The organism is Nonomuraea polychroma, assembly GCF_004011505.1.
GTDB lineage: Bacteria > Actinomycetota > Actinomycetes > Streptosporangiales > Streptosporangiaceae > Nonomuraea > Nonomuraea polychroma.
Genome location: NZ_SAUN01000001.1, coordinates 2,229,156 through 2,284,521, shown reverse-complemented (window position 1 = coordinate 2,284,521; position 55,366 = coordinate 2,229,156). Strand labels below are relative to the sequence as shown.

Sequence of the window (55,366 nt, the reverse complement as noted above, 5' to 3'; positions counted from 1 at the left end):
AGCGGCGCGTCGAGCGACAGCGTGCTGTAGGCGGCGGAGGCGTCGAGGGTCAGCAGGACGTCCTCCTCGGTGATGTTCATCTTGGCGGCCAGCTCGGCCACGGTCGGTGACCGGCCGAGGTCCTGGCTGAGGTCGGCGACGAGCCTGTTGAGCTCGGAACGCCGTTCCTGGTAGAGGCGGGGCACCCGGATGGCCCAGGTGCGGTCGCGGAAGTGACGTTTGACCTCGCCGGTCATCGTGACGACCGCGTAGCCCCTGAAGGCGTGCCCGAGGCTCGGGTCGAAGCCGTTGACGGCCTTCATCAGGCCAACATACGCGGCTTGGAGGAGATCCTCCAAAGGTTCGCCTCTATAGCGGTATCGCCTGGCGATTTCCATGGCGAGCGGCCGGTGCATCTCGACGATGCGCTCGCGCAGCCGCTCCTTGTGGCTGTCCGGTGTGCCGTCCCTGGCCATCTCGGCCAGGAGCTCTTCTGCTGTCATCTCCTCGAGGACGTATTCCTGCACAGCCATCGCTGCTCCTCATATGGACGCAGGCGGCCTCTGCCGAGCAGAAAAAGCCCATGCAGAGGCACGCCTCGCTCTACTCTCGAGACGAAAGCCCGCTGCTGGACTTCGGATCCAGTGTCCCCCGTGTCGTCAGAAGTATTCCTCCCTCGTGCGGTGACAGTAGGGTTGCTGCGTGACAATGCCGGAGAACGGCAACGGGCCCTCCGCGGCTCTGAGCCTGACGTCGTCGACCGTCGATGGGATCACCCTGATCCGAGTCGACGGCGTGCTCGACGCCACCACGCGCGAGCAGTTCGCCGATTACCTGTCGATGGCGGGTTCCGATGTGATCCTTGACCTGGCGGGGGTGACGTTCATGGACTCACGCGCGCTCGGCCTGATCGTGCACCACTGGCAGACCAGCCTCGCGTCGGGCGCCAAGTTCGCGCTGATCGGCGTGGAATACTCCAAGTCCAAGGTGATGTGGATCACGGGGCTGGCTCAGCGGCTGCCGCTCTACGACACGCTCGACGACGCTCTCGCGGCCATCGGCTGACGCCCGGCAGCAGTCAGCCGGACGCTCAGGAGCGGCGTGACTTGCGCTGGTGCTCGTCGACCAGGAGCCTGGCCAGGTCGGCTACCTTGACCTGGTGGTGCTGGGAGATCCTGCGGAGCTCCTCGAAGGCGGCCTCCGCGGTGCATCCGCTGGTCTGCATGATGATGCCCTTGGCCTGGTCGATGACCGAGCGGCCGGCGAGGGCCGCCTGCAGCTGGGCGGCGTCGGTACGCACCTCCTCGAACTCCGACATGTTGGCGATGGCCACGCCGAGCTGCTCGGTGAGCATGTCGGTGAGCGAGTGGGCGCCCTGCGCCGAGAACGCCCCAGGGCGTACGGAATAGAGGCCGACGACCAGGTCGGCCGGCCCCACGTCGATGGGCACGACCAGCACCGAGCGCACGCCGCACCGGGTGGCCAGCGCGTCGTAGCGTGGCCAGCGGCTGTCGGTCAGCACGTCCGTGACGGAGGCGCGGGCGCCGCTCTTCCTGGCTTCGACGGACGGGCCCTCGCCCAGCTCGCGCTCGCCCTCGACGAGAATGATCAGCTCGCTGTGCGAGCCGGAGACCAGGACCCGGCGGTCGCGCCAGTGCTCGGCGGAGGCTCCCGAGCAGCCCGGTACGCCTGCCGCCAGCGCCGTGGTCAGCCTGCGCAGCACGCTCTCCGTCGAGGTGTCCTCGCCCAACCGGCCCAGCGCGGCCAGGTCACGGGCGAGCCCGGGAGTGATCATCGCGGTCGATTCCATAGCGATAACGCTCTACCCCCATATAGCAGTCAATATCCCGAGTGGCGTAGCGTCAGAGGGTGACCATGCCGGACCTCGAACACGCGCTGGACGCGCTGGCCGGGCGCGTCTCGTCGCTGCGTGAGGCGAGGACCGCCTATCCCGCCGACCTCGCGCCCACCCTGGATGCCGCCCTCGCCGAGCTCGACACGGCGGTGGAGCTGCTGGCCGAGGCCCGCGAGGAGCTGCGCAAAGGCGGCAAGCGGGCCGGGGGCAAGAAGGACGGCGCGCAGCGGGAGCTGAAGCTGCTGCGCCAGGTGTTCCGGGCGTTCCCCGTGCCGGTGATCGTGCTGGACGGCGGCGGCGTGGTCAGGCGGATCAACCCGGAGACCTCGCGCATGCTCGGCAGTCCCGACGGCTACCTGGTGGGCCGCTCGTTCCCGCTGCTCGTGGACGTGTCGCGGCGGGCGGCGTTCCGGTCCCATCTGACGTCGGTGCTGCAGACCGGGCAGCCGTCGGCGTTCGAGACCCGGCTGGCGCATCAGGGGCGCACCCACACGGTGCAGGTGGCGCTGACCCGGCTGACCATGCCGGGCGAGCCGCAGCAGATGGTGGCGGCCGTGGCGCTGCCGACCGAGGTGCAGCTGCCGGAGCCGGGCGGGCGGCGCCCGGAGCAGTCCGACGGCGCGCTGCTGATCGCGGCGGCCAAGCGGCATGATCTGCTGGTCAAAATGGGCAGGCTGCTGCTCGACGAGCAGGCGCTGCTGCGTCCCGTCGCGGTGGCGCGGGCGACCAGGCTGCTGGCGGCCGAGTGGGCGGACTGGGTGATCGCGGACCTGGTACGCGACGGGCTGCCGCGCCGGTCGGTCGTCGTGGGGCCGAAAGACCATCCGGTCGGCGAGCTCGTACGCCAGGTCGAGGCGGCCGACCCGGCAGCCAGCCAGGTGGTGCTGCAGGTGCTGGAGCGGGGCTCCGGCGTGGTGCAGGAGATGGTGGACGACGAGACGCTGCTGGGCTTTTGCACCGACGGGCCCGTGCTGACCGCGATGGGGGCGGGCTCGATGGTGTGCGTGCCGATCGGGACCGGCGACGGGGCCCTGACGCTGGTGCGCACGCACGACAAGCAGCCGTACACGCTGGCGGACCTGGCCGTGTTCCAGGAGGTGGGGCTGCAGCTGGGGCTGGCGGTACGCACGCAGAGCAGCTACCAGAGCCGGTCGCGGGCCGCGGACGCACTGTCGGCGAGTGTCGCGCCGCGCAGCCTGCCCGATGTGCCCGGCTACGAGGCGGCGGCCGTCTACCACCCGGGCTCGTCGGTCGGCGCGGAGTTCTACGACGTGTTCCCGATCGCGAAAGGGTGGGGATTCGCGCTGGGCGGCGCGGCCGGCAAGGGCGAGGAGGCGGCGTCGGTCAGCGCCATGGTGCGCGGCGGCCTGCGCGTGCTGAGCGTCTGGGAGTCCGATCCCGACCTGGTGATGCGCAAGGTCAACGAGGCCCTGGTGGCGCAGGGCACCGGCATGTTCGTCATGGCAGTCGCCGGGTTCGTACGCGGTCGCGAGATCCGGCTGTCGTCGGCCGGCCACCATCCCGCCATGCTGCTGCAGCCTGACGGCGGGGTGCGGTACGCGGCGGGCGGCGGCGTGCCGCTGGGCATCGCGCCCGAGGCGGAGACCGAGGTGCAGACGTTGACGGTGTGCCCTGGCGAGACGCTGGTGTTGTACTCGGAGGGGCTGATTTCCTCCAGGAACGAGCGGGGCGAGCCCTACGGCGAGGAGCGCCTGGCGGACGTGCTGGGCCGGTGCGCGGGCCAGGCCCCGTCCACCGTGGTCAAGGCGGTGGAGTCGGACCGGAACGCGTTCTCCGGCGGCCAGGTTTGGGATGAGATCGTGGTGTTCGCCCTCCGAGGTGTCTGATCTGTAGGGGTTTGCGAAGGGCGTAAACCTGGGTATCGTCGTAAACGTAGACCTATGTGCCTAAGACGCAGGCACACCTTAAACGCTTTCCACGCTGCTGAGGTGTGCCATGAATATCGCGATCGTCGCATCCGCCGGGGGAAACCAGCGCCACCGCATCCTCGCCGTCGCACGCGAGCTGGGGCGCGAGCACCACGTCACCATCTACTCCCGCCGTGACAACGCCGAGGGCAAGCCCAAGACGCGGGTGGCCCCGGGGGTCACACTGGAGCAGCTCGAGGTGGGGCCGCCCAAGGACCTTCCTGCCGACGACGTGGTGCCGTACCTCAACGACCTCGGCGACACCTTGATGCGGCGATGGAGCCAAGACCGTCCTGATGTGATCCATGCCCATACCTGGACCTGGGGGCTGGCCGCCGTGGCCGGCGCCAAGGGATTGGCGGTGCCCGTCACGCAGACGTTCCACCATGTCGACGCGGAGCACCAGGACGTGGAGCGGGCGCTCGGCCGCAGGGCCAACGCGGTCATCGCCGGCTCGGGCGACGAGGAGTCGGCGCTCATCCGGCTCGGCGTGCCGCGCGGCAACATCGCGATCGTCCCCTACGGCGTCGACACCGAGCGCTTCCAGCGGCGCGGCCCGGTTGCCACCCGCGGCTCGCGCAAGAGGCTGCTGCACGTCGGCCCGCTCACGCCGGAGCGCGGCGCGCCCACCATCGTGCGGGCGCTGCAGGGGCTCTCCGACGTCGAGCTGGTCATCGCCGGCGGGCCCGAGCCCGAGGACCTCGAGAACGACAAGGACGCGCGCCGGCTGCGCGCCCTGGCCGAGCAGCTCGGCGTCGCCGACCGCGTGACGTTGCTGGGCCAGGTGAAGCGGCCGGCGGTGCCGAAGCTCATGCGCAGCGCGGACGCCGTGGTGTCGGTGCCGCGCGAGGCCGTCACCGGGATCGTCGCGCTGGAGGCCATGGCCTGCGGCGTGCCCGTGATCGCCTCGGCCGTCGGCGCCCACCTGGACTCGGTCATCGACGGCGTCACCGGCCTGCTCGTGCCGCCGGACCGGCCGGCGCGTACCGCGCGGCTGGCCCGCGAGCTGCTGTGGGACCCGACCCTGCGGACCGCGCTCGGGTACGCGGGCGCCGACCGGGCCCGCTCGCGTTACTCCTGGGAGCGGGTGAGCCAGGAGCTGGTACGGGTCTACGAGGCGGCCTGCGCCTGACCCCCTCCGCGAAACGGCCCCGGCTCTGCCGGGGCCGTTTTTCCGTGGCCGGAACGGGCGGCGTGTGCGAGGGTGGCGCGCATGGAGATCGATGAGGCACGGTCGCTGGCACAGGCGCTCAAGAAGCTGCTGCACGAGGCCGCCACCATGATCGACGAGTCCCGGCCCACGCCCGAGCTGGTGGCGAGGGTGACCGGGCACGTGGGCTGCGCGCTCAAGGACCTGGTCTGCGTCACCCAGCGCTTCAACGGCTGGGAGCACGCCGGCCTGCAGCGCGGCGTGGACGCGTACCTGCGGGCCCGGGGCGGGGCGGACTGGTTCGGGGTGTCGGGGCAGGGCCGCGAGCACAACGACACGATCGACATCCTGTCCACGGCCGCGCGCGGCTTCGAGATGTACGAGATCGGCGCCGTCGACTACGCCACCGCGGCCGTCGGCCCGGACGAGTCGGTCGAGGTGGTGAACTTCGGCCTGGTGCTGACGTCGGCGCCGGACGGCTCCCCCATCGTGGTCGGCCTGCGCGGACCCTCCGACAGGTACGTCGGCGAGGGCTGCCGGGTGGAGGTGATCGCGGCCTCCCGCGCGAGCGCCACCGCCGCCAGGGAGGAGATCGAGCGGCTGACGCGGCGCCACGACGTGCTCCGGGGCCAGATCCTCACGTTCGGCGTCTCCGAGCACATGGGCAACAACCTGGTGTCGTTCCTGCCGCGCCCGTCGCTCGCCCCGGAGGAGGTGATCCTGCCGGACGGGGTGCTGGAGAGGATCGAGCGGCACGTGGTCGGCATCGGCCGCAACGCCGAGGCGCTGGTGGCCCGCGGCCAGCACCTCAAGCGGGGCCTGCTGCTGCACGGCCCGCCCGGCACCGGCAAGACCCACACCGTGCGCTACCTGATGGGGCGCATGCCGGGCGTGACGGTCGTGGTCATGGCCGGCACGGCAGTGGGCGCCATCTCGGAGGCGGCGGCGCTGGCCCGGCGGCTGCAGCCGTCCATCGTGGTCGTGGAGGACGTGGACCTCGTGGCACACGACCGCCGTTTGTCCATGGAGGGCAGCCCGCTGCTGTTCACGCTGTTCGACGCGATGGACGGGATCGGCGCCGACGCGGACGTCACGTTCGTGCTCACCACGAACCGGGCCGAGGTGCTGGAGGAGGCCCTGGCCAACCGGCCGGGCCGGGTGGACCTGGCCGTGGAGGTGCCCAGGCCGGACGCGCGCTGCCGGGCCGCGCTGCTGCGGCTCTATGGCGGCGACCTGCTGCCGGAAGGGGATCTGGAGCCGCTGGTGTCCAGGACCGAGGGCATGACGGCCTCGTTCTTCAAGGAGCTGCTGCGGAGGGCGGTGCTGGCGGGCCTGGCCGCGGACGGCTCCGCGGAGCGGTTGTCGGCCGAGCATCTGTCGCAGGCGCTGGAGGAGATGCTGCGCGACCACGAGGCGCTGACCCGCTCCCTGCTCGGAGCCCGGGATCCCATGGGCCCTGCGCTGGATGAGATGAATGGGCTGTTACCGGAGTGAAATTTTTGCTTCTATGGGGCGCATGCTCAGACGCAGTTCGATCACGGCCGCGGCGGCGCTCCTGAGCGTCGCCGCGCTTCCCCAGACCGCGCAAGCACACACGTGGGGCGCCCCCGTCCTCGTCGAGAACTTCAACGGCTCGTCCATCAACACGGCCAAGTGGATGATCTACCACTCCCCCACTGCCGAGCGGAATCCCCGCACGGGCCGGGCGGCAAGCGTGTCGAACGGCGTGCTGCGCCTCAAGGGCGGCATGTACGGCGGCAAGGACCTGTCGGGCGGCGTGGCCACCCGGCACGCGCAGAAGTACGGCCGGTGGGAGGTCAGGTTCCGGGCCGAGGCGGGCGCCGGTTACACGCCGGTGGCACTGCTGTGGCCGACGGCGCAGGGCCAGGGCGGCGGCTACGCCGAGGTGAACTTCGCCGAGATCGTGGACCCGAAGCGGCAGGGCGGCGGCATCTTCGTGCACGGCGGTCAGGGCCAGGCCCAGCGGCAGTTGCGGGCGGACTTCACCCGCTGGCACACGGTGGCCGTGGACTGGCTGCCGGGGCGGCTGACGTTCTGGCTGGACGGCAGGAAGGTGTGGGACTACCGCGGCGCGTACGTGCCCGACGGCGGCCGGATGGGCCTGGCGCTGCAGAACGACGTGGTGTGCGAGCCCCGCTGCCGGGACGCCTCGACGCCGGCCACCGTGTCGATGTACGTCGACTGGGTGAAGGTCTACAAGCCGTCCTGACCGAGCAGCCTGGCGGCCTTGAGCCCCAGGTGCACGGCCAGGCGGTCGTCGCCGTCCGACAGGTCCCGGTGGGTGAGGCGCTCGGCCTTGCCCAGCCGGTAGTAGAGCGTCTGCCGGTGGATGCCGAGCTCGGCGGCCGCCTTCTGGGCGTGGCCGCCGCGGTCGAGGTAGACCTCCACGGTCTGGGCCAGCTCCGCGTCCAGGGCCGCGGTCTCGGCCGCCAGCTCGCGCAGGTCCGGCCGACCGAGACGGGCCAGCAGGCGGTGCACGCCCAGGTCCTCCCAGCGGGCGACGGGAGCGTGCCGCGGGAAGTGCTCGGCGATGCGCAGCGCCTGGCGGGCCTCGCGCCAGCTCAGCCAGGCGTCGGCCGGGTCGGTCCGGGGGGCGCCGAGGCCGGCCGCGGTGCCGTACGCGCTCTGGACCGTCTGCGCCACCTCGCCGGCCAGATGGGCGGGCGCCAGGAGGGCGACCGGTGAGCCGGGGCGGGCCAGGACACCGCGCGGAAGCGTCCAGAGTGCGGCGAGGCGTTCCTGCGACTCGCGTACGGCGATGGCCGTGACCGGCCCGGGCACCTCGATGGAGGCGCCCGCGCGTTCCTCCGGGTCGGGTGAGAACAGCGCGAGCAGGTCGCGCCCGAGGTCGCGGCGGCTCCTGGCCTCCTGGGCGAGCGCGGCGGCGGCCCTGGCCACAAGCGGCGCGGCCGAGCGCAGCCGCTCGTCGGTGAGCGCGCCCGAATCCAGCAGCCACAGGTAGCCGTAGACGACGTCGCCGTGCCGCAGCGGCCAGCACACCCTGGCCAGGACCTTGAGCGCGGCGTCGCCGGGGATCCTGACCGGGCCTTCGGCCCTGGCGATGCCGTAGCGCTCGAAGTAGTCGCGCACCTCGCCGGTGGCGCGCCTGCGCAGGATGGACTCCTGGCGGACCGTGTCGATGTCGCCGTGCTGCGCGCCGTAGGCCAGCAGCCGGAACGTGCGGTCCTCCAGCGTCGCGGACGCCCCCAGCCGGGCGGCGATCTCGTCGACGAGCTCTTGGAGGTCAGCCGAGTCGTACATTTGTACAACAGCCTGCCACACGCCGCGTTACGCACGTCGATGGCCCCCTCTGAGCTGCGTTTTTAGACTGAGCACATGCTCGGTCAACTGCTGCTCGCCGCCTCCGGGAGCGGTGTCGTACGTCGTGCCGTGTCCGGCTTCCCGCTCACCAGGAAGGTGGTCCAGCGGTTCGTCGCGGGCGAGACCGCCGGGGAGGCCCGCGCCGCCGTCGAACGGCTGCGTGACGCCGGACTGTCGGTCACGATCGACCACCTCGGCGAGGAGACGCGGGACGCGCGGGCCGCCGAGGCCACCGCGGACGCCTACATCACCCTGCTGACGGCGCTGCGGCCGCTGGAGCTGGGCGCCGGGGGCGAGGTGTCGGTGAAGTTGTCGGCCGTCGGGCAGCGGCTCGACGAGACGATGGCGCTGGAGCACGCCCGCGAGATCTGCGCCGCCGCCGCGGCGAACGGCTCGGCCGTCACGCTCGACATGGAGGACCACACCACGGTCGACTCCACGCTCGGCATCCTGCGCAAGCTGCGCGAGGACTACCCGTCGACGGGCGTGGCGATCCAGGCGTACCTGTTCCGCAGCGAGGAGGACTGCCGCGACCTGGCGGCGGAGGGCTCCCGGGTGCGGCTGGTCAAGGGCGCCTACCGCGAACCCGCCTCGGTCGCGCACCAGGGGAAGACCGCCGTCGACAAGGCGTACGTGCGATGCCTGCGGATCCTCATGGCGGGGAAGGGTTACCCCATGGTGGCGACGCACGACGACCGCATGATCGCGATCACGGAGCTGCTCGCCGACCGGTACGGGCGGACGATCGGCGACCACGAGTTCCAGATGCTTTATGGAATCCGGACCGACCGGCAGGAGGCCCTGGCCGGGGCCGGTCACACGGTCCGCGTCTACGTCCCGTACGGCGACGACTGGTACGGCTACTTCATGCGCCGCCTGGCCGAGCGCCCGGCCAACGTCGCCTTCTTCCTTCGTGCCCTTGGGGGTAAGTAATGGATGCCATCAGCAATGTCCCCGTTCCCGCCAACGAGCGGGTGTACGGCTACGCGCCGGGCAGCGCCGAGCGCAGCGCGCTGGAGGACCGCGTCAAGGAACTGGCCGGGGCGTCGATCGACCTCACCATGACCATCGGCGGCGAGCAGCGGCTCGGCGGCGGCGTGCCCATCGACGTGGTGCAGCCGCACAACCATGCCTCCGTCCTGGGCCGTACCAACGACGCTACGGCCCAGGACGTGCGGGACGCGATCTCGGCCGCGCGGCAGGCGGCTCCCGCGTGGCGGGCGCTGTCGTTCGACGAGCGGGCGGCGGTCTTCCTCAAGGCGGCCGACCTGCTGGCCGGGCCGTGGCGGGCGACGCTCAACGCGGCCACGATGCTGGGCCAGTCGAAGTCGGCGTACCAGGCGGAGATCGACTCGGCGTGTGAGCTGATCGACTTCCTGCGGTTCAACGTGGCCTACGCCCGGCAGCTCTACGCCGAGCAGCCGGCCTCGTCGCCCGGCGTGTGGAACAGGATGGAGTACCGGCCGCTCGAGGGGTTCGTGCTCGCGATCACGCCGTTCAACTTCAGCGCCATCGCCGGAAATTTGCCGACATCCGCCGCTTTGATGGGGAATGTCGTCATCTGGAAGCCGTCGCCGACGCAGCAGTTCGCCGCGCACTTCACGATGCGGCTGCTGGAGGCGGCCGGGCTGCCGCCCGGCGTGATCAACATGGTCACCGGCAACGGGCAGGCCATCTCCGAGGTGGCCCTCGCGCACCCCGAGCTGGCCGGCATCCACTTCACCGGCTCCACGGCGACGTTCCAGCACCTGTGGCGCACGGTGGGCGAGAACATCGCCTCCTACCGCGGCTACCCGCGCATCGTCGGCGAGACCGGCGGCAAGGACTTCGTGGTGGCCCACCCGTCCGCCGACCCAGGCGTCCTCACGACGGCGCTGATCAGGGGCGCGTTCGAGTACCAGGGACAGAAGTGCTCGGCGGCCTCCCGGGCGTACGTGCCGCGCTCGGTCTGGAACCGGATGCGTGACGACTTCGTCGCCACCACCGAGTCGCTGACCGTGGGTGACGTCTCCGGCGACCTGTCGACGTTCATGGGCGCGGTCATCGACGACCGGGCGTTCGCCAAGCACAAGGCGGCCATCGACCGGGCGCGGGCGGCCTCGAACATCGACGTCCTCACCGGCTCGTACGACGACAGCGTCGGATATTTCGTGAAGCCGACCATCCTGGAGTGCGCCGACCCTGCCGACGAGATCTTCGTCAAGGAGTACTTCGGCCCGATCCTCGGCGTGCACGTCTACGAGGACCGCGACTTCGACCAGGTGCTCGACCAGATGGAGGGCATCGCGCCGTACGCGCTGACCGGGTCGATCATCGCGCAGGACCGCTACGCCATCGCCGCCGCCTCGGAGCGGCTGCGCTTCGCGGCGGGCAACTTCTACGTCAACGACAAGCCGACCGGCGCGGTCGTGGGGCAGCAGCCGTTCGGCGGCGCCCGCGCGTCGGGCACCAACGACAAGGCGGGCTCGATCTTCAACCTGATCCGGTGGGTGAACGCCCGCACGATCAAGGAGACGTTCGTCCCGCCCACCGACCACCGTTATCCGCACATGGGCTGATTCCCGCCTGGTCACCGAGAGCCTCCGGGTCCTGCCCCCGGGGGCTCTCGGCGTTCGCTGAGGCTGATCTTTCCCGGACGGCAGGCGTTCAATGCCCCGGCCCCGGGTGGCACCTGGGTCGTTCCCGGCGAGCAGGACCTTTGGCGTAATGTGCAATACCTGTGTCGTTGACGCCATCCCGGGGTCGCGACCAGCATGAAGGCATGCATCGGCGGGTCCTGATCGTTGTCTTCCCCGGTTTCCAGCTGCTCGACATGGCCGGTCCTGCCGACGTGTTCGCGACGGCGGACCTGCTCGTGTCCGAGGGCGGGTACCGGGTGGAGGTGGCGTCCCCGCGCGGGGGCGCCGTCCCGGCCGGGAACGGCCTCGAGGTCACCGCGGCGGTGCTCGGTGAGGTCGAGGGCCCCGTCGACACGCTGCTCGTGGTGGGCGGCCTGACCATGCCGGCGCAGGTGAAGGACGAGAAGCTGGTCGGGGGCATCGCCAGGCTGGCGGGCACGGCGCGGCGCGTGGCCTCGGTGTGCAACGGCGCCTTCCTGCTGGCCGAGGCCGGGCTGCTGGACCACCGGCGGGCCACCACGCACTGGCTGGCCGCCCACGACCTCCAGTCCCGGTACGCGTGCGTCGAGGTGGACGCCGATCCTCTCTACATCGAGGACGGCCACGTGTGGACCTCGGCGGGTGTGCTGTCCGGCGTGGACCTCGCACTCGCGCTGGTGGCCCGGGACCACGGTCACGAGCTGGCGCGTGACGTCGCCTGCGGGCTCGTGGTGTACCTGCACCGGCCGGGCGGGCAGAGCCAGTTCAGCATGCCGATGCGGACGCTGACGCCGCGCAGCGAGCCGCTGCGGGAGCTCCAGGCGTACATCGACGCCCATCCGGAGGCGGACCTGAGCGTGCCCGCGCTCGCACTGCGCGCGGGGATGAGCGAGCGCCACTTCTCCCGCGTCTTCACGCAGCAGACGGGCCTGTCCCCCGGCCGGTACGTCGAACGCAGCCGGGCCGATGCCGCCAGGCGGCTCCTGGAGGTCACCGACCACCCGCTCGACACGGTGGCCAGGGAGTCGGGGCTCGGCACACCAGAGACCCTCTACCGCGTCTTCCGACGCCACTGGCGGATCTCACCCGGCGATCACCGTCGCCGCTTCCAATCGAAGGAGAAGTAGCCATGCACGTGGCCATCCCGCTCTATCCCCGTTTCACCGCGCTCGACGTGGTCGGCCCGTACACGGTGCTGGCCTTCGCACCCGGCTGGACGGTCACGCTCGTCGCGGCGCAGGCCGGGCCGGTGACCGACGACCAGGGCAGCCTCACCCTCACCGCCACGGCCTCGTACGCGGATGTGGGCCGCCCCGACCTGATCGTGGTGCCGGGCGGCCCGGGGACCCTCGAGGCGATGTCCGACGAGGCGCTGCTGGCGTGGATCCGGCAGACCCACGAGCACACCCGGTGGACGACCTCCGTCTGCAGCGGCTCGCTCCTGCTCGGGGCCGCCGGACTGCTGGAGGGTCTGGAGGCGACCAGCCACTGGGCCGTCCTGGACATGCTCCGGCAGGCCGGGGCGGAGCCGGTGAGCGAGCGCGTGGTGACCCAGGGCAAGATCGTGACCGCCGCGGGTGTGTCGGCGGGGATCGACATGGCGCTGACGCTGCTGGGGCAGGCCACCGACGTGGCGACTGCGCAGGCCGTGCAGCTGGCCATCGAGTACGACCCGCAGCCGCCGTTCCACGCCGGATCTCCGAAGAGCGCGCCGGAAGGAACGTCCGAGCGCGCGCTCAAGCTCATCGTCTGAGGCGCGATCGCCTGGGGCGCGTCTCGGGCGGCTCCCACCGCGAATCGCGGCATCGCCCTTGATCGCACTGGACGTGTATCTTCGGGAACCATGTTCCGCCCTCTACACGCTGGCGAGCCGACCCGGCTGGGTGACTACCGCATCGTGGCGGGCCTCGGTGAGGGCGGGCAGGGTGTGGTCTACCTGGCCGAGAACGCCTCGGGCGAGCGGGTGGCGGTCAAGGTGCTGCACGCCAGGCTGGCGGGGAGCAGCGAGGCGCGCGAGCGGTTCTTACGCGAGGTGGACGCGGCCATGCGGGTGGCGGCGTTCTGCACGGCCCGCGTGCTGGACGTGGCGGTCGACGGCGACAGGCCCTACATCGTGTCGGAGTTCGTCGACGGCTTGTCGCTGGAGAATTCCGTCCGCGAGCACGGACCCAGGTCGGGCGGCGCGCTCGACCGCATCGCGGTCAGCACGGCGACCGCGCTCGCGGCGATCCACCGGGCCGGGATCGTCCACCGCGACTTCAAGCCGTCCAACGTCCTGCTGGGCTCCGACGGCCCCCGAGTGATCGACTTCGGCATCGCGCGCGCGATCGACCTCACCGCCACCGGCGGCTCGGTGGGCACCCCGGCGTACATGGCTCCCGAGCTGATCCACGGTGAGCCGGCGCAGCCCGCGTCCGACGTGTTCAGCTGGGCGGTGACCGTGGGCTTCGCCGCCACCGGGCGCCCGTCCTTCGGCCAGGACACGCTGCCCGCGGTGATGTACCGCATCCTCAACGCCCAGCCGGATCTGGACGGAGTCTCCGAGCCCCTGCGCGCCCTTCTCGCCCGCTGCCTGGCCAAGGCGCCGCAGGAACGCCCCACGGCAGCCGAGGTCCTCCACCTCCTCCTCGGCCACGGCCAGACCTTGACCAAGCCCGTCGGCGGTGACCCGGCCGCTCACCCGATCGGAGCTCCCCCGGCCGGGGATCCTCAGGCCGGGGTGACACCCGCTTGGGCGCCTTCTGCCGGCATGCCGCCGGCCGCGCCGACCTCCGCCTGGCCCTCCGGGACACCCGCTCCAGGAACGCCGCCCACGGGTGGCGCTCCGCCCGCCGTCCTCATCACAGACCATCGCCGCCGGAAGCGGTCCAGGCTCCTGGTGGCGGGCTCGGCCGCCGCCGTGGCGGTGCTGGTGAGTGTGATCGTGGTGGCCCTGCAAGGAGGGAACGACTCCACGGCGACACCCACGCCCTCGGCGAAGACGGGCATGACGTCGGCGACGGCCGGCGTCGGCGCCCGGCCGTACGGCAGGCTGGTGGCGAAGGCCACTCTCGGCGGCGAGGTGAACACCCTGGCGGTGAGCACCTACGGCGGACAGCGAGCGGTGCTGGCCGGCAGCACCAAGGGCGTGGCCAAGGCGTGGAAGTTCGATACGCGCCCCAGCGAGCTGACCACATTGAAGAACTCCGGCGGCGAGGAGACGCGCGCCGCCATCGACGTGGGCGAGGTGGACGGTCAGGCGGCCATGTTCCAGCGGCTGCAGAACGGTGGGGTCATCGTCTCCGGCGGGGAGAGCCTTGAGCCGCTCGGCCCCACCTACAGAGGCCACCAGAAGATCGTCTACACGATCGCCTCAGCCCAGGTGTCGGGCAAGACGGTCCTGGTCAGCGGCGACGAGGCCGGAAAGGTCCACGTGTGGGACCCGAAGACGGGCAAGGACTCCGGGCCCCAGCCCAAGACGGCGGGCGGCGACCCGATGTTCGGCGTCGCGACCGGCACGATGGACGGGCACCCGTTCGCGGTGACCGCGTCGGCCGACGACACCGCGCAGGTGTGGAGCCTGGAGACCGGCGCCCTGGGCGCCACCTTCCGCGGCCACACCGGTGACGTCTTCACCGTGGCGACCGCGGTGATGGACGGCCAGCCTCTGGGGATCAGCGGTGGTTCCGACCACAAGGTGCGCGTCTGGGACCTCCGCAACGGCCGGGAGATCACGTCGTTCTCCGGCCACGCGGCCGAGGTCGCCTGCCTGGCGGTGGGCCGGGTCAAGGGTCGCGCGATCGTCGCCTCCGGCGGGTTCGACGGGACCATCCGTGTCTGGGACCTGCGCAGCGGCAAGCCGATCGGCGACCCGCTGAAGTCTCCCGGCGGGCGCGTCTACTCGGTCGTGATCGCCGAGGACGACGGGGAGTCCTGGCTGGCCGCGGGCGACGTCACGGGAAACGTCACAGGATGGAGCCTCGGCCCAGCCTCCCCGTAGAGCAGTCCGGCCGCGAACGTGCCCGCCATGCTCGAGCCGGATCATGAGCCGGGCGATGTGGTCTCGCCCGGCGTGCCCCGGCCGGCTCCCACCGGCAGCACGTCGAAGTGGATGACCACACGCCCGAGCGACGGATCGCGGGGAGCAGGCGACTCCACCTCCCTGCGGTCCGACAGCGCCCGGTACCTCTCCAGCACCGCGAACACCTCGTCCCGCAGTTCCCCGGTCTCCTCGGGCGTGAGCCGCAGCGACCGCCGCCCGAACCCGCTCACCCGCACCCACTCCTCGGGTGCCCCCGCCTCCTCCTCGCGCCACCGGGCCAGTTCCTCGCCGCGCTGGCGCACCAGGTCGTCAAGCAGGAACTCCAGCGCGCTCGCCGTCTCGGGATCGGAATCCGGCTCGCCGTACGAGAAGCCTCCGGGTGTGATGCGCCAGTACTTCTCCTTGCCGCGCCCCATCTCCGGCACGACCTCGATCATGCCGTGCCTGGCCAGCTCTCTGAGGTGGTAGCTGGTCGCTCCCGTGTTCTGGCCGAGCAGTGCGGCGAGCCGGGTGGCCGTGGACGGCCCGTGTTCGTCCAGCAGCTCGTAGATCCGCAGTCGCAGGGGGTGCGCGAACGACTTCAGTGCGTTCGTGTCGAGCGTACGGGCGGAGAAGCTCTTGCCTTGCGTCACTATGCAAGCCTATCTTTGCAAAGAAATCTATGCACACTTTCTTTTGTATATGTCTAACCTAGTGGAGTGAGCCGTGTCCCGTCTCGGGCGGTCGTTCTCTTTCCTGTGGTCGTCCACCGCGCTGTCCAACCTCGCCGACGGTGTGCTGAAGATCGGCGCGCCCTTGCTGGCCGTGTCGATGACCCGCTCCCCCACCCTGGTCTCGCTCGTGGGCGCCGCCGCCACCCTGCCGTGGCTGCTGCTGGCGCTGCACGCGGGCGCGATCGCCGACCGGGCCGATCGCCGCCGCGTCATGGCGGTGGCCAACGCCGCCCGCGCCGCGATCCTCGCCGCCGTCGCTCTCCTGGCGGCGCTCGGCCGGCTGGACCTGTGGGTGCTGCTCGTCGCCGTGCTGGCGGCCGGTGTGACGGAGGTCTTCGCCGACCTGTCCGCGCAGTCCATCCTTCCCATGACGGTGACCGCCGACCGCATCACGAAGGCCAACGGCCGCGTCTCCAGCGCCCAGATGATCGGCAACGACTTCATCGGCGCCCCCGTGGCCGGGCTCCTGGTCGGGGTGCTGCCCGCCGTCGTCTTCGGCGCCCCGGCCCTGCTGTACGCCGCCGCGGGGCTGCTCCTGCTGGGCATGCGGGGCACGTACCGGCTGCCCGATCCCGGTTCCGCGCGCGGCCCGCTGCGCCGCGACATCGGCGAGGCGCTGCGTTACCTGTGGTCCCATCGCGTGCTGCGGAGCCTGGCGATCTCGGCGGGCCTGCTCAACCTGGCCAATGCCGCATACTTCGCCGTCTTCGTCCTGTGGGCGGTGGGCGACGGGTCGATGATGGGGCTGGAGCCGGGCGAGTACGGCCTGATGACCACGGCCTTCGCCGTCGGCGCGGTGTTCGGGTCCGTGCTGGCCGGCCGGGCCGCGGGGATCTTCGGCGACTTCCGCACGGTGGTGGGCGCGTGGCTGGTCAGCAGCCTCCTGCTCCTGGCCCCCGTGATCATGCCGTCCCCCTGGGCGCTCTACCCGACCGCTGTCTTGTGGGGCCTGGTGGGAGCCGGGGGCAACGTGCTGGTGATCTCCATCCGGCATCGGCTGATCCCGGCGGAGCTGCTCGGCCGGGTCAATTCGGCCTACCGGCTCCTCGGGATGGGCGGGATGCCCCTGGGGGCGGCGCTCGGTGGCGTCGTGGCCGAATTCGCGGGCATCGCGGCCGTCCTCCTGGGCGCGGCAGGCGTGTGTCTGGCGGCTGTCGGACTGGTGTGGCGCGCGTTGTCGGAACGAATTTCTAAGCCGCTGACCAGCGCACCCATACTTTCCGACATATCCGGATCACGTTAGTCACCCTAGACACTGTGCTGAAGTGACATGATTATCCCCGAGCTTGAGGGGATGGTATGCGGAAGATCGGCGGACGGTACCTCCTGAATGAGGAGGCCGGTCGTGGGGGTATGGGAGTCGTCTGGCGTGCGTTCGATCAGCTCCTCCACCGTACGGTGGCACTCAAGGAGCTGACCTTGGCCGGTGAGGTCGAGATGGTTCGCCGCCGGGTGCTGCGTGAGGCCAGGATGGCCGCCGGGCTGACGCACCCCAATATCGTCACAGTGCACGACCTGATCGAAGAGGGCGGCAAGCTCTGGATCGTCATGGAGTACCTCGACGGGCTCTCGTTGCACCAGTTGCTGTCTCAGGTCGGCACGCTGCCGGCGCAGTCGGTGGCCGCGATCGGGCAGCACCTGCTCGCCGCGCTGCGCACGGCCCACCAGGCCGGGGTGCTGCACCGCGACGTGAAGCCCGCCAATGTCATGCTGACCGGCGACCGGGTGGTGCTGACCGACTTCGGCATCGCGACGGCCGAGGGCGACATCCGGATGACGACGTCGCGGCGGCTGCGCGGCACGCCTGCCTTCATGGCGCCCGAGCGGCTCCACGGCGGGCCCGCCAGCAAGGAGGCCGACATGTGGTCCTTCGGCGCCACCCTCTACAGCGCCGTCGAAGGCCAGCCGCCTTATCCCGGTCAGGACGCCGCCACGGTGCTCGGCATGGCCAGGAGCGGCCCCTACCCGCCGCCCCGCCGGGCCGGGGTGATGCGCCCGCTGATCGAAGGGCTGCTGCACCACGACCCCGTGCGCCGGTTCACGCCGGAGCAGACGGCGGGGCTGCTGGCCGGCATGCGCGCCAGCTCGTTCCAGGCCGCCATCTGACCCGCCGACCCGACTCCCGGGTCGGCACCCACCACGCCCATCAAGCACCACTGGCGGCCACGAAGCTGCCCCACTGCGGGTGTCGCCCCACTGGCGCTACGGATCCCACGGAGCTGTCGGCCTCCCAGAGGCTTGTCCCGCTCCGGGGCCGAGGCCGGGCACGCCGCGGCCGGATTGAACCGAGCCGCACGCCAAGTCGGAGGGCCGAGCGCGGGGCGTGTGCTGGGGGCAGCCGCCGGGCTACGCCTTCTTGGCTCTTGCCTCGGCCTCGGCCGCGTCCATGGCCGCGGCCTCCTCCGGGGTCGGGGCGGTGCCGCCCAGGTGGGCGGGCTGCCACCACACCCCCGGCGGGATCTCCGGGTAGGTGCGCTGGGCCCGGTCCAGGAGATCCGACATGCGGGCGTGCAGGTCGGCGGTGTGCTGGTTGACGTCCTCGCCGCGTTTCGGGTGCATCGGCTCCCCCACCAGGATGGTGAGGGGCACATGCCGCTGCAGCAGCTTGCGCGGCCGGCCCTTCGTCCACAGCCGCTGGCTGCCCCACAACGCCACCGGGATGATCGGCGTGTTGGTGGCCTGGGCCATCCGGATCGCGCCGTTCTTGATCTCCTTGACGGTGAACGACCGGCTGATCGTGGCCTCGGCGAAGACGCCCACCACCTCGCCGGCCTTCAACATCCGCAGCGCCGTCGCGTACGATCCCGCACCCGCGCCCCGATCGACCGGGATGTGGTGCATGCCGCGCATCAGCGGCCCCGAGATCCGATGCTCGAACACGTCCTGCTTGGCCATGAACCGCACCAGCCGCTTCGACGGCAACGCGGCGAACCCGGCGAAGATGAAGTCGAGGTAGCTGATGTGATTGCTCACCAGCACCGCTCCCCCGGACCGTGGCACGTGCTCGGTCCCCTCCAGGTGGAAGCGGATGTCGAGCGCGCGAAACAAGGTCCGCGCGGCGGCGATAACCGGCGGGTACACGATCTCAGCCATGACCAGAAGGTAGCAGTCTCTTCAGGTTGCTCTGACGGTGGTCGGGAGACGGACCATGCCGCGTACGTTGCCGTGCGCGGTGCGCTTGATGCCCTCCTCGTGAATCTCGTAGCCGGGCGCGACGGATTTTGTCAACTCCTCCAGCGTCACCCGCGCCTCCAGCCGGGCCAGCGGTCCGCCGAGGCAGTAGTGGCGGCCGACGCCGAAGCTGATCGCCCGGGAGGTGTCACGGCTGAGGTCGTAGACGTCGGGATCGGGGAAGACCGACTCGTCCCGGTTGGCGGCGCCGATGAGCAGCCAGATCTTGGCGTCCTTGGGCACGAGCGTGCCGTGCAGCTCCGTGGGCTCGGTGAGGCGGCGGGCCAGTCCGTGGGCGGGGGTGTCGTAGCGCAGCGATTCCTCCACCCACGGCATGATCGCCCCGCCGAAGGCGGCGGCGCGCTGGTCCGGGTTGCGCCACGCCCAGTACCAGGCGGCGCTGAGCAGGTGTGTCGTGGTCTCCGAGCCGGCCCCGATCAGCAGGAAGATGAAGGCCACGATCTCCTCGTCGGTCAGCCCGCCGTTGGCCACGAGAGCCGAGATGAGGTCGTCATGCGGCGTGGTCCTGCGATCGGCGATGATCGAGGCGTAGTAGTCGCCGAAGGACAGGATGCTCTTGAGCCCGGCGTCGGCCATCTGGCCCTGCGGGTCGTACCTGACCAGGGTGTCGGACTTGCGGCGAATCTCGGCCCGGTCGGACGGCGGCACGCCCATCAGCTCGGAGATCACGTCGAACGGCAGCTTGGCCGACAGATCGCGGGCGAAGTCGAACGTGCCCTTCTCCAGGCCCTGCTCGATGTAGCCTCGGGCGATCTGCCTGATCATCGGCTCGAGTGCGGCAACCCGGCGCGGCGTGAAGGCGCGCGACACGATCGCCCGCATGCGGGTGTGCTCGGGCGGATCCATGGCCACGAACGACAGGAACGTCCGGGCGTGCGGCCCCCACGCGCCCGGATCGAGCATGGGACCGTGGTCGCTGGAATAGCGGGCGGAGTCGGTGAAGGCGGCGGAGACGTCGGCGTGCCGGGACAAGGCCCAGAAGCCGAGGTCCGGATTGTGGTAGATCGGCGCTTCCCGGCGTAACCGCGCGTAGACGGGGTACGGATCGTCGTTGATCGACGGATCGTACGGTGTGTAGACGACATCCACTCCGTACACGCTACGACGCTTGCGCCTTAGTGAAAACGGGCAGATCTTGGCAGCATGAAGAAGCTCATCAACACGGCCGACTCCGTCGTTGAAGACGCGTTGAACGGCATGGCCGCGGCCCACCCCTCGCTGCGGATCCGCGATCAGGTGGTCTACCGGGCCGAGGGCCCGCGCCCCGGCAAGGTCGGCCTGGTCTCGGGCGGCGGCTCAGGTCACGAGCCGCTGCATGCCGGGTTCGTCGGGTACGGCATGCTCGACGCGGCCTGCCCCGGCGAGATCTTCACCTCGCCCGTGCCCGACCAGATCATCGAGGCGACGAAGGCGGTGGACGGCGGCGCGGGCGTCCTGCACATCGTCAAGAACTACACCGGCGACGTGCTGAACTTCGAGATGGCCGCCGAGCTGGTCGAGGACGTCGAGGTGGCGAGCGTGCTGATCGACGACGACGTGGCCGTGCAGGACTCCCTCTACACGGCGGGCCGCCGCGGCACCGGCGCCACGCTGTTCGTGGAGAAGACAGCGGGGGCGCTCGCCGAGGAGGGCGCACCGCTGGCCGAGGTGGCCAGGGTTGCAAGCGAGGTGGACGAGCGCAGCCGATCGTTCGGGATCGCGCTGACCTCCTGTACGACACCGCACGCCGGCAAGCCGACCTTCGACCTGCCGGACAACGAGGTGGAACTGGGCATCGGCATCCACGGCGAGCCCGGGCGCCGGCGGGTGCCGATGGTGTCGGCGCGCGAGCTGGCCGGGGTCGCGATGGAGGCGATCCACGGTGACATGCCGCTCCACGGCGACCTGCTCGTCATGGTGAACGGCATGGGCGGCACGCCGCTCATGGAGCTGTATGTGGTGTTCGCTGAGGTGGCGGCGTTCATCAAGGGCAAGGGGGCGCGGGTGTCGCGTTCGCTGGTCGGCAATTATGTGACGAGCCTGGAGATGCAGGGCTTCTCGGTGACGGTCTGCCTGCTGGACGACGCGCTGACGCGCCTGTGGGACGCGCCGGTCGAGACGCCGGGGCTGCGCTGGGGGCGTTGATGGAGACCATGGACACCGCCTTCTTCGTGGCGTGGTTCGAGGAGGCGGCCAGGCTGGTACGCCGGGATCGCGACCGGCTGACGGACCTGGACGCCGCGATCGGCGACGCCGACCACGGCACGAACCTCGACCGCGGGCTCACCGAGGTGACCAAGGCGCTGGCCGAGTGGCCGCCGGACACGCCGGTGCAGGTGCTGACGTCGGCCGGGGCCACGCTGATCCGGAGGGTGGGAGGGGCTTCCGGGCCGCTGTACGGCTCGGTGTTTCGCCAGATGGGCAAGGCGCTGCGGGCGCCGGTGACGCTGGCGGGGTTCTCGGCGGCGTTCGAGGAGGGGGTCGTGGCGCTGGAGCGGCTGGGCAAGGCGGCTCTGGGTGACAAGACCATGGTGGACGCGCTGGCGCCGGCGTCCCGTGCGCTGGCGTTGGCCGTACGCGATGGTGTGGGGGTTCGGGAGGCGTTCGAGCAGGCGGCGCGGGCGGCGGCGGAGGGCGCTCAGGCGACGATCCCGATGCAGGCCCGCAAGGGCCGGGCCAGTTACCTGGGTGAGCGCAGCATCGGGCACGAGGACCCGGGTGCGGCGTCGGCGGCGTTGTTCATGGCCGCACTGGCCACCGTGGCGGCCTGATGCGCCGCCCTGCGCTCGTCCGGCTTCCGGCCAGTCCCTCGGCCCTCGGCCCTCCGGACCCCCATCTGCCCACCGGTCGGCGGCGGCGGCCTGCTCGCCGGGACCGGCCTGACGTCGGCCGGGGAGGTGGCGTGACGGCTCCCGGGCGGCGGCCCGCAACGACTGTCCCGTCCCGCCCATGGCGTCAGAGGGCCCTGGGGGCAAAGAAGCGCGGGCCGGCGGGGGCCGGGTGATGGTGGGACTCGTGCTGGTGTCCCACAGTGCGGGGCTGGCGACGGAGGCGGTGGCGCTGGTCCTGGGGATCGCCGGCAGGGAAGCGCCGGTGGCGGCGGCCGGCGGGACGGAGGACGGCAGGCTGGGCACAAGCCTCGATCTCATCGAGGCCGCGGTGCGGGCGGTCGATCAGGGTGACGGGGTGGTCCTGGTGCCCGATCTGGGCAGTTCGGTGCTGACCGCCCGCCTGGTGGAGGAGCCGGGGCGGGTGGTGGTGGCGGACGTGCCGTTCGTGGAGGGCGCGATCGCGGCGGCGGTGACGGCGGGCACCGGCGCTTCGCTGGCCGACGTGCTGGCCGCCGCCGAGGAGTCGCGTACCTACCGCAAGCTCTAGAGGCGCGCAGCGCACCCTTCCGGATTCGGCCAACCGTTCATCACCGATTCGCCATCTGCCGGGCTTAGCGTTTCGGCCCGACCCCCTTCGCCCCAGAAAGGACCGCGATGCGCCGTAGAGCCGCACGCTATGGATTGATGAGCGGGCTGGCCATGGCCTGCCTCGTCGCCGGACAGGTCGTGGTGGCCGCGCCGGTTCCGGCCGCCTCCGCACCGCTCTCGTCGGCTGACGAGCTCCCGCTCGGGCCGGCGTCGCTGGCGGAGCGACGTACCAGCCGCGAGGTCGCCCCCGGCGTCACCCACGTCGCGATCGAGCGCGGCCAGAGCTCCTCCGACGACTTCTGGACGGTCACGATCGGCGTGGCCACCACCGAGGCGGAGGCGGGCGAGCTGGAGCAGCGGATCCGCGCGGCCGGGCACGAGCCGCGGCGGGACCCCACCGCCGGCCCCTCGCCGCTCGGTCCTGGCGACCGGCCGCTCGGCTGGATGGTCCGGGTCGGCAGGCACGCCGATCAGCAGGCGGCGCAGGCGGCCGCGAACGATCTCGCGGCCAAGGGCGTCCGTGGCAGCGTCCAGTTCACCGGTGAGGACGGTCATGCGACGACCGGCCCCTGGTCGGCCGACGTCCTCGTCGTCGATCCGCGTCGCTTCCGCGGACGGCTCGGCTCCGAGCTGGCCACGCAGATCGTGCCGGGGCGGGAGACCACCAGTTCGATCGCCCAGCGCACCGGCGCGCTGGCCGCGGTCAACGGCGGCTTCTTCGTCATCTCCAGTGGCGACGGCGGCAAGCCGGGACCCGGGCTCGCCGGCACCGACGGCGACCTCGCCGGCATCTCCGTGGTCCGCGGCGACCTCGTCTCCGAAGCCGTCAACGGCCGCCCGGCGCTCGTCATCCCGTCCGATTCCGGAGCCGGGACCGCCGTGCGACGGCTCACGACGCGCCTGTCGGTACGGGCGGCGAACGGCGACCACCGCGAGGTCACGGGACTCAACCGGAAGCCCGGTCTGATCGTCAACTGCGGCGGCGTCGGGGCGGCCTACCCGATGGCGTTGCCGGCGCACGACTACACCTGCGGCAACGACAACGAGGTGATCGCGTTCACGCCGGTCTTCGGACCGGAGCTGCCGAAGGGCGAGGGCCATCAGGTGACGCTCGACGGGCGGGGCGTCGTCGTGGCCGTGCAGGACGGGCGGGGCGGCGTGATGCCGGCGCGGGGCACCGTTCTCCAGGCCACCGGCACGGGCGCCCAGTGGCTGCGCGATCATGCCCGCCGTGGCGAGCATCTGACGCTACGGCGTTCCATCGTCGACGCGGAGGGCGGTGCGTCGCAGCCGGTCCGGCCGCAGACCTCGATCGTCAACGGCGGGCCGCTGCTGCTGCGCCACGGTGCGGTGGCTCTCGACCCGGTTCGTGACGGATGGAGCCCGCAGGACATCGACGGCGCCGACCGTGGAGCCTTCTACAACGGCTGGTACCTGCGGCGGAACCCGCGTACGGCCGCGGGCGTCACCCGCGACGGAAAGATCATCCTGCTCACCGTCGACGGCCGCCGTCCCGCGCACAGCGTGGGGCTGAGCATTCCCGAGGTGGCGCAGGTCATGCGTGGCCTCGGGGCCGTCGAGGCGATCAATCTCGACGGCGGCGGATCGACGGCCATGGTCGTCGGCGGCGCGCTGCAGGGCGTGCCGAGCGATGCCACCGGCGAGCGGCCGGACGGGGATGCCATCGTCGTCCTCCCCTGAGCCGGCTTCGGCCCGTCGGCTTGATGGCCGTGAGAGGGCTTCGGCGCCCTCGTGGTCAGTGGCCCTTGAACGCCTCCTCCAGCCACCAGGAGCCGCGGTTCCTCGTGACCTTGGCGTGGACCAGCAGCGGGCGGTCCCGGCCGCCCTTGAGCCAGTCCGCCACGCCGGCCAGGTCGGCCGGCGTCGTGACGGTCACGGCGGCGAAGCCGTGACCTCGGGCGATGGCGGCGAGATCGGCGGGCGGGAACGTGACCGTGTCCAGTGGGTGACCGTGCGGGCCGAAGTGGTGCACTTCGGCCCCGTACGCCTCGTCGTCGTAGATCACGATCACCATCGGCAGGCCCAGGCGGACGACCGTCTCCAGCTCGGCGGCGCCCATGAGGGCGCCGCCGTCGCCGAGCGCGGCCACGGGCAGCCGGTCCGGCTGGGCCAGGGCGGCGCCGATCGCCGTCGCCAGGCCCAGCCCGATCGACTGGAACGCCTGCGTGAAGCAGAAGCCGCGTTCGTCCGGGATGTCGAGAAACATCGACGGGTATCCCATGAAATTTCCGGAATCGATGGAGAGGATGCGCTCGATCGGCAGCAGGTCGTCCAGGCCGATGGTGAGCGTCCTCGGGTCGATCCGGCCGCCGCCGCTCTCGTCCGCGTACGGCACGTCCCGCCAGCGGCCCTCGGCCTGGATGCGGCGGGCGAGCTCGGGCGACCGGTAACCCGCGGCGCCGGCCGGTCCGGCCCCTGTGGTGTCCGGCGCGACGCCCCCGGTGGTGAGCTGCGCAGCCAGGGCGGTTGCGACGGCTGCCACGTCGCCCGTCACGCCCAGATCCACGGGCACATGTGCGCCGAGCGCTGACCGGTCGAGGTCGACCTGCGCCACCTTCCCGTCCTGCGGGATGAGCGAGCCGTGGCGGGTGGTCCACATGTTGAGCGCGCAGCCCCACCCGACGACCAGGTCCGCGCCGCGGATCAGCTCGGCGGCGAGCGGGGTCGCGAAGCCGCCGCTCACGTCCAGGTCCCATGGGCTGCCGCGGAACAGCCCTTTGGCCACGGCCGAGGTGGCCAGCAGGGCGCCTGCCCGGTCAGCCAGGGCCTCCAGCTCGCGGCGCGCGCGCCGGGCACCGCGCCCGGCGATGAACACCGGCCGCCGGGACCTGCTCAGCAGCCGTGCGAGCTCCTCCACCGCCGCTCCACGAGCAGGCGAGACGCCGGACTCGCCGCCACCCGCAGCGGTAGGGCCGGCGGGCGGGTCACAGGGCATGGCCTGGACGTCGAGCGGCAGGTTGAGCAGGACGGTGCGCCGCCCTTCCACGGCCACCCGGTACGCCTCCACCGCCTGCTCCCAGGCCCCCTCCGCCGGCGCCACCCGCATCGGCACCGCCCCCACCGCCGCGGCCAGGGCGTCCTGGTCGACGGAGAAGTTGGAGCGGCGGTCGGTGGCCTCGCCGGCGAGGACGATCAGCGGGGTGCGGCTCTTGGCGGCCTCGGCGATGCCGGTCAGGGCGTTCGTGAGTCCGGGCCCCTGGTGCACGGACACGATCCCGGCCCGCCCGCTCATCCGCGCGTACGCGTCGGCCATCGTCGCGGCCCCGCCCTCGTGCCGCGCCGCGACGAACCGTGCGCCGGCGGCGACGAGGGCGTTCGTGACGTGGAAGTTGCCGCTGCCGACCACGCCGAAGACCGTCTCGGCGCCGCAGGCGGCCAGGGCCCGCCCCACGGCCTCGGCGACGATCAACGTTCCACCAGGGCGAGCACGCGCACCGGGCTCCCCGAGCCGCCCACGATGGGCAGCGGCGGCGCGACCACGACGGCGCCGGTCACCGGCAGGCGGTCGAGGTTGCGGAGCTGGGTCAGGCCGTATTTCCCGGCGCCGAGCAGGAACGAGTGGCAGGGGAAGGCGGGGTCGAAGGAGTGGGCGGTGCCGGCGTCGGTGCCGACGGTCTCGACGCCCAGCCCGATGATCGGCGTGTCGGACGCCAGCCAGGACGCGCATTCGACGGAGACGCCGGGTGTGTGCGGGCCGGTCTCGTTGGCGTTCAGGAAGGCGGCCTGGTCGGAGGCGCGAGCGTCCCAGCCGGTCCGGTAGAGCAGCCAGCCGCCCTCGGGCAGCGGCCCGTTGGCGCGTTCCCACTCCTTGACGTGGTCGATCTGGAGGAGGAAGTCGGGGTCCTTGGACGCCTCGGCGGAGAAGTCGAGGACGACGGCGGGTGCGATGAGGTTGCGCGCGGGCACCTGGGAGACGTCCTGGCCGTCGCGGGCGGTGACCCAGTGGATGGGGGCGTCGAAGTGGGTGCCGGTGTGCTCGCCGGTGTGGATGTCGTTCCAGTACCAGGCGGGGCCGCGGTCGTCGTACCGGCTGATCTCCTCCAGCCGGAACGGGATCGTGTTGCCGAACGGCTCGGGCAACTGGAGGATCGGCGTCTCGGAGGAGAGAGGGGCGGTGAGGTCTACCACCTCGATCGCGCCGCTGCGCACGTGGTCCACGAAGCTCTGCAACACCGACATGTCATCCTCCTTGGTGGGCTGAGCGCATCCCGCGATCAACCAGTGCAAACACTGTCATCATGCGCGGATCCACTCCGCGCATCCGCCGGTCTGGAACGCCTTGTCGGTGGGCTCGATGGTCACGGTGGCAGGGCCTTTCGGCATGCCGGAGGTGATGACGTCGGCCAGGCTGGCGGAGGTGCTCTTCATCCGGGCCCAGAAGCACATGGAGAAACCCGTGGTGGGCCCGGCCGTGCGATATGTGCCCGGCTGGATGTCCCTGCCGACGATGAGCGTGCGCAGGGAGGCGGGGTTGATGGCCGAAGCGGTGGTCGCCCCGCCGGGTGGCGCGTTCTGGGTGGCGCCCGGCTGTGTCGCTCCGGGCTGTGTCGCTCCCGGCTGTGGGGCGCCGGTCTCCGTGGTGCCAGGCTGGCTCGGCACGCCCTGCTGGGGCGCGCTCTCGGTAGGCCCGGCGGTCGGCTGGTCGGCGGGCGGCTCGGGGTCCTCCGTCACGGTGATCGTGGGCACGGGACCGGCCGGAACCGTGCCCGCGCCGAACCCCACGAAGACCCCCAGGAGGAAGCCCAGCAGCGCGGCCAGCCCGGACACGAGCAGGATGATCGTCGGACTGCTCGTCGCCCGCGGGTAGGGAGGCGGGTATTCAGGAGGCCCGTACATCACGGACCTAAGCGTGCCACCCCTGTCAACGGTGGAGATAGTCGACGAGCGACGCCTTCTCCGTCTCCAGCTCTTCGATGGCGCTCTTCACCACGTCTCCGATGCTGACGATGCCGACCAGCCGGCCGTTCTGGACCACGGGCATGTGCCGGAACCGCTGCGTGGTCATGATGCGCCGGAGCGCGTCGACGTTGTCGCCCGGCCCGACCGTACGCACGTCCGTCGTCATGATCGCGGAGACCGGCTCGTCTAGGACTGCCGCGCCACGGTCGTTCAGGTGGCGTACGACGTCACGTTCGGAGACGATCCCCTGGATCGTGGCGCCGTCGGTGGAGACGACGACGGCGCCGATGTTGTGCTCGGCGAGCTTGGCCAGCAGGTCTCGGACGGACGCCTCAGGTGCCACGGTCGTCACGTCGCTGCCCTTGCCGCGAAGGATCGTCCCGATGAGCATGTGCACCACCTCTGCTCTCAGTGTTCCAAATCCTGGGTCCAGGCAAACAACGACGTGGGTGCGCCGTCAAGGCGTCCAATAGGCTGCTTGCCGTACTAAATCCGATATAAGGACACAGACTAGATGACCGAGCCGCTCAACATCGGAAGCCATGACCTTCCCATCACCGAGAAACTCGCCGCATTCATGCGCACGGGCTGGGCGGACACCCGGCGGGTCGATGTGGCGGCGCTGCCGATCGCGCCGTGGGCGGCCAAGCGCCGCGCCGCGCTGGCCGCCCGGTTCCCCGGCGAGCGGCTGGTGGTCCCGGCGGGCACGCTCAAGGTCCGCAGCAATGACAGCGACTACCGGTTCCGGCCGCACAGCGCGTACGCATACCTGACGGGCGCGGGCGAGCCGGACGACGTGCTGGTGATCGAGCCGTCCGGGGAGAGCGTCCTGTACGTGCGGCCGCGCTCGCCGCGCGAGGAGGGCCAGGAGTTCTACCGTGACCGCCGCTACGGCGAGTTCTGGGCCGGACGCCGCCCCGACCTGGCGGAGGCCGCCGAGCTCTACCAGATCGAGTGCCGGCACATCCGTGATCTGGAACTTGAGAAGCCGGCCCGGGTGCTGCGCGGCGTCGACGCCTCCGTGGACGCGCGGGCGCCGCGGGGTGAGGGCGACGCCGAGTTCGAGTCGTTCCTGTCGGAGATGCGGCTGGTCAAGGACGAGTGGGAGGTCGGCGAGCTGCGCTCGGCCGTGGACGCCACCGTGCGCGGTTTCGAGGACGTCGTGCGCGCGCTGCCGCAGGCGGTCGGGCATCCACGCGGCGAGCGGTACCTGGAGGGTGTGTTCGGGCTGCGGGCGCGGCTGGAGGGCAACGCGGTCGGCTACGAGAGCATCGTGGCCTCCGGGTCGCATGCGTGCGTGCTGCACTGGATCCGCAACGACGGCGCGCTGCACGCCGGGGACCTGCTCCTGCTGGACGCGGGCGTCGAGTCGGACACGCTCTACACCGCCGACGTGACCCGCACGTTCCCGCTGTCGGGACGCTTCAGCGCGGTGCAGCGGCAGGCGTACGAGCTGGTGTACGAGGCGCAGGAGGCGGCCATCGCCACCCTGCGGCCCGGCGCCCGCTTCCGCGACTTCCACCTGGCGGCCATGCGCGTGATCTGCGACGGCCTGCGTGACTGGGGGCTGCTGAAAGGCTCGGCCGACGAGCTCATGGAGACCGGGCTCTACCGGCGCTACACGCTCTGCAGCAGCGGCCACATGCTCGGCCTGGACGTGCACGACTGCGCCAAGTCGCGGGCGGAGGTCTACCTGGACGGCGTCCTGGAGGAGGGCCACGTGCTCACCGTGGAGCCGGGCCTGTACTTCCAGCCGGACGACCTGACGCTGCCCGAGGAGCTGCGCGGCATGGGCATCCGCATCGAGGACGACCTCGTCGTCACCGCCGACGGCTCGGCGCTGCTGTCCTCCGGGCTGCCGCGGCGCGCGGACGAGATCGAGTCCTGGATGAGTGTCTTGTCGTAACGAAGCGGTCACCTTTCGTGCTGGGCTGACAAGGTGTGAGCTGGGTCTCATACCTTTTCCTCAAATTCCGCGAAACGCGTCGACTACTGGACAACCCGTCAGTAGGGTGACTGATCCGTAGGCGGCGGAGGTGGTCAGCTCATGGCCTTGTCCGGATATGTCGGACGAAAGGCCGGGTCGGTGCTCGGGCAGGTCGGCGACCTGTTCGTCATCGCCCTGGAGGGTCTGCGCCGCAGCTGGGACGTCAAGAGCTGGTGGTGGGAGTTCGTCGACCAGTGCTGGTTCCTGGCCCGCGTCACCAGCGTGCCCGTCCTGCTCGTCTCCCTGCCGCTGGGCGCCACCGTGGCGTTGCAGGTCGGTGAGCTGGCCTGGCAGCTCGGCGCGGGCTCGGCCACCGGCAGCGCGGTCTTCGTCGGCCTCATTCGCGAGGTGGCGCCGCTGGCCAGTGCGTTGCTGATCGCCGGAGCCGGCGGCAGCGCCATGACCTCCGACATCGGCGCCCGGCACATCCGCGATGAGTTGTCGGCGATGGAGGTCATGTCGGTCAACCCGATCCATCGCCTGGTCACGCCGCGCATGTGGGCGGCCAGCACGATCGCGGTGTGCCTGTGCCCGCTGGTCATCCTGGCGGGCGCGAGCGGCGGCTACTTCTTCAACGTGGTCGTGCAGGGTGTCACGCCGGGTGCGTACTTCGACGGCGCGCTGTCCCTCGTCGTCGCCTCGGACCTGTACGTCACGCTGTTCAAGGCGTGGATCTTCGGGTTCATCGCGGCGGCGGTCGCCTGCTACAAGGGCATGACCTGCGCGACCAGCCCGGTCGGCGTGGGGCGGGCGGTCAACCAGTCGACCGTGGTGACGTTCATGCTGGTGTTCACGTTCAACTACGTGATCTCCGCGGTGTACTTCCTCGCCTATCCGCCGAGGTCGCTCTGATGGTGACGCGGACGGCCGGCCTCAGGCTCGCCCTGCGGGGGCGGGATCTCGCCGAGCGGTTCGCGACGCTGGCCGACTGGCCGCTGTTCGTGTGGAAGGTCCTGTACTACTCCGTCCGCGACGTCGTGCTCCGCCTGCGGTACTTCAAGGTCGTCTTACGGCAGGTCAGCGACGTCGTCGTGGGCGTCGGCGCGACCGTAATCGGCGGCGGCATGATCTTCGTGGTGTTCACCATGGCGTTCGTCGTCGGTGCGACCGTCGGCCTCCAGGGCTATCAGGGGTTGCAGGCGATCGGCGCGGAGTCCTTCATGGGCCTGGTCGGCAGCTTCGCCAACGTCCGCGAGATCACCCCGATCATCGCCGCGACCGCGCTGGCCGCACAGGTCGGCTCGTCGTTCACGGCCGAGCTGGGCGCGATGCGGATCTCGGAGGAGATCGACGCGCTGGAGGTGATGGGCATCAACGCCTTCACCTACCTGATCTGCACCAGGGTCGTGGCGGCGCTGCTGGCGCTCATGCCGATCTACCTGATCGCGTTGTTCGCCAGCTTCTTCGCCACGCGGCTGATGTGCACGGTGCTGTTCGGGCTGGCGCCCGGCGTCTACGACTACTACTTCTACCTCTACCTGCCGGTCAGCGACATCCTCTTCAGCGTCGCCAAGGTGGGCGTGTTCGCCTTCGCGGTCATCGTGATCCACTGCTACCACGGCTTCCACGCCACCGGCGGTCCGGTGGGCGTGGGCGTGGCGGCGGGCCGTGCCATCCGCCAGTCGATCGTCACGATCGTGCTGCTCAACCTGCTGTTGTCGTACCTGTTCTGGGGCGGCGGCGGCAACATACCGCTGACGGGGTGAGCCGGTGGCCCGATTCGAACTCTCCCTCGCCGCCCGGGTGGGCATCTCCTTCGCCGTGCTCGCCTTGCTCGCGGCGGCCACGGTGTACGTCGTGCGCACCACCACCCAGATCAGCGGGACACGTATCGACGCGGTCTTCGCCCGGTCCGGGCAGGGCCTGGACACCAACTCGCCCGTCAAGATCCGCGGCATCACCGTCGGCGACGTGACGGCGGTGTCGCTCGACGCCAAGGGCAGGGCCGTCGTGACCATGCACATCGAGCCCGGCGTCAAGGTGCCCCAGACCGCGGTCGCCTCCATCGAGCCGTCGTCGGTGTTCGGCCCGAAGTTCGTCGCGCTCACGCCCGGCGCGGGCGAGACCACCGGCCCCTATCTGGCCGGCGGCGCCGTCATCACCGACACCAAGGGGCCGCTGGACCTGTCCGACACGCTCGGCGCCGCCTACCGCGGCCTGGACGCCGTCGACCCGCGCGAGGTCACCGTGATCGTGCACACCATCGCCAAAGGGCTCGACGGCAAGGGCAAGCGCCTGCGCGAGCTGATCGGCGACGCCGGCACCGTCGTCGGCGTCGCGCACCGGCAGCGGGGACGGGCCAGGCAGTTCCTGCACGACACCGCCGCGCTCGGCACCGCGCTGTCGGACAAGGGCGACGAGCTGGTCTCCATCTCGTCCGACGTCAACGTCATCACCCCCGGCCTGCTCAAGCGCGCCGACAAGGTGCGTGTCCTGCTGGAGGAGGTCACCTCCGTCTCGGACCAGGCGGCGCACGGCCTGCGCAAGCACCGCCAGAACCTGCGCGCCGGGGTGCACTCGGGCGAGCGGGTGGCCGCGCTCTTCTACGCCCAGCTCGGCCTGGCCGGCGACGGCGTCCGCGGGGTCAACCGCCTCGTCGACCTGCTCAACGAGCTCATCGAGGCGCAGGGCCCCGGCGACACCCGCCAGCTTCAGGTCGAGGCGTTCGTCGCGACCGACATCTGCGAGCTGATCGTCGGCGCCTGCGGCCCCACCGACGGGAGGCGCTGACGTGGCCCGCCGGGGATGGTTGCTCATCAGGTTCACGCTGTTCATCGGGCTGACCCTGACGCTGATCGTGCTGATCAGCGTGCAGATCGAGCGGATCGGCGGCGGCGGCTACCGGCTCGTGGCCACGTTCGACGACGTGTCCGGGCTGGCCGAGGGCGACCAGGTCAAGATCGCCGGAGCGCCCGTCGGCCAGGTTTCCGGCATCCGGGTCGTCGACGGGCGGGCGGAAGTGACCATGGAGGTGCAGGACGCGGTCAAGGTGCCCGCCGACACCGAGGCCGCCATCCGCTGGCGCAACGCCGTCGGCCAGCGCGTGGTCTACCTGCTGCCCGGCACCGCCCCCGACCGGCTGCCGCCCGGCGGCCGCATCGCCCGCACCTCGTCCGTGGTGGACATCGGCGAGCTGGTCAGCGACCTCGGCCCGCTGACCCGCAGCCTGGACCCCGAGCAGATCAACCAGTTGCTCACCGCCGCGGCCAAGTCGCTGAAGGGCAACCAGCACAACATCCCGCGGCTGCTCGACAACGTCAACGCCATCACCACGACCGTCAACGAACGCAAGAAGACCATCGAACAGCTGCTGGAGGACTACGCCACCGTGACCGGCGTGGTGGCCCGGCGCGACAAGCAGATCGAGCAGCTCATCGACAACCTCGTCACGTTGTCGGACGCCTTCGCCGACAACCGCAAGCTGATCGACGACTCGCTGGTGGAGCTGTCCACCACGATCCACACCCAGAACGAGGTGCTCGGCAAGAACGCCGACGAACTCGGCGCGCTGGTCGACAACCTGACCGGGCTGACCGGCGGCATCCGGCGGAACGTCGGCAAGATCGACAAAGCGGTCGGCACGCTGCAGCCGTCGCTCGCCCGCGGCTACTCCACCGTCAACCGCGGCCGCTACTTCATCACCGCGGTCCCCTGCCTGGCTTTGAGCCCGGCGCCGTGCCCGTACGGGATGAAGACGCCGCCGCCGCTGCGCAACACCCGGGTGCAGAGCTCCCAGGACCTGCAGAAGCTCATGGTGGGTGGGTGATGGCGCTCAAATCCTTCCGTGACCGCAACAAGTACGCCGTCGGCCTGGTGTCGATGGCCACGCTCGCCGTCATCCTGGTCGCCACGTTCCTGGTCGGGAACCTCGGCCTGCTCGAGGGCGGCTACATGATGTCGGGCGTGTTCGCCGACTCCGGCGGCGTGCGTACCGGCAACGACGTCAGGGTCGCCGGGGTCCGCGTCGGCGAGGTCACCGAAGTGCGCCCCGACTACGCGCAGGGCCACGTGATCGTCACCTGGCGGGTCGACGACGACGTGCGGCTCGGGCGCGGCACCCGCGCCGACATCGCCCTGTCGAACCTGCTCGGCGGCCGCTACGTCAAGCTCACCGGCGCCGTGTCCGCCCCGTACATGGACCAGCTGCCCGAGCCCCAGCGGCGCATCCCCATGGACCGCACCGGCGTGCCCACGCTGATCAACGACGCCATCAAGGACGCGACCCGCCTGGTCGAGCGCCTGGACACCGAGGCGGTGGACGACCTGCTCACCGAGCTGGGCAAGGTCGACCTCGCCAAGCGCGGCCGGATCACCCGGCTGATGGAGAACATCGGCGACCTGTCGGACACGATCAGCAAGAGCGAGCCGCAGCTGCAGCGGCTGCTCGACCACGGCACCACGATCATGGAGGTGCTGGAGAAGAAGGACAAGCAGCTCGTCCGGCTCATCGACGGCATCGAGGTCATGCTGAGCCAACTGCGCAAGCGCCGGAACGAGCTCCGCGTGCTCCTCGGGGACGGCAGCGACCTGGTGCAGAGCACCACCCGGCTGATCAATGAGCACGAGCGGTCGCTCATCCAGGTCCTCGACGACAACGCGGCCATCACCACCCGGCTCAGCGAGGGCAACGAGCAGCTCAATTCGCTCCTGGCGTGGGCGGGCCCGACGTTCTCCGGCCTGTCCACGATGGGCGGTCAGGGCCCGTGGCTCGAGGCCATAGCCACGGGCCTCGGCCCCATCAACCCGGAGGTGCTCTCCGCCATCGCCAAGGACAGGAGGAACGACCGTTGATCTCCTCCCCGTGCACGCGGCCCGGCTTTCCCGGCCACGGACCCTGGCCGACCAGCCGTGTCGGCTCCAGGGGTGTCCGCCCGTCCCGCGGAGGGGAGGCCCGATGAGGCGGCTGGCAGCGGTGCTGATCGCCTGGGCGTTCCTGGCGTCCGGGTGCTCCGTGCTGGGAGCGGAGCCGTACCGGCTGGTGGCGATCTTCAGCAAGGCGCCCTCCCTGTACGAAGAGGCGCGGATCAAGGTGATGGGCCTCGACGCCGGGTACGTGGACAGCATCCGCATCGACGGCGACAAGGTGCGGGTCGGGCTGCGGGTGGACCGGGACGTGCCGCTCCCTGCCGACGTGAAGGCCGTGGTCGCGCCCCAGAACACCCTGGGCGAGCGCAACGTCGTCCTCTACCCCCCGTGGAAACCCGGCGACGCGAAGATCGCGCCCGGGACGACCATCCCGCTGGAGCGCACCGACCTGCCGGTGGAGATCGACGACGCGCTCGACGCGTTCACCAAGCTGACCGACGCGCTCGACGACGAAAAGCTGGGCGACGTGGCCGGAGACCTGGCCGACGGGGTCAGGGGCCGCGGCAAGACCATCAACAACGCGATCGCCGACACCGCCGATCTCACCGGCACCCTCGCCAAGCAGGACCAGCAGCTCATCGACCTGGCCAAGGGCCTGAACAGGCTGGCGACCACGCTCAACGAACGCGAGAGCCAGGTGACGGGCGCGATCGACGCCTTCTCCGAGGCCAGCGCGATCCTGGCCGAGGAGCGGCGGCGGCTGCGCGGCTTCGTCTCCAGCATGGCCGAGTTCGTCCGGCGTGGCGACGTGATCATCGAGCAGTACGCGGAACGCCTGCCGCAGGCCGCGGGCACGCTGGCGGAGCTGGTGCTGACGGTCCGGGCCAACAGCGCGTCCATGGCGCAGGCCGTCAAGGGCGCGGCCGACTTCGCCGACGTGATCATCGACGCGTGGGACAGGAAGCAGCACGTGCTGAAGATCCGCGTCGTGCTCAACGCGATGACGCGGGCATGGCTGACGCCGCTGTTCGAGGCGCTGAACCTGGGGCGGGTGCCGTGCCTGCCGGGCGGAATGAGCAACTGTCCCTTCGAGCGGCAGGGGAGGCGGCCATGAGGGCCTTCGCCGCGGCGCTCGCGCTGGCCGTCACCGCGTCGTGCTCGCTGCAGACGCTCGGCGCGACCACCGGCGACCTCACGTTGCACGCGGTCTTCGACGACGTGCAGAGCCTGGTGGCCGGGCACAGCGTGCAGATCGCCGACGTGCGGGTCGGCACGGTCACCGAGATCCGGCTGCAGGGCTACCGGGCCAGAGTGACGATGTCGATCAAGTCGGAGCACCGCCTGCCCCAGGGCAGCACGGCGACGGTGGCCAAGACCTCGGTCCTGGGCGAGAACTACGTGCTGCTCACCCCGCCGGAGGGCAAGGACCTGTCCACGGGGCCGTACCTGGCCAATGGCGCCACCATCGCCGACACGTCGGTCGAGCCGGACATCGAGCAGGTCACCGCGAAAGCCGGGCCGCTCATCGAGGCGCTCGGCGCGCAGGACGTCAACGCCATCCTGGACGCCGCCTCCACCGCGTTCGCCGGGCAGGGCGACGACGTCAACAAGCTGATCAAGCAGACTGCCGAGGTCACCGACGCCTACTCCGCGGCCCGCGCCGACCTGGCCACCACCATCGACGCGCTGGCCAAGCTGGGCGACGACCTCGCCAAGGGCAGCAACGAGCTGGACCGGCTGCCGGGCACGCTCGCCGCGGCCACCTCGCGGGTGGTGCACGGGCGCAAGCACATCAAGAAGGCCGTCGTCGCGCTGACCAAGCTGGCCAGGGAGGCCAACCTCACCGTCTACCCGCGCCATGCCGCGCGGCTGCGTACGCTGCTGCGCGAACTGGAGGCCATCTCGTCCTCGATGCAGCGGGGCAAGGAGGATCTGAAGGCGCTGGTGGCGAAGGTTCAGACGTTCCTCGACGCGCCGCCGATCACGGCCAACGGGCAGGTCTTGATCTACGTCTGGCTGAAGGGTGTGCTGCTGCCCCAAAGGTCCAATGAGGGGCCGCGACCCAACGTGGTCGAGGACTTCCGCCTGCTGCTGGAGCCGCCACGATGAAAAACCGGATTTATCTGAACCTGGGATTCTTCGTGGCGCTGGGGATCGTGATGACGATCTGGGCGTTCAGCACGATCATCCGGCTCGATGCGATCGAACGGCCGTACCGGGTGTCGGCGGAGTTCATGTCCTCGCCCGGCCTCGTGCGCGGCTTCGACGTGGCTTACCTGGGGGTACGGGTCGGCAAGATCGGTGATGTGCGGCTGGCGCCCGGCAAGATCGTCGTGAGCCTCGACATCGACAAGGAGATCAAGCTGCCGAAGGGCGTCACGGCCGAGGTGCGGCGCAAGTCCGCCATCGGGGAGCCGTACGTGGAGCTGTCGCCCCCGGCCACCGGCGTCAGAGGGCCGTCACTCGCGGCCGGGGACACGATCCCGCTCGCCAAGACGTCCGTCCCGCTCGACTACAAGAAGTTGTTCGAGGGCGTCGGCAAGCTCCTGAACGCGGTGCCACCGCAGGACGCCAAGACGATCACGCATGAGCTGGCGGTCGCGCTGGACGGCCGGGCGCCGGCGATCAGGAACCTCATCGACGACGCCCACACGCTCACCGACACGCTGGCCGACAACGCCGACGTGCTCGACGACCTGTCGGTGCAGCTCACCCGGCTCACGCACACGCTGGCGGGCAAGCGGGAGAAGCTGGCGTCCGGGATCACGGACCTCAGCACGGTGACGGCCACGCTTCGCGCGTCACGTACCGACCTGAACGCCATCCTCGACCACGGTCCTGGGGTGTTCGCGCAGCTCGACGCGGCGATCAGGACGTCCAGGCCGGGGTTCTCGTGCCTGCTGACGGCGGCGGGGCTGCCGCACCGTCCGGCGTTCTCGCCGGAGACCGAGCGGAACGTGCACCACCTGCTGACCATCGTGCCGACCGCGCTGAGCCTGGCCGACGACATCAGCGACCGGCGCGACGGCACCGTCTACGGGAAGGCGGCGTTCATCTTCAGCGTGCCGGGCGGGCCGACGCCTGCCGAGGAGTACGCGGGGCCGGTGGGTCCGCCTACGGTGCCTCGCCTGCGTGCCTGCCCCGATCGCGCGCCTGCGTCCGATCCGGCCGAGGACGTCGCCGATCGCGGCACCGACCGCCGCCAGGACGCCGCCGCGTCGCCGCGGCCCGAGGCGAAGAAGACCGCTCAGCCCGGGAAGACCGAGAAAACCGAGAAAGCCGAGGACGTCACCGAGACGTCGCCCAGCGGCGTGGCCGCCACCGGCGCCGCGTCATCCCGCACCACACCGAACCCCGTCCCGCTGATTGTCGCGATATTCCTCGCCGTCGTGGCATGTGGTGGCATCGTGGGCTGGACCGCGGCGGGCAGGGCAGCCCGCCGCCGTGAGGAGTCGCCTTGACCCCCAAACAGGACCTCGTGATCCCCGAACAGGACCTCGCGACCTCCGGACAGGACCTCACCGACGCGACCGGCGCCGACGAGCCCGCCACCTCACCCGCCACCGAGGATGTTCCCGACGTCGCCGCCTCCGCCGCGACGGATGACGACACCCGGCAGGCGGATGAGGGGCCGGACGGCAAGCGTCCAGCGGCGTCCACGGCACCGGACGACACGCTGCCCGCGGACACCAGCGCGCCGCCCGACGACGCGCCCTCCGACGACGGGCGGCCGGCCGAGCGCGGCGACGAGAGCCAGGGCGGGCAGCCGGCCGGGGGTGGCCGCGGGAGCCGGGTCGGGCGGGTGACCCGGGCTCGGATCGCCGGGGCGCTGGCCGCCATGCTGGTGGCCGCCGTGGCGGCGACCGCCGTGTTGCAGTGGGTCGCCGCCGGTCAGGCCGAGGACGCGCGGGCCAAGCTGGAGACCGAGCGGGCACTGCGACTGGAGGTGTCGGGCGCGGCGAGCGCCTTCAGCAAGGCCCTGCTCAGCTACGACTACCGGGACCTCCAGACCACCCGGGCGACCCTCACCGCCCAGGCCACGGGCGATTTCCTGGCCACCTACGACACCGCGTTCGGCGGCGCGATGGCGCAGGTCATCGTGAAGCTCAAGGCCGTCTCACAGGCCACCGTGCGCAAGGTGTACCTGGCCGACGTGGACGAAGCCACCGCGCACGCCATCGTCGTGGTCGATCAACAGGTGAACACCTCAGAAGCGATCCGCTCGGTGAAGGATTCGCACCTTAAGATCTCTCTTGTGAAGGAAAAGGGCATCTGGAAGGTCCATGACGTGACCGTGCTCGGCGCGGCCTCCGAGGACCAGTACAACCTCGACGGCGGCGACCAGAAGAAGGACTGACCATCGACCCGGTCGCGATGGGCGGCCGCCCCGACGAGGTGCGCGCCCCGGAGGACTGGCTCACCGCCGTGGAGCGGGAGCGGGCGGACCACTTCAGGTTCCCCGAGGACCGGGCCAGCTTCGTCGCCGCCCACCTCCTCGCCCGCCTCTGCGCCGCCGCCGTGCTCGGCGCCGAACCCGGCGAGTTGACCTTGCTGCAGCACTGCGACGTGCACGGCCCCGGCCACGGCAGGCCGTACCTCGAGCAGGACCCCGAGCTCGGCCTCAGCTTCAGCCACACCCGCGGGTACGTGTGCGCCGCGGCCGGCCGGGGCAAGGTCGGCGTGGACGCCGAGCGCGTGCCGGCGGGACCGCTGGACAAGGCGCTGGCCGACCACGTCCTCACGCCCGGCGAGCGTGCGCTGGTCACCGGGAACGACGACCTGATCAGGCATTGGACGCGCAAGGAGGCCCTGATCAAACGCGGCGAGTTGACGCTCGACCGGCTCAACGAGGGCGGCGCCGGCCTCGACGGCCGGCATCTGCTGGAGTGGCGTGCCGAACCCGGCATCAGGGTGGCCGTCATCGCGGACGCCCCGGTCAGGAGGCTGCCCATCCCGCGACTAGGCTGAAGCCGTGTTCTACAAGAAATCGGTCGAGGAGCGGATCGCCGACCGCATGGCCAGGCGCAGGCCGCTCGAGGAGGGCAAGACCTTCGAGCACGGGCCGGCCAAGTTCGTGTTCATCTCTTTGATCGCGGCCGTCGTCCTCATGCACGTCGTGGGGGTCGCGATCGTCATGGCGTTCACCTAGGCCGAGCCGCGGCCGGGTCGGTGACGTGCGATAGATTGGAGATCATGAGCGCGCCTCGCTGGCTTTCTCCCGCCGAACAGCGTGCCTGGCGCACGCATCTGGCGCTGCACAAGCTGCTCATGCACCGGCTCGACCGCGAGCTGCAGGAGCACTCCCTCTCGTTGAACGACTACGAGATCCTCGTCAACCTGTCCGAGAGCCGGGACCGTCGCATGCGCATGAGCGACCTGGCGGACGCGACGATCCAGTCGCGCAGCCGGCTGTCGCACCAGATCTCCCGCATGGAGGCCAAGGGGCTGGTGACCAGGGAGGACTGCCGGGACGATCGGCGGGGCACGTTCGCGGTGCTGACGGACGAGGGCTGGGAGACGATCCAGCGGGTGGCACCGGACCACGTGGCGGGCGTGCGGGAGCACTTCGTCGACCGGCTCACCGATGACCAGCTCAACCAGATCGAGGCGGCGTTCGCGCCGATCGTGGAACACCTCAAGAAGCTGCGCTGACATACAACCGATATCCGCGACGGCACACGGCGTTCCCAGGCGCTCGCTACGATCCGGGCATGCTCAGAAAGCTTCTGATCGTGGCCGTTCTCGCGCTGGCGTCGGCGTGCTCGCCGGGCGGCGGTGGAGCCGAGTTGCCCGCCGGCCCCGACCTGATGAAGAAGGCCTCGGAGGCCATGAAGACGGTCAAGTCGGCCACCTTCTCCATCTCCACGGAGGGCAAGCCGAAGGTGCCGCTCAAGAAGGCCGACGGCCGGCTCACCGCCGGGGGTGACGCCGACGGCACGATCACGATCGACATCCTGGGCAACCTGCAGGAGGTCACGTTCGCCCTGGTCGGGGACACCGTGCACTTCAAGGGCCCGACGGGCGGCTTCCAGAAGATGACCAGGCAGCAGCTGGCGCAGTTCTACGACCCGTCGGTCATCCTCGAGCCGACCAAGGGCATCGCGCAGCTGCTGTCCTCGGCCACGGACCCGAAGGTGGAGGCGGTGGAGGACGGCTCGTACCGGGTCGCCACGACGTTCCCCGGGCAGGTGGTCGGTCAGATCGTCCCGGGCGTCACGCAGGGCGTCAACGGCAAGGTGTGGGTCGACCAGGCCACCAGCAGGCTCACCAAGGCCAGCCTGCCGTTGCAGGACGGCACGGTGACGGTGTCGTTCAGCGACTACGACGCACCGGTCACGATCACGCCGCCCGCCGCCGGATGAGGTCCGCCCGCCGGGTCGCGCTCGGCGCCGGGGGCGCGGTGGTGCTGCTGGCCGCGCTCGACGCGTACGTGGTGACGACCGTCCTCCTCCCCATCGCCAGGGACGTGGGCATCCCACTGAACCGGCTGCAGCGAGCCACGCCGATCGTCACCGGGTTCCTCCTCGGATATGTCGCGGCGATGCCGCTGCTCGGCCAGCTCTCCGACCGGTACGGGCGGCGGCCGCTCATCCACGCCTGCCTGGCGGCGTTCGCGATCGGGTCGGTGCTGACGGCGCTGGCGTCGGGCGAGGTGATGGTGGTCGCCGGGCGTACCGTGCAGGGGATCGCCGGCGGGGCGCTGCTGCCGATCACAATGGCGTTGATCGGCGACCTGTGGGACGAGCACGAGCGTCCCCTGGCGTTGGGGGCGGTGGGAGCGGCCCAGGAACTGGGGAGCGCGCTCGGCCCGCTGTACGGCGGTCTGCTCGCCTTGATCCCCAGCACCCTGGTGGCAGGGATTGAGCTGGGTGGCTGGCACTCCATCTTCTGGATCAACGTGCCTCTGGCGGCGCTGGCGGCGGTGGCGGTCCAGCTGACCGTCGCCGGCCGCCCCACACCCACCACGACCGCTCGCGCAACAGACCGACTCGCCCCCTCTCCGGGGCCGGCGTCGCCTGCAGCGGACCCGGCAGTCACCACGAGGACAACGGGCACCCCGGCAACCGCGACAGAGGGAGCCGCCGACCCGGCAGTCGACGCTGGGGCGACCAGCACCCCGGCCACCGTGGCGGAGCCGGTCGCCGCCCCCGCCGCCGCGGCAAGCGTCCCGGCCGACTCGGCGGGCGCGGCGGAGCGCCCGAGGCGCGTGGTGGGTGAGCCCGCGCCCGCCCACCACCCAGCCGGGCGGGTCGATGTGGTCGGCGGGGTGTTGCTGGCGGTAGCGCTCGCGCTCCTGGTGATCGGCCTCTACAACCCCGACCCGGCCAAAGCCCTCCTGCCGCAGTGGGGGCTGCCCGTGATCGCGGCAGGAGCGGTGGTTGCCGGAATCTTCGTCTGGTGGGAGATCCGCTCCCCCACACGCCTCCTCGACCTGTCCGGCACCCGCAGGGGCCCGCTGCTGGCCACCCTGGGGGTGAGTTTCCTCGCCGGCGCCGCGCTCCTGGTGACGATGGTGTTCGTCCCGCTCATCGCGCAGACCTTGCTCGGCGAGGAAGACCTGGGCGCGGCGCTGGTGCTGGCCAGGTTCCTGGCGGCGCTGACCGTCGGCGCGCTGCTCGGCGGCCTCTTGGCCCGCAAGCTGGGCGAGCGGGCCGTAGCGGTGGCGGGCATGGCGGTCGCGGCGATCGGCTACTGGCTGATGAGCCGCTGGCCGCTGGACCTGGCAGGCGCGGGACTCGTCGTGGACGCCGACCTGGTCGTGGCCGGGCTGGGCCTCGGCGTGGTCATCGCCCCGGTCTCCTCCGCGGTGTTGCGGGTGAGCCCGGCGACCCAGCACGGGGTGGCGTCGGCGGCGGTCGTGGTGGCCAGGATGATGGGCATGCTGATCGGCATCGCTGCCGTGTCGGCGTGGGGTTTCTACCGGTTCCAATCGCTGACCGCCCATCTGGACACGCCGCTCCCGTTCGGCGTGGACGCGGAGACCTACCAGCGGCGGCTGGCCGACTACACCGCGAAGGTGCAGGCGGCGCTGCACACCGAATACACGGAGATGTTCCTGGTCACGGCGTTCATCTGCCTGCTGGGCGCGGCTGTCGCGCTGTTGATGCCCCGCACAACGGACATGGACATCAGCCGCACCGGGTGATCGCCAGAATCGCCATGTCGTCATCGCGCGGACCGCCGGTCCAGCGCTCGACGTCACGTACCAGGACCTGGACCACCTCGTCCGGCTTCTGGAACGGGCCCCGCCCGGCGAGCCGGCTCGCCGGGTCGTAGAACGTGCCGGAGCGGTCTCGGGCCTCCGTCACCCCATCGGTGACCAGCAGGAGCGTGCCCCCGGTCGGGAACGGCCAGTCCTTGGGCGCGGCCCGCGGCACATCCAGGCTGCTCATGCCCATGGGAAGACTCGGCTCGCCTGGATCCAGCGAGGACACCGTGTCGCCCTCGAGGAGATACGGCGAGGGGTGGCCGCAGTTGAGCAGCCGCACACGGTCCGCGCCCGCCGTGATCTCGCCGAGCACCGCCGTGACGAACCCTTCCATCCGGACGTTCTCCTCGCGCGACGAGGCCTCCCTGACCAGTGCGCGCTCTATACGCTCGGCCAGCACCACGAGGTCGGGTGCCCGGTCTGCCGCCTCCCGGAATGCGCCCAGCAGGACGGACACCGTGCCGACCGCGCCCAGGCCTTTGCCCCGCACATCCGCGATCAGCAGCCTGGTGCCGTACGGCGTGTCCTGCACGGCGTACGCGTCTCCGCCGATCAAGGCCTCGATCTGCGCGGTCTTGTAGACGGCGGCGATCGCCAGCGGGCCGACACACGCCGGCGGAGCGGGCAGCACGGCACGCTGGGCTGCCTCGGCGACGGAACGCACCGCTTCCAGGCGGCGCCCATGGCGAGCGATCACGCGGTTCACCCCGATGCCGACGAGCGCGGTGAACAGCGCGTTGATCAGTGAGTAGGTGCCGGCGGCATGACCGAAGTAACCGTCCTTGATCAACAGTGCCAGCTCGACCAGGACAAGGGCCGCTCCGGCCGCGATCGTGTGCCGGAGCGAGAGCAGTGCTCCGGCCAGCACGACCGCGGCACCCAGCTGGTAGTCGCCCCAGTAGTCGCGCGGCGACAGGATATTCAGGACGGTGCCGATGACGATCAGGGCTGCCGGTATGAACCAGACGTACCGCGGCCACCTGGAGGAGGGTGGGTCCATCCGCGCCCCGATCCCACAACCGATGTCGAACACCACGTGAATTCCTCTGGGGTCCGTCGCACGTCATTTCCCCAGATCCCGGCTTTGATCCTTTCTAGTGGATGTCGAATTCCGTGTCGAGGCGACACTCGGAGGGGCCTAGGGCGAGAGCCGGTGCAGGTCACGGGGGAAGGCGGTGGTCTGGCGGATGTTGGCGGCGCCCGTCAGCCGCGCCGTCCACCGCTCCAGCCCCAGCGCGAACCCGCCGTGCGGCGGCATCCCGTACCGGAACGCCTGCAGATATCCCTCGTACGGCTCCACCGGCTCCCCGCGCTCCTCCAGCGCCGTCAGGTAGTCCTCGTGCCGGTGCAGCCGCTGCCCGCCCGTCACCAGCTCCAGCCCTCGAAACAGCAGGTCGAACCCGTTGGAGTAGCCGGGCCGCGCCGGGTCGGGGTGGGTGTAGAAGGGCCGCTTCGCCATGGGATACCCGGTCACGAACAGGAACTCCGACCCGTGCTCCCGCACCGCCCACTCCGACAACCAGCGTTCTTGCGCCGGTGACAGGTCGGGCTCGTCCGACGAGGTCATCCGCTGGGCCTCGGTGAAGTGGATGGCCGGGATCTCGGCGGGCACGGCAGGCAACGACACGCCGAGCGACGAGACGGCGGAGGCGGCGCGGCGGCGTACCGACTCCAGCATGCCCGCCACGGCCTCGCGCAGGACCGCCATGACGTCCCGGTGGCCGGCGACGAAGCCGAGTTCGGCGTCGAGGCTGGTGTACTGGGCCAGGTGGCGTACGGTGTCGTGCGGCTCGGCGCGGAAGACCGGGCCGACCTCGTACACCCGCTCGAAGACCCCCACCATCGTCTGCTTGTAGAACTGCGGCGACTGCGCCAGGTACGCGGGCCGCCCGAAGTAGTCGATGCCGAAGACGTTCGCGCCGGACTCGGTGGCCGAGGCGACGATCTTCGGGGTGTGGATCTCGGTGAAGCCGAGCCGGTCGAGCGTCTCGCGGAAGCCGGCCACGCTCGCGGCCGAGATCTCCAGCGGCGCCCGCAGCAGCGGGTGGCGCAGCGCGACCGGCGCGTGGTCCAGGATGGTCGGCAGCGCCGCCGGCACCACCGGCCGATAGAGGTCGAACGGCGGCGGCGCGCCCGGCTCGGCCAGCACCTCGATCTCCGGCTTGACCAGCTCGACGCCTCCCGGCGCCTGCGAACTGGCGGTCACGGTGCCGGTGACCTGGACGACGTTCTCCTCGCCCGGCAGGTCGCCCTCGGCGACCACCTGCGCCAGGCCGGTGCGGTCCCTGACGACGAGGAAGGACACGGATTTCAGCTGCCGGCGGCGATGGACCCAGCCGGCGATCGTCACTCGTTGACCCGCGTGCTCGGCGAGCTCCGCGGTCATGACACGAGAGATCATTACAACCCCTTGAAGAAGGATGTGCATGATCCCTTGGAAGTGCGGGGGAGAAGGGTTGCTCCCGGTGCCACCGCACTTTCACCGCCCCGCGGCGAGCGGGGCGGCCTCGACGACCCGATGACGGGGGTCAGACCGGCGGGGCATTTCCTCCCCGCACTCAGGAGTGTCTTCGTCCGCGGGGCGCGGGGCCGCCTTCGCAGCTGCCGGCGGCTCTCTGGACCCGCGCGGGTCCGCGGCTACTTGTCTCCCTCGACGTTTGCGGTAGATCGTACGCGAGGAGCCGCCGGCACAGCGATCTATTTATCCTTCTTGGCCCGCTTCTCGCGGATCTTCATCGTGACCTCGATCGGCGAGCCGGCGAAGCCGAACTCCTCGCGGATGCGCCGCTCGACGAAGCGCCGGTAGGTGTCCTCCAGCCAGCCGGAGGTGAACAGCACGAACTTGGGCGGCTCGACCGACGCCTGCGTGGCGAAAAGGATCTTCGGCTGCTTGCCGCCCCGGACCGGCGGCGGCGTCTGCTGCACCAGCTCGGTCAGGAACGCGTTGAGCCGGGCCGTCGGCACCCGCGTGGACCACGAGTCAAGCGCCTTCTCCAGCGCCGGGACCAGCCGGTCCACGTGCCGGCCCGTCTTGGCGGAGATGTTGACGCGCAGCGCCCACGGCGTGCGGACGAGCTGCCGGTCGATCTCCTTCTCCAGGTAGTAGCGGCGGTCCTCGTCGACCAGGTCCCACTTGTTGAACGCGACCACCATGGCCCGCCCCGACTCGATGACCAGGCCGATGATGCGCAGGTCCTGCTCGGTGAGCGGCTCGCTGGCGTCGATGAGCACGATCGCCACCTCCGAGCGCTCCAGCGCGGCGCGGGTGCGCATGGCGGCGTAGAAGTCGGCGCCCTGCAGCTCGCGGTCGCGCCGCCGGATGCCGGCCGTGTCGACGAAGCGCCAGGTGCGCCCGCCCAGCTCGACCAGCTCGTCCACGGGGTCGCGGGTGGTGCCGGCCATGGGGTCGACCAGCACGCGCTCCTCCCCCGCCAGCTTGTTGAGCAGCGAGGACTTGCCCACGTTGGGCTTGCCGAGCAGCGCCACCCTGGCGGGGCCGCGCTGGGCGTCGAACGTGACCTGTGGCGTCTCGGGCAGCGCGTCGAGCACCACGTCGAGCAGGTCGCCGCTGGAGCGCCCGTGCAGGGCCGACACCGGGTAGGGCTCGCCGAGGCCGAGCGACCACAGTCCGGCGGCCTCCAGCTCGAGCTGCTGGTTGTCGACCTTGTTGGCGGCCAGGACAATCGGCTTGCCGGACTGTCGCAGGATCGAGCCCACGATCTCGTCGGCGTCGGTCGCGCCGACCGTGGCGTCGACCACGAACATGATCACGTCGGCCAGCTCGGCCGCGATCTGGGCCTGCTCGGCGATGCGCAGGTTCATGCCGGTGGCGTCGGGGTCCCAGCCGCCGGTGTCGACCACGGTGAAGCGGCGGCCGCGCCAGTTGGCCTCGTAGGTGACGCGGTCGCGGGTGACCCCCGGCACGTCTTCGACGACCGCCTCGCGGCGGCCGATGATGCGGTTGACCAGCGTGGACTTGCCGACGTTCGGCCGTCCTACGATGGCGACGACCGGCAGCGGCGTCGCGTCGCCGTGCTCGGTGATCTCAAGCTCGTCGAGCTCTGCCTCGACCCAGTCCCCCGTTGTCACGAATATTCATCCTTAATGTGAGTACCGCACCCGACATGGGTCAGGTGCGCTCTTTGACCAGCCTCAACACCTCCGCGATGACCTCTTCCAGGGTCAGCGCGGTGGTGTCGACCTCGACGGCGCCAGCCGCCATCGAGAGTGGGTCCGTCTTACGTGTCGAGTCCAGGGTGTCACGCCTGGCCATGGCCTCCTGCTGCGCCTCCGCCGTGGTGCCGGCCAGCTCGGCGCTGCGCCGCTGGGCGCGCGCCTCCGGGCTGGCCGTCAGGTAGACCTTGACGGGGGCGTCGGGGCAGACGACGCTGCCGATGTCGCGGCCCTCGACCACGATGTCGCCGGCGCCGATGATCTCCCGCTGCAGCGCGACCAGGCGCACCCGCACCTCGGGAACGGCGGCGACGGCGGAGACCGCGCCGGTCACCTCGGTCTCCCTGATCGGCCCCGCCACGTCGACGTCGTCGACGTGGATCGTGGGGCCGTCGGGGTCGGTGCCGGAGACGATGCGCGGCTCGCCGCAGCGGGCCGCGATCGCGGCCGGGTCGGCCAGATCGACGCCCTGCTGGAGCATCCACCAGGTCATCGCGCGGTACATGGCCCCGGTGTCGAGGTAGCGCAGGCCCAGCGCGCGGGCGACCCCGCGCGAGACGCTCGACTTACCCGACCCCGAAGGGCCGTCCATGGCGACGACCAGTCCGGCCACGGTCTCTCCCTCTTCACGTTTTTCAGTCCAACTTGACGAGGGTACCGTCTCCAGCTCAGTCGGCGATCCAGCTCCCGTGGAAGCCGAGCGGCACCCGGGCGGGCAGGTGCACGGTGGCGACCGGCTCGCCGGTGAAGTCCTGCACGGAAAGGATCACCAGGTCAGCCGCTCCCCTGGCCGGGTTGTTGACGTAGAAGAGCAGGTAACCGTCGTCCTCGGCCTGGCCGGAGGCGACGAAGACCGGCTCCCCCACGTAGGCGCCGCGCCCGAACTGCCGCTGCTCCTGCGTACCCCGCTCCAGGTCGTGCTTGATGAGCGTGTTGTCGAACGCCTCGTCGGGCAGGTCCTCCAGCTCGGTGTCAGCCGGGTAGATCACGTCGATCAGGTCACGGGTGGCCGCGGTGTAGCCGTAGCGGTACGCCTGGCCGGTACGCCGCTCGTCCATGCGCGGGAACTCCTGCGCCCGGTCGTCCAGCCGCGTCTGGACGACCTTGCCCGCGCGCGGGTCGATCCGCCACCGGTCGAGTGTGGGCGTGCCGCCCAGGTCGAGCCGCGCGTCCACGAACCGCTTCGGATAACGCACCAGGTCCACGACCACCTCGTCGCCGTCGTCATAGGCGTTGAGCGTGTGGAACACCCAGCACGGCTCCACCTCGGCCCAGCGCACCTCGCCGGTCGCGCGGGACATGAGGCCGACCCGGGCGCCGTGGGCCTCGTTCCACGCGTACGGCAGCGCGATGCCCTTCTCGGCGTGGGCCATGCTGAAGGTGACCGGCAGGTCGTAGATCACGACGTATCGCTCGGTGAGGGCGAAGTCGTGCAGCATCGGCGCGTCGGCGATCGGGATGTCCCTGACCTGCGTCACCTTGCCCGTGGCGTCGATCACGATGTGCTGGTGGTGGTCCCAGCCGAAGAAGTAGGCCATGGCGTGCAGCTCGCCGGTGACCGGGTCGGCGTGGGTGTGGGCGGCGTACCCGCCGGGCAGGCCGCCGTCGAAGTCGCACGCGCCGATGGTGTCGAGCTCGTAGCTCAGCTCGTACGGCAGCGCCCCCGCCTCCACGGTCGCGAACGTGCGCCCGGCCAGCCCGATGACGTGCGTGTTGGCCGCGAAATCCATGCCACTGTGCGTGGGGCCCGGCCGGGGCTGCTCGCCGAGGCGCTGGGCGACGGCGGCGTTGCGGACCCATCGGTTGCGGTACCACTCGGCGCGGCCGTCGCGCAGCCGCACGCCGTGCACCATGCCCTCGCCGATGAACAGGTGGCTCGCGCTCGGGTCGTCGAGGCTGAGCGGGTTGGGACCGTTACGCAGGTAGCGGCCGTTGAGCTCGGCCGGGATGCGCCCGGTGACCTCCAGGTCGAAGGCCGTGATCTCCTCGGTCACGGGGGCGAAGCCGCCCCTGAAGGGTGTGGTCGTCATGGCGTGGTCCTCTCGTCGGGAGGAAGGTCAGGGGGAAGCAGGAACGGCGAGAGCACCGAGGAGCACAGCGCCCGGTAGCGCCGCGTCGCCTCGGGCTCATGGAAGAAGCCGGAGATCTCCAGGCTCACCGCGCCGTGGATCGCCATCCACAGCAGGTCGGCGATCTCCTCGGCGGTGCCGCCGCGTAGCAGTCCTCGCTCCAGACAGCCCTGGACGCGGCGGACGAGCAGCTCGAACGTGTGCTTGGCCGTCGCCACGGCTTCGGGCCCCGGCTGCAGCCCCGGCAGGGCGCCCTGGAACATGACCCGGTAGTAGTCGGGCTGGGCGAGGGCGTAGTCCCGGTAGGCCTCCAGACCGGCGCGCAGGTAGGCCAGCAGGTCGTCCTGGACGGGCACGGCGAGCAGCCGCCGCTCGAACCTGGCGAACCCTTCCAGCCACAGCGCCTCACTGAGCCCGTCCTTGCCGCCGAACAGCGTGTAGATGACCTTCGTGGAGCAGCCGACCTCGCCGGCGATGCGCCGCACGGTCAGGGCCGCCGGGCCCTCGGTGACGAGCAGATGCGTCGCCGCGTCGAGGATGACCGCCCGGACGACGCCCTGCCCTTCCTGCTGCGCTTGCTGGTATGCGGTGCTCGCCATGCTTGGTAACGCCGTTTCTTCTGGGTAACGCTGTTACCGCCTTTGTACGCCTCCCCGCTGGCACTGTCAACAGCACCCCGCAGGACTAAGGGCGTTCCTGCCGGTAAGTGACCTCGTGTGACAGATGGAGCGCGGGTCACGGTCGTGGTGGCCAGCAAGGACAGGTTGCGGGCCCTGGCCCGCTCGCTCCCCCTGCATCCGCGCCCCGTGATCCTCGTCGACAACGGCTCGACCGACGGGTCGGCGGCGTTCGTCCGGAAACACTTCCCCGACGTGCAGGTCGTCGAGGCGGGCACGAACCTGGGGGCGCCCGCGCGCAACGTCGGCGTGCGGCTGGCCGAGACCCCGTACGTGGCCTTCGCCGACGACGACTCCTGGTGGGCGCCCGGCGCGCTGGAGCGGGCCGCCGACGTGCTGGACGCGCACCCGAGGCTGGCCGTGCTGGGGGCACGCGTGCTGGTGGGGCCGGAGGAGCGGCTGGACCCGGTGTCGGAGCAGATGCGCAACTCGCCCCTCGGCGTGGAGCCCGACCTGCCGGGGCCGAGCGTGCTCGGCTTCCTGGCGTGCGGGGCGGTGGTGCGCAGGGAGGCATTCCTGGAGGCGGGCGGGTTCGACGACGTCATCTTCTTCTTCGGGGAGGAGGAGCGGCTGGCCGTGGACCTGGCGGCGAGGGGGTGGGGGCTGGCGTACGTGGACGACGTCGTGGCGCACCACCACCCGTCGCCGGCACGGGATCCGCGCGGCAGGCAGGCGCTGGCCGCGCGTAACGCTGTACTGACCGCCGTACTGCGGCGGCCGTGGCCCGTGGTGGCCCGTCGGTCCCTCGACGCCCTGCGCGGCGGCCCTGCCGGCTGGGCGGGCCTGCGCACGGCGGTCCGCCGGCTCCCCCGCGCGCTGGCCGAACGGCGTGAACTCCCGCCGGCGGTGGAACGCGCCCGGCGCAGGCTGGAGCGAGCCGATGGCTGAGCGGCGCTCTCCATGACCGGACAGGGGCCAGGCGCACCACAAGCTGGAACGGGAGCCGAAACGGAAGCGGGGCAGGAGCAGGGCGGGAGCAGGGCGGGAGCCGAAGCAAGGGCGAGCGGGAGTGGGTGACGGGAGATGGGTGATCAGCGCGTCGGCGCGGTCGTGATCACGTGGAACCGCCGGGAGGAGGCGCTGACCTCGGTCGGCAGGCTGCTGGGCCTGCCCGAGCGGCCGCACGTGGTGCTGGTGGACAACGGCTCCGACGACGGTACCGCCCAGGCCGTCGCGGACACCTACCCCGAGGTGGAGGTGGTGGCCCTGCACGAGAACCTCGGGGCGGTGGGGCGCAACGTGGGCGTGGCACGGCTGCGCACGCCGTACGTGGCCTTCGCCGACGACGACACCTGGTGGGCGCCCGGCTCGCTGTCACGCGCAGCGGACGTGCTGGACGCGCACTCCCGGCTGGCCGTCGTCACGGCCCGCATCCTGGCCGAGCCGGGCGGCCGCGACGACCCGATCGTGGTGGAACTGCGCGACTCCCCCGTTCCCGGCCCTGCATGGCTTCCCGGGCCGGCGCTGGGCAGCTTCCTGGCCGGGGCGTCGGTGGTGCGGCGGGAGGCGTTCCTGGAGTGCGGGGGGTTCAACCGCCGGCTGTGGCTGGGCGGCGAGGAGGAACTGCTGGCCGTGGACCTGGCGACGGCCGGGTGGGAGCTGTGCTACCTGGAGCAGCTGACTGTGCACCATCAGGCGTCGCGGAGCCGGGACGCGCACGCCAGGCGCCGCGTCGGGCTGCGTAACACGTTGTGGTTCACGTGGCTGCGGCGGCCGGTGGGCGCCGCCCTGCGGCGCACCATGCACCTGGCGAGGACCGTGCCGCGGGACCGGGTCTCGGCGCTGGCCGCGCTCGACGCGCTGCGCGGCCTGCCGTGGGTGCTGGCCGAGCGGCGGCGCGTGCCGCCGCGGGTGGAGGCCAGGCTGGCCAGCCTGGAGGACTCGCAGGCCGGCTCACGGGCCCGCCGTTACGTCTCGTGAACGGGGGGCAGCAGGCACTCATGAGTACAGCACCGAATCCGATCGACCTGCAGAAATGCCTGAGCGGCGTGAACTACCCCGCCAGCAAGGACGATCTGGTCAAGGCCGCCCGCGACCACGGAGCGGGAAACGACATCGTCAAGGCCCTGGAGTCCATGCCGGACCGCGAGTACGACGGCCCGAACGCCGTCAGTCAGGCGGTCACCAAGAAATGACGTGGGGGCGCGGCGGGCGAGATCACCGGCTCGTCCGCCGCGCTTTGTCGATCATGCGAGCCCGGCCGTCAGCGCGAACGCCCAGACGGGCACCAGACCGCGCTTGAGCAGCCTGAACGTCGTGATCGGGCTGCTGGACACCGTCTCCTTGTACGCGACCGCCGCCCGCCCGGTCAGGAACCACCGGCGCGGGCTGTCGTCCGGCCGGGTGAACTGGATGACCGCGTCCTTCCGCCCGAGGCTGACGGGCTGATGGATGTATCCGAACCGGAACGGCTTGGGGGTCTTGCCGCGCAGCGTGGCGGCCAGGGAATCGGCCGCGTGCAGCCCGGTCGGGATGCCACCCTGGCAGGTGCCGTGCAGCACCCCGAACGGCTGGGTGACCGCGGCGGCGTCGCCGACGGCGTACACGTCCGGGTGTGACACCGAGCGGAGCGCGGAATCGACCACGATCCTGCCGCGCTCGTCGACGACCAGCCCGGACTCCGCGGCCACCGGCAGCCCTCTGGTCCCCGTCGTCCAGAGGGTGGCGTCGGAGGGGATCAGCTCGCCGCCGGCCAGCTCGACCGCGTCGGGCAGGACTTTGGTGACGTCCACGCCGGCGCGTACCTCGACGCCGAGCCGCTCCAGCACCGCGTCCAGGTAGGCGCGGGCCTTCTCGCCCATCATGGCGCCCGGCCGGCCCCGCGTGACCAGGACGACGTGCAGGCCCGGGTGTGCCTCGGCCAGTTCGGCGGCCGACTCCACGCCGGTGAGCCCGCCGCCGGCGACGACGACGGTGCCGCGGTCGAGCGCGGCGAGGCGCTCGGCGAGCCGCGTGGTGCCCTGGTAGTCGTCGTAGACGTGGGCGTGCTCGGCCACGCCGGGCACCGAGACGTCGGTGACGGTGCCGAGAGCGTAGATCAGCTTGTCGTAGCCGAGCACACGCCCGTCGTCGAGCCGTGCCTCGCGCCGCCCGACGTCGAGCCCGGCCACCCGGCCCTGGACGAACCGGATGCCGGTGCCCGAGAGCACGTCCTCCAGCGAATGATCCGCCAGCTTCTCACCGGCCGCCGTCTGGTGCAGCCGGAGCCGTTCGGTGAACCGCGCCGAGGCGTTCACCAGGGTGACCCGGCCGCCGATGCGGCGGGTCCTGACGGCGACCCGGATGGCCGCGGCGATGCCGGTGTAACCGCCGCCCAGAACAAGAATGTCGGTCATTGTCATTACCTCCTCGATCCACAGCACGGACGTATCGAGGAGGCTCGGATGTGACATCCCGGGCCGGCACCACGTTCCGAGGGTCCCGTGCACCCCCGGGCCTGCACTCCTTCACCACCCTCCGCACGTCGGCGGAGGGCCCTTCAGAAGTGACGTGGAAAGGGGCTGGCGTGCGGCGGGAACGGCGGGCCTGGCGTCGGTCCAGCCCACCTTGTACATCTCGACCGCGCTCTTGCCGGCCACCGGCTTGCCCCCGGCCTTGAGGTCGACGTAGTGGGCAAGCAGCGTCATCGTCTTTTCGTGTCCACAATGGCTCCAGCAGGGCCGCGTTGCTCAGCGCCTCCGCCGGATCCTCCGAAGGCCCGGCGCCACAGCGCCGCGGCCCGGCCGCGCGGACAGCGGGCGGCCGCGGTCCTAGGGGACCTGCCAGCCGCGTTCGCGCAGGGCGTCGGTGAGGGAGGTGGCGGCGTCGGGCTGAACGGACAGCTCGGCGATGCCCAGGGGCAGCCCGGGCGCGTGCTCCAGGCGCACGTCCTCGACGTTGACCCCCACCTCGTCGCACACCTGGAAGAGGCGGGCGAGCTGGCCGGGCCGGTCGCCGATGACGACCTGGACGACGGCGTAGGCGGAGGCCGGGCCGCCGTGCTTGCCCGGGATGCGGTCGTGGCCGGCGACGCCGCGCTTGAGCAGCTGGGTCAGCTCGCCCGTGGCGGTGCCGTCGCCCTCGGCCAAGGCGCGCAGCGCGGTCGCGGCCTCGGCAAGGTCGTGTGCGACGGCCTCGAGCACCTCGGCGACCGGGGTGGCGTTGCCGGACAGGATGCCGAGCCACAGCCCGGGGTCGCTGCCGGCGATCCTGGTGACGTCGCGTACCCCCTGCCCGGCCAGGCCGAGCGCGACGTCCGTGGCGTCGGCCAGCCGCGCGGCCACGGCGGAGGCGGTCACGTGGGGCGCGTGGGAGACGACGGCCACCGCGCGGTCATGCTCCTCGGCGTTGACCTCGACCGGGTTGGCCCCGCACAGCTCGATCAGCCGCAGCACGGCCGCTTTCGCGTCGGGGTGGGCCTCCCCGGTGGGGCAGAGCGCCCACGGGCGGCCCAGGAACAGATCGTCGCGCGCGGCGCCGGGGCCCGACTTCTCACGGCCGGCCAGCGGATGGGAGGCGACGTAGGTGGCCAGGTCGCAGCCGAGCTGCGTGGCGCGGTTGATGGGCTCCGCCTTCACGCTGGCGACGTCGGTGTAGAACCTCGCCACACCGTCCCGCTGCAACTCCAGCAACTCGGACGCCACGTGGGCCGGAGGGACCGCGATGACCGCCAGGTCCGCCTTCTGGCGGGTGTCCCACTCCTCCCCCGCGCCGAGTTCCCGTGCCAGCCGTACGGCTCCCTGGTCGCGGTCGGCCAGCAGGACGCGCACGCCGCGCTTACGCAGCGCCAGCGCCGCGGAGGTGCCGATCAGACCGGTGCCCACGACGAGCACGGTACGTAGTTCCATCTCAGTGTCCTGATATGTCGGGCCGTTGGGGGGTGAAGTGAGTGTCTCTGGTTCTGCTTGCCGGCGGCTTACTGCGCGATGTCCTGCCGGAGCGCCACGGCGCCGCGCAGGTAAACGTGCTGGATCTCGGCCCGGGGGCGATCGGTCTCGACGTGCGCCATCAGGCGCACCACGCGCGGCAGCGCGCCCGGCACGTCGATCTCGGTGCAGCAGATCAGCGGCACCTCGTGAAAGCCCAGCTTCCGCGCCGCCAGCGCGGGGAACTCGGCCGTCAGGTCGGGCGTCGCCGTGAACAGCACGCTGATCACGTCGTCCGTGGTCAGCCGGTTGCGCTCCATGATCGCGCTGACCAGCTCGGTCGTGCCCTCGATGATCGAGTCACGATCGTTGGCGTCCACCTGAATCGCCCCGCGGATCGCCCGCACCATCTGGTTAGTCCCCTTCTCATAGCGGGAGAGCCCGTGCGGAGATTCGCACGGGCTCCTGCGTTCCGGCCAGATTACAGCTTTACGGCCGCGTACAGTTCGCCGACCTCTTTCAGGCTCAGCGCGCGTACGGTCCCGGGCTTGGTACGGCCCAGCTTCACCGGGCCGAACTCGATCCTGGCCAGGTCGATGACCCGGTGCCCGGCCTCCTCCAGCATGCGCCTGACGACGTGCTTGCGCCCTTCGTGCAGCACGATCTCGACGAGCGCCTGCTGGCCGTGCTCCTGGACGATGCTGAAGCTGTCCGCTCTGGCGAGGCCGTCCTCCAGCTCGATGCCCTGCTTGAGCCGGCGCCCCAGGTCCCTCGGGATCGGCCCGGGCACCTTGGCCCAGTACTTCTTCTGCACGCCGTAGCTGGGGTGCGTCAACCGGTTGGCCAGCTCGCCGTCGTTGGTGAGCAGCAGCAGGCCCTCGGTCTCGGTGTCGAGCCTGCCCACGTGGAACAGGCGCGGGGCCAGCTCCTGCACGAAGTCCGCCAGACACGGGCGGCCCTGCGGGTCGTCCATGGTGGACACGACGCCGATGGGCTTGTTCAGGGCGTAGTAGACCAGGTCGGGGGCCGTGGGGATGCGCTTGCCGTCCACGTGGATGACCTGGGTCGCGGGATCGACCTTGGCGCCGAAGCGCCGTACGACCTGCCCGTTCACGGTGACGCGGCCCTCGCCGATCATCTCCTCGCAGGCCCTGCGGCTGGCCACGCCCGCCTGCGCGAGCACCTTCTGCAGCCGTACGCCGTTCGGCACCTCGGTGGTGTCACGCTCGTCGGTGTAGCCCTCGGGGTAGAGGTCGCGGTCCCTGATGGGCTGGCGGGCCGCCTTGATCCGGTCCCGCTGCGGGCTGCCGTAGCTCTTGCCGACGGTCTGGACGTCGTCGCGTCGGGGGGCGCGGCCGCCGGTGCGGGCGTCCCGCGCGGCGGTACGGCCGTCGCCGTCCCGCCTGCCGTAACGGGCGCGCGTCGAGGCCTCGGCACGGGGTCCGAAGTCCTCCGCGCCGCCACGCGACGGGCGCGGTGCTTCCCGGCCGTCGCGACCGGTGTAGC

Annotated in this window: 55 protein-coding genes (2 of these 55 only partly in view); 34 read left to right on the top strand and 21 right to left on the bottom strand. The window is 71.2% G+C overall.

Annotated elements, in window-relative coordinates; genetic code table 11:
• Nucleotides 1-512, bottom strand: partial view of a SigB/SigF/SigG family RNA polymerase sigma factor gene (locus EDD27_RS10150; RefSeq protein WP_127932172.1) — the 5' portion only. The gene continues 259 nt to the left of window position 1, outside the view; the window shows 512 of its 771 coding nt (coding positions 1-512); the start codon lies at nt 510-512; its stop codon lies off the left edge, out of view.
• 175 nt (nt 513-687) lie between these two features.
• Here EDD27_RS10150 and EDD27_RS10145 point away from each other — a divergent pair, with 175 nt between their 5' ends.
• Nucleotides 688-1,044, top strand: coding sequence for an STAS domain-containing protein (locus EDD27_RS10145; protein ID WP_127940602.1), 357 nt, complete (start codon nt 688-690; stop codon nt 1,042-1,044).
• Nucleotides 1,045-1,069: 25 nt separating this feature from the next.
• Here the strand turns inward: EDD27_RS10145 and EDD27_RS10140 are convergent, their stop codons facing one another.
• Nucleotides 1,070-1,789, bottom strand: a complete 720-nt coding sequence (locus EDD27_RS10140; RefSeq protein WP_127932171.1) for a GAF and ANTAR domain-containing protein — start codon at nt 1,787-1,789, stop codon at nt 1,070-1,072.
• A gap of 65 nt (nt 1,790-1,854) precedes the next feature.
• Here EDD27_RS10140 and EDD27_RS10135 point away from each other — a divergent pair, with 65 nt between their 5' ends.
• From EDD27_RS10135 to EDD27_RS10120, 4 genes are all read left to right on the top strand, one after another.
• Nucleotides 1,855-3,681 (top strand): SpoIIE family protein phosphatase, encoded by a 1,827-nt coding sequence (locus EDD27_RS10135; RefSeq protein WP_127940601.1) that lies wholly within the window; start codon nt 1,855-1,857, stop codon nt 3,679-3,681.
• 109 nt (nt 3,682-3,790) lie between these two features.
• The gene (locus tag EDD27_RS10130; protein WP_127932170.1) at nt 3,791-4,894 is read left to right on the top strand and encodes a glycosyltransferase; all 1,104 of its coding nucleotides are present in this window, start codon (nt 3,791-3,793) and stop codon (nt 4,892-4,894) included.
• An 81-nt stretch (nt 4,895-4,975) separates the two neighbouring features.
• Nucleotides 4,976-6,406: an AAA family ATPase gene (locus tag EDD27_RS10125; RefSeq protein ID WP_127932169.1), complete on the top strand. Its 1,431-nt coding sequence runs from the start codon at nt 4,976-4,978 to the stop codon at nt 6,404-6,406.
• A 22-nt stretch (nt 6,407-6,428) separates the two neighbouring features.
• Nucleotides 6,429-7,142, top strand: coding sequence for a glycoside hydrolase family 16 protein (locus EDD27_RS10120; RefSeq protein ID WP_164903556.1), 714 nt, complete (start codon nt 6,429-6,431; stop codon nt 7,140-7,142).
• Here EDD27_RS10120 and EDD27_RS10115 read toward each other — a convergent pair.
• On the bottom strand, nt 7,127-8,194 hold the full coding sequence (locus tag EDD27_RS10115; RefSeq protein WP_127932167.1) for a PucR family transcriptional regulator: 1,068 nt from the start codon (nt 8,192-8,194) through the stop codon (nt 7,127-7,129). The genes EDD27_RS10120 and EDD27_RS10115 overlap by 16 nt on opposite strands.
• A gap of 75 nt (nt 8,195-8,269) precedes the next feature.
• Here EDD27_RS10115 and EDD27_RS10110 point away from each other — a divergent pair, with 75 nt between their 5' ends.
• From EDD27_RS10110 to EDD27_RS10090, 5 genes are all read left to right on the top strand, one after another.
• Nucleotides 8,270-9,187, top strand: coding sequence for a proline dehydrogenase family protein (locus tag EDD27_RS10110; protein ID WP_127932166.1), 918 nt, complete (start codon nt 8,270-8,272; stop codon nt 9,185-9,187).
• Entirely contained in the window at nt 9,187-10,812 is a 1,626-nt protein-coding gene (gene pruA, locus EDD27_RS10105; RefSeq protein ID WP_127932165.1) for an L-glutamate gamma-semialdehyde dehydrogenase, read from the top strand. The genes EDD27_RS10110 and pruA overlap by 1 nt, the downstream gene beginning before the upstream one ends.
• Nucleotides 10,813-11,015: 203 nt before the next feature.
• Nucleotides 11,016-11,978 carry a GlxA family transcriptional regulator gene (locus EDD27_RS10100; RefSeq protein ID WP_127932164.1) on the top strand — a complete coding sequence of 321 codons (963 nt, stop codon included), beginning with the start codon at nt 11,016-11,018 and terminating at the stop codon, nt 11,976-11,978.
• A 2-nt stretch (nt 11,979-11,980) separates the two neighbouring features.
• Nucleotides 11,981-12,604: a DJ-1/PfpI family protein gene (locus EDD27_RS10095; protein WP_127932163.1), complete on the top strand. Its 624-nt coding sequence runs from the start codon at nt 11,981-11,983 to the stop codon at nt 12,602-12,604.
• A gap of 90 nt (nt 12,605-12,694) precedes the next feature.
• Nucleotides 12,695-14,830, top strand: a complete 2,136-nt coding sequence (locus tag EDD27_RS10090) for a serine/threonine-protein kinase (protein ID WP_127932162.1) — start codon at nt 12,695-12,697, stop codon at nt 14,828-14,830.
• Nucleotides 14,831-14,871: 41 nt separating this feature from the next.
• On the opposite strand, the gene EDD27_RS10085 is transcribed toward EDD27_RS10090, so the two are convergent.
• Nucleotides 14,872-15,504, bottom strand: coding sequence for an ArsR/SmtB family transcription factor (locus EDD27_RS10085; protein WP_164903555.1), 633 nt, complete (start codon nt 15,502-15,504; stop codon nt 14,872-14,874).
• Nucleotides 15,505-15,577: 73 nt separating this feature from the next.
• Between EDD27_RS10085 and EDD27_RS10080 the strand changes: the two genes are divergently transcribed.
• Both EDD27_RS10080 and EDD27_RS10075 read left to right on the top strand, forming a co-directional pair.
• A complete protein-coding gene (locus tag EDD27_RS10080; protein WP_127932160.1) occupies nt 15,578-16,828 on the top strand; it encodes an MFS transporter in 1,251 nt (416 codons plus the stop codon).
• 56 nt (nt 16,829-16,884) lie between these two features.
• A complete protein-coding gene (locus EDD27_RS10075) occupies nt 16,885-17,691 on the top strand; it encodes a serine/threonine-protein kinase (protein WP_127932159.1) in 807 nt (268 codons plus the stop codon).
• A 240-nt stretch (nt 17,692-17,931) separates the two neighbouring features.
• Here the strand turns inward: EDD27_RS10075 and EDD27_RS10070 are convergent, their stop codons facing one another.
• Together EDD27_RS10070 and EDD27_RS10065 are read right to left on the bottom strand one after the other, a co-directional pair.
• On the bottom strand, nt 17,932-18,678 hold the full coding sequence (locus tag EDD27_RS10070) for a lysophospholipid acyltransferase family protein (RefSeq protein ID WP_127932158.1): 747 nt from the start codon (nt 18,676-18,678) through the stop codon (nt 17,932-17,934).
• Nucleotides 18,679-18,699: 21 nt separating this feature from the next.
• Nucleotides 18,700-19,866 (bottom strand): cytochrome P450, encoded by a 1,167-nt coding sequence (locus tag EDD27_RS10065; protein WP_241563951.1) that lies wholly within the window; start codon nt 19,864-19,866, stop codon nt 18,700-18,702.
• Between the two features lie 54 nt (nt 19,867-19,920).
• On the opposite strand from EDD27_RS10065, the gene dhaK reads away from it, so the two are divergent.
• From dhaK to EDD27_RS10045, 4 genes are all read left to right on the top strand, one after another.
• Nucleotides 19,921-20,901, top strand: a complete 981-nt coding sequence (dhaK, locus tag EDD27_RS10060; protein ID WP_127932156.1) for a dihydroxyacetone kinase subunit DhaK — start codon at nt 19,921-19,923, stop codon at nt 20,899-20,901.
• 8 nt (nt 20,902-20,909) lie between these two features.
• Complete coding sequence (gene dhaL, locus EDD27_RS10055; protein ID WP_127932155.1) at nt 20,910-21,527, top strand: dihydroxyacetone kinase subunit DhaL; 618 nt, start codon at nt 20,910-20,912, stop codon at nt 21,525-21,527.
• A 178-nt stretch (nt 21,528-21,705) separates the two neighbouring features.
• A complete protein-coding gene (locus EDD27_RS10050; RefSeq protein ID WP_241563950.1) occupies nt 21,706-22,134 on the top strand; it encodes a PTS-dependent dihydroxyacetone kinase phosphotransferase subunit DhaM in 429 nt (142 codons plus the stop codon).
• Nucleotides 22,135-22,271: 137 nt separating this feature from the next.
• Nucleotides 22,272-23,876, top strand: coding sequence for a phosphodiester glycosidase family protein (locus tag EDD27_RS10045; RefSeq protein WP_164903554.1), 1,605 nt, complete (start codon nt 22,272-22,274; stop codon nt 23,874-23,876).
• A gap of 55 nt (nt 23,877-23,931) precedes the next feature.
• Here the strand turns inward: EDD27_RS10045 and EDD27_RS10040 are convergent, their stop codons facing one another.
• From EDD27_RS10040 to EDD27_RS10025, 4 genes are read right to left on the bottom strand one after another with little or no spacing between them, the layout of a single operon-like run.
• Nucleotides 23,932-25,605 carry a thiamine pyrophosphate-binding protein gene (locus EDD27_RS10040; RefSeq protein WP_127932153.1) on the bottom strand — a complete coding sequence of 558 codons (1,674 nt, stop codon included), beginning with the start codon at nt 25,603-25,605 and terminating at the stop codon, nt 23,932-23,934.
• A complete protein-coding gene (locus tag EDD27_RS10035; protein ID WP_127932152.1) occupies nt 25,602-26,375 on the bottom strand; it encodes a cyclase family protein in 774 nt (257 codons plus the stop codon). The genes EDD27_RS10040 and EDD27_RS10035 overlap by 4 nt, the downstream gene beginning before the upstream one ends.
• A gap of 57 nt (nt 26,376-26,432) precedes the next feature.
• Nucleotides 26,433-27,035, bottom strand: a complete 603-nt coding sequence (locus EDD27_RS10030) for a hypothetical protein (protein ID WP_127932151.1) — start codon at nt 27,033-27,035, stop codon at nt 26,433-26,435.
• 22 nt (nt 27,036-27,057) lie between these two features.
• Nucleotides 27,058-27,486 (bottom strand): CBS domain-containing protein, encoded by a 429-nt coding sequence (locus tag EDD27_RS10025; RefSeq protein WP_127932150.1) that lies wholly within the window; start codon nt 27,484-27,486, stop codon nt 27,058-27,060.
• A gap of 123 nt (nt 27,487-27,609) precedes the next feature.
• Here EDD27_RS10025 and EDD27_RS10020 point away from each other — a divergent pair, with 123 nt between their 5' ends.
• From EDD27_RS10020 to EDD27_RS09955, 15 genes are all read left to right on the top strand, one after another.
• Nucleotides 27,610-29,001 (top strand): aminopeptidase P family protein, encoded by a 1,392-nt coding sequence (locus EDD27_RS10020; RefSeq protein WP_127932149.1) that lies wholly within the window; start codon nt 27,610-27,612, stop codon nt 28,999-29,001.
• 141 nt (nt 29,002-29,142) lie between these two features.
• The gene (locus tag EDD27_RS10015) at nt 29,143-29,934 is read left to right on the top strand and encodes an MlaE family ABC transporter permease (RefSeq protein ID WP_164903553.1); all 792 of its coding nucleotides are present in this window, start codon (nt 29,143-29,145) and stop codon (nt 29,932-29,934) included.
• Nucleotides 29,934-30,788 carry an ABC transporter permease gene (locus EDD27_RS10010; RefSeq protein WP_127932148.1) on the top strand — a complete coding sequence of 285 codons (855 nt, stop codon included), beginning with the start codon at nt 29,934-29,936 and terminating at the stop codon, nt 30,786-30,788. Before EDD27_RS10015 ends, EDD27_RS10010 begins: the two co-directional genes overlap by 1 nt.
• Nucleotides 30,789-30,792: 4 nt before the next feature.
• Nucleotides 30,793-31,812: an MCE family protein gene (locus EDD27_RS10005; RefSeq protein ID WP_127932147.1), complete on the top strand. Its 1,020-nt coding sequence runs from the start codon at nt 30,793-30,795 to the stop codon at nt 31,810-31,812.
• Nucleotide 31,813: 1 nt separating this feature from the next.
• A complete protein-coding gene (locus tag EDD27_RS10000; RefSeq protein WP_127932146.1) occupies nt 31,814-32,848 on the top strand; it encodes an MCE family protein in 1,035 nt (344 codons plus the stop codon).
• Nucleotides 32,848-33,873 (top strand): MlaD family protein, encoded by a 1,026-nt coding sequence (locus EDD27_RS09995; protein WP_127932145.1) that lies wholly within the window; start codon nt 32,848-32,850, stop codon nt 33,871-33,873. Before EDD27_RS10000 ends, EDD27_RS09995 begins: the two co-directional genes overlap by 1 nt.
• A gap of 103 nt (nt 33,874-33,976) precedes the next feature.
• Entirely contained in the window at nt 33,977-35,002 is a 1,026-nt protein-coding gene (locus tag EDD27_RS09990; RefSeq protein ID WP_127932144.1) for an MCE family protein, read from the top strand.
• Nucleotides 34,999-35,997: an MCE family protein gene (locus EDD27_RS09985; protein WP_127932143.1), complete on the top strand. Its 999-nt coding sequence runs from the start codon at nt 34,999-35,001 to the stop codon at nt 35,995-35,997. The genes EDD27_RS09990 and EDD27_RS09985 overlap by 4 nt, the downstream gene beginning before the upstream one ends.
• Complete coding sequence (locus EDD27_RS09980; protein ID WP_127932142.1) at nt 35,994-37,349, top strand: MlaD family protein; 1,356 nt, start codon at nt 35,994-35,996, stop codon at nt 37,347-37,349. Before EDD27_RS09985 ends, EDD27_RS09980 begins: the two co-directional genes overlap by 4 nt.
• The gene (locus EDD27_RS09975; RefSeq protein ID WP_127932141.1) at nt 37,346-38,245 is read left to right on the top strand and encodes a hypothetical protein; all 900 of its coding nucleotides are present in this window, start codon (nt 37,346-37,348) and stop codon (nt 38,243-38,245) included. Before EDD27_RS09980 ends, EDD27_RS09975 begins: the two co-directional genes overlap by 4 nt.
• Nucleotides 38,246-38,262: 17 nt before the next feature.
• Complete coding sequence (locus EDD27_RS09970) at nt 38,263-38,856, top strand: 4'-phosphopantetheinyl transferase family protein (protein WP_127932140.1); 594 nt, start codon at nt 38,263-38,265, stop codon at nt 38,854-38,856.
• A gap of 4 nt (nt 38,857-38,860) precedes the next feature.
• The gene (locus tag EDD27_RS54065; RefSeq protein ID WP_164903552.1) at nt 38,861-39,037 is read left to right on the top strand and encodes a hypothetical protein; all 177 of its coding nucleotides are present in this window, start codon (nt 38,861-38,863) and stop codon (nt 39,035-39,037) included.
• A 44-nt stretch (nt 39,038-39,081) separates the two neighbouring features.
• Nucleotides 39,082-39,540 (top strand): MarR family winged helix-turn-helix transcriptional regulator, encoded by a 459-nt coding sequence (locus EDD27_RS09965; RefSeq protein ID WP_206641330.1) that lies wholly within the window; start codon nt 39,082-39,084, stop codon nt 39,538-39,540.
• A gap of 59 nt (nt 39,541-39,599) precedes the next feature.
• Complete coding sequence (locus tag EDD27_RS09960; RefSeq protein WP_127932138.1) at nt 39,600-40,250, top strand: LppX_LprAFG lipoprotein; 651 nt, start codon at nt 39,600-39,602, stop codon at nt 40,248-40,250.
• Nucleotides 40,247-42,034: an MFS transporter gene (locus EDD27_RS09955; RefSeq protein WP_127932137.1), complete on the top strand. Its 1,788-nt coding sequence runs from the start codon at nt 40,247-40,249 to the stop codon at nt 42,032-42,034. The genes EDD27_RS09960 and EDD27_RS09955 overlap by 4 nt, the downstream gene beginning before the upstream one ends.
• Here EDD27_RS09955 and EDD27_RS09950 read toward each other — a convergent pair.
• The 6 genes from EDD27_RS09950 to EDD27_RS09925 form a co-directional block, all read right to left on the bottom strand.
• Entirely contained in the window at nt 42,018-43,133 is a 1,116-nt protein-coding gene (locus tag EDD27_RS09950) for a PP2C family protein-serine/threonine phosphatase (RefSeq protein WP_206641329.1), read from the bottom strand. The two genes, EDD27_RS09955 and EDD27_RS09950, sit on opposite strands and share 17 nt — an antisense overlap.
• 102 nt (nt 43,134-43,235) lie before the next feature.
• Entirely contained in the window at nt 43,236-44,498 is a 1,263-nt protein-coding gene (gene aspS, locus EDD27_RS09945; protein WP_127932136.1) for an aspartate--tRNA(Asn) ligase, read from the bottom strand.
• A gap of 296 nt (nt 44,499-44,794) precedes the next feature.
• Nucleotides 44,795-46,186 (bottom strand): ribosome biogenesis GTPase Der, encoded by a 1,392-nt coding sequence (gene der / locus EDD27_RS09940; RefSeq protein ID WP_127932135.1) that lies wholly within the window; start codon nt 46,184-46,186, stop codon nt 44,795-44,797.
• Between the two features lie 40 nt (nt 46,187-46,226).
• The gene (cmk, locus tag EDD27_RS09935; RefSeq protein ID WP_127932134.1) at nt 46,227-46,883 is read right to left on the bottom strand and encodes a (d)CMP kinase; all 657 of its coding nucleotides are present in this window, start codon (nt 46,881-46,883) and stop codon (nt 46,227-46,229) included.
• 55 nt (nt 46,884-46,938) lie between these two features.
• Entirely contained in the window at nt 46,939-48,300 is a 1,362-nt protein-coding gene (locus tag EDD27_RS09930; protein ID WP_127932133.1) for a carotenoid oxygenase family protein, read from the bottom strand.
• Nucleotides 48,297-48,938: a TetR/AcrR family transcriptional regulator gene (locus tag EDD27_RS09925; protein WP_127932132.1), complete on the bottom strand. Its 642-nt coding sequence runs from the start codon at nt 48,936-48,938 to the stop codon at nt 48,297-48,299. Before EDD27_RS09925 ends, EDD27_RS09930 begins: the two co-directional genes overlap by 4 nt.
• 117 nt (nt 48,939-49,055) lie before the next feature.
• Between EDD27_RS09925 and EDD27_RS09920 the strand changes: the two genes are divergently transcribed.
• The 3 genes from EDD27_RS09920 (at nt 49,056) to EDD27_RS09910 (ending at nt 51,151) form a co-directional block, all read left to right on the top strand.
• Nucleotides 49,056-49,904: a glycosyltransferase family 2 protein gene (locus EDD27_RS09920; protein ID WP_164903551.1), complete on the top strand. Its 849-nt coding sequence runs from the start codon at nt 49,056-49,058 to the stop codon at nt 49,902-49,904.
• Nucleotides 49,905-50,039: 135 nt separating this feature from the next.
• A complete protein-coding gene (locus EDD27_RS09915) occupies nt 50,040-50,936 on the top strand; it encodes a glycosyltransferase family 2 protein (RefSeq protein WP_127932131.1) in 897 nt (298 codons plus the stop codon).
• A gap of 20 nt (nt 50,937-50,956) precedes the next feature.
• A complete protein-coding gene (locus EDD27_RS09910; RefSeq protein ID WP_127932130.1) occupies nt 50,957-51,151 on the top strand; it encodes a DUF2795 domain-containing protein in 195 nt (64 codons plus the stop codon).
• A 51-nt stretch (nt 51,152-51,202) separates the two neighbouring features.
• Here EDD27_RS09910 and EDD27_RS09905 read toward each other — a convergent pair whose 3' ends face one another.
• From EDD27_RS09905 to EDD27_RS09885, 5 genes are all read right to left on the bottom strand, one after another.
• The gene (locus tag EDD27_RS09905) at nt 51,203-52,351 is read right to left on the bottom strand and encodes an NAD(P)/FAD-dependent oxidoreductase (protein ID WP_241563949.1); all 1,149 of its coding nucleotides are present in this window, start codon (nt 52,349-52,351) and stop codon (nt 51,203-51,205) included.
• 111 nt (nt 52,352-52,462) lie between these two features.
• Complete coding sequence (locus tag EDD27_RS09900; RefSeq protein WP_127932128.1) at nt 52,463-52,642, bottom strand: hypothetical protein; 180 nt, start codon at nt 52,640-52,642, stop codon at nt 52,463-52,465.
• Between the two features lie 123 nt (nt 52,643-52,765).
• Entirely contained in the window at nt 52,766-53,842 is a 1,077-nt protein-coding gene (locus tag EDD27_RS09895) for a prephenate dehydrogenase (protein ID WP_127932127.1), read from the bottom strand.
• A 68-nt stretch (nt 53,843-53,910) separates the two neighbouring features.
• A complete protein-coding gene (gene aroH / locus EDD27_RS09890; protein ID WP_127932126.1) occupies nt 53,911-54,270 on the bottom strand; it encodes a chorismate mutase in 360 nt (119 codons plus the stop codon).
• A gap of 71 nt (nt 54,271-54,341) precedes the next feature.
• Nucleotides 54,342-55,366: the 3' portion of a pseudouridine synthase gene (locus EDD27_RS09885; protein ID WP_241563948.1), read on the bottom strand. It continues 892 nt past the right edge of the window; only the last 1,025 of its 1,917 coding nucleotides appear in the window; the start codon falls outside the window, past its right edge; the stop codon is at nt 54,342-54,344.

Excerpts from the sequence above, each read along its gene's own strand:
- EDD27_RS10090 (WP_127932162.1), top strand. The coding sequence starts at position 12,695 with ATGTTCCGCCCTCTACACGCTGGCGAGCCGACCCGGCTGGGTGACTAC.
- dhaK (WP_127932156.1), top strand. The coding sequence starts at position 19,921 with ATGAAGAAGCTCATCAACACGGCCGACTCCGTCGTTGAAGACGCGTTG.
- EDD27_RS09995 (WP_127932145.1), top strand. The coding sequence starts at position 32,848 with ATGGCGCTCAAATCCTTCCGTGACCGCAACAAGTACGCCGTCGGCCTG.
- EDD27_RS10125 (WP_127932169.1), top strand. The coding sequence starts at position 4,976 with ATGGAGATCGATGAGGCACGGTCGCTGGCACAGGCGCTCAAGAAGCTG.
- EDD27_RS10120 (WP_164903556.1), top strand. The coding sequence starts at position 6,429 with ATGCTCAGACGCAGTTCGATCACGGCCGCGGCGGCGCTCCTGAGCGTC.
- EDD27_RS10075 (WP_127932159.1), top strand. The coding sequence starts at position 16,885 with ATGCGGAAGATCGGCGGACGGTACCTCCTGAATGAGGAGGCCGGTCGT.
- EDD27_RS09960 (WP_127932138.1), top strand. The coding sequence starts at position 39,600 with ATGCTCAGAAAGCTTCTGATCGTGGCCGTTCTCGCGCTGGCGTCGGCG.
- EDD27_RS10100 (WP_127932164.1), top strand. The coding sequence starts at position 11,016 with ATGCATCGGCGGGTCCTGATCGTTGTCTTCCCCGGTTTCCAGCTGCTC.
- EDD27_RS10035 (WP_127932152.1), bottom strand. The coding sequence starts at position 26,375 with ATGTCGGTGTTGCAGAGCTTCGTGGACCACGTGCGCAGCGGCGCGATC.
- EDD27_RS10145 (WP_127940602.1), top strand. The coding sequence starts at position 688 with ATGCCGGAGAACGGCAACGGGCCCTCCGCGGCTCTGAGCCTGACGTCG.
- EDD27_RS09895 (WP_127932127.1), bottom strand. The coding sequence starts at position 53,842 with ATGGAACTACGTACCGTGCTCGTCGTGGGCACCGGTCTGATCGGCACC.
- EDD27_RS10015 (WP_164903553.1), top strand. The coding sequence starts at position 29,143 with ATGGCCTTGTCCGGATATGTCGGACGAAAGGCCGGGTCGGTGCTCGGG.
- EDD27_RS09915 (WP_127932131.1), top strand. The coding sequence starts at position 50,040 with ATGGGTGATCAGCGCGTCGGCGCGGTCGTGATCACGTGGAACCGCCGG.
- dhaL (WP_127932155.1), top strand. The coding sequence starts at position 20,910 with ATGGACACCGCCTTCTTCGTGGCGTGGTTCGAGGAGGCGGCCAGGCTG.
- EDD27_RS09905 (WP_241563949.1), bottom strand. The coding sequence starts at position 52,351 with ATGACCGACATTCTTGTTCTGGGCGGCGGTTACACCGGCATCGCCGCG.
- EDD27_RS09900 (WP_127932128.1), bottom strand. The coding sequence starts at position 52,642 with ATGACGCTGCTTGCCCACTACGTCGACCTCAAGGCCGGGGGCAAGCCG.
- EDD27_RS10020 (WP_127932149.1), top strand. The coding sequence starts at position 27,610 with ATGACCGAGCCGCTCAACATCGGAAGCCATGACCTTCCCATCACCGAG.
- EDD27_RS10140 (WP_127932171.1), bottom strand. The coding sequence starts at position 1,789 with ATGGAATCGACCGCGATGATCACTCCCGGGCTCGCCCGTGACCTGGCC.
- EDD27_RS10115 (WP_127932167.1), bottom strand. The coding sequence starts at position 8,194 with ATGTACGACTCGGCTGACCTCCAAGAGCTCGTCGACGAGATCGCCGCC.
- aspS (WP_127932136.1), bottom strand. The coding sequence starts at position 44,498 with ATGATCTCTCGTGTCATGACCGCGGAGCTCGCCGAGCACGCGGGTCAA.
- EDD27_RS09980 (WP_127932142.1), top strand. The coding sequence starts at position 35,994 with ATGAAAAACCGGATTTATCTGAACCTGGGATTCTTCGTGGCGCTGGGG.
- EDD27_RS10130 (WP_127932170.1), top strand. The coding sequence starts at position 3,791 with ATGAATATCGCGATCGTCGCATCCGCCGGGGGAAACCAGCGCCACCGC.
- EDD27_RS09910 (WP_127932130.1), top strand. The coding sequence starts at position 50,957 with ATGAGTACAGCACCGAATCCGATCGACCTGCAGAAATGCCTGAGCGGC.
- EDD27_RS09990 (WP_127932144.1), top strand. The coding sequence starts at position 33,977 with ATGAGGCGGCTGGCAGCGGTGCTGATCGCCTGGGCGTTCCTGGCGTCC.
- EDD27_RS10010 (WP_127932148.1), top strand. The coding sequence starts at position 29,934 with ATGGTGACGCGGACGGCCGGCCTCAGGCTCGCCCTGCGGGGGCGGGAT.
- EDD27_RS09955 (WP_127932137.1), top strand. The coding sequence starts at position 40,247 with ATGAGGTCCGCCCGCCGGGTCGCGCTCGGCGCCGGGGGCGCGGTGGTG.
- EDD27_RS10070 (WP_127932158.1), bottom strand. The coding sequence starts at position 18,678 with ATGGCTGAGATCGTGTACCCGCCGGTTATCGCCGCCGCGCGGACCTTG.
- EDD27_RS09965 (WP_206641330.1), top strand. The coding sequence starts at position 39,082 with ATGAGCGCGCCTCGCTGGCTTTCTCCCGCCGAACAGCGTGCCTGGCGC.
- EDD27_RS10095 (WP_127932163.1), top strand. The coding sequence starts at position 11,981 with ATGCACGTGGCCATCCCGCTCTATCCCCGTTTCACCGCGCTCGACGTG.
- EDD27_RS09925 (WP_127932132.1), bottom strand. The coding sequence starts at position 48,938 with ATGGCGAGCACCGCATACCAGCAAGCGCAGCAGGAAGGGCAGGGCGTC.
- EDD27_RS10025 (WP_127932150.1), bottom strand. The coding sequence starts at position 27,486 with ATGCTCATCGGGACGATCCTTCGCGGCAAGGGCAGCGACGTGACGACC.
- EDD27_RS10110 (WP_127932166.1), top strand. The coding sequence starts at position 8,270 with ATGCTCGGTCAACTGCTGCTCGCCGCCTCCGGGAGCGGTGTCGTACGT.
- aroH (WP_127932126.1), bottom strand. The coding sequence starts at position 54,270 with ATGGTGCGGGCGATCCGCGGGGCGATTCAGGTGGACGCCAACGATCGT.
- EDD27_RS09930 (WP_127932133.1), bottom strand. The coding sequence starts at position 48,300 with ATGACGACCACACCCTTCAGGGGCGGCTTCGCCCCCGTGACCGAGGAG.
- EDD27_RS10050 (WP_241563950.1), top strand. The coding sequence starts at position 21,706 with ATGGCGTCAGAGGGCCCTGGGGGCAAAGAAGCGCGGGCCGGCGGGGGC.
- EDD27_RS09970 (WP_127932140.1), top strand. The coding sequence starts at position 38,263 with ATGGGCGGCCGCCCCGACGAGGTGCGCGCCCCGGAGGACTGGCTCACC.
- EDD27_RS10135 (WP_127940601.1), top strand. The coding sequence starts at position 1,855 with ATGCCGGACCTCGAACACGCGCTGGACGCGCTGGCCGGGCGCGTCTCG.
- pruA (WP_127932165.1), top strand. The coding sequence starts at position 9,187 with ATGGATGCCATCAGCAATGTCCCCGTTCCCGCCAACGAGCGGGTGTAC.
- EDD27_RS10045 (WP_164903554.1), top strand. The coding sequence starts at position 22,272 with ATGAGCGGGCTGGCCATGGCCTGCCTCGTCGCCGGACAGGTCGTGGTG.
- EDD27_RS09985 (WP_127932143.1), top strand. The coding sequence starts at position 34,999 with ATGAGGGCCTTCGCCGCGGCGCTCGCGCTGGCCGTCACCGCGTCGTGC.